Genomic DNA, 56,476 nt, shown 5'->3' with positions numbered 1-56,476 from the left:
GCCACCCCGGCGACGCTGCTGCACGTGCCGCAGGACCCATTGCTGGCCCACCTGGCACGGAACCCGCAGCATTGGCACGCCCTGGCCCTGCTGCTGACCGACAAGCTGCGCACCGCGCTGGTCGCCCTGGAAGAGATGGCCCTGCTGCCCGCGCCGCAGCGTGTGGCGCGCCGGCTGGCGCTGATGGCCGAGGGCTACGGCCAGTGGACGGACGCCAGCCGCTCGCGGCGCGTGATCGCACTGTCGCAGGAAGAGCTGTCGCTGATGCTGGCCCTCTCGCGCCAGACCATCAACCAGATCCTGAAGGACCTGCAGGCGCGCGGCCTGCTGCACGTGCACCGGGGCGAGATCGAGGTGTGCGACCTGCCCGCGCTGCGTGCGGCGGGAGGCTGAGCGGTTGAACGACTGAGCGGCGCCACCCCGCACGAGTGCTTTTGGCGACACGCCGCAGGTGCCCGGACGCCTTTCAGCCCGCCGTGGGCGATGCCTGCTGGCGCACAATCCGCCCATGCAGCTCCACTACATCGCCAATGCGCCCGTGGCCTCGTCTTCCGGCCGCACCATCGCCGTGACCGATCCGTCCGACGGCCAGCCCTACGAAGAGATCCAGCGCGGCACCGAAGAGGACATCGACGCGGCGGTCCACGCGGCCCGGCAGTGCTACGAGGCCGTATGGCGCAAGCTGGCGCCGGCCGAGCGGGGGCGGCTGCTGATGCGGCTGTCGATGCTGGTGTCCGAGCACGCCGAGGAACTGGCCGCCATCGAGCAACGCGACTGCGGCAAGCCCACCAAACAGGCGCGGGCCGATGCGCTGGCGCTGGCGCGCTACTTCGAGTTCTATGCCGGCGCCTGCGACAAGCTGCACGGCGAGACCCTGCCCTATCTGGACGGCTACAGCGTGCTCACCTGGCGCGAGCCGCACGGCGTGACGGGGCACATCGTTCCGTGGAACTACCCGATGCAGATCTTCGGGCGCTGCGTGGGCGGCGCACTGGCGGCCGGCAACGTGTGCGTGGTCAAGCCAGCCGAAGACGCCTGCCTGTCGCTGCTGCGCGTGGCGCAACTGGCCGCGCAGGCGGGCTTTCCGGCCGGTGCCATCAACATCGTCACCGGCTACGGGCACGAAGCGGGCGATGCGCTGGCCCGGCACCCGGGCATCGACCACATCAGCTTCACCGGCAGTCCGCGCATCGGCACGCTGATCCAGCAGACCGCGGCCGAACGGCACTGCCCCGTGACGCTGGAGCTGGGCGGCAAGAGCCCGCAGGTGATCTTCGCCGACGCCGACCTGGATGCGGCGGTGCCGGTGGTCATCAACGCCATCGTGCAGAACGCGGGGCAGACCTGCTCGGCCGGCTCGCGCGTGCTGATCGACTCGCTCATCTACGAGCCGCTGCTGGAGCGCCTGGGCCGCGCCTTCGAGGCGCTGCGCGTGGGCCCTGCGGCGATGGACCTGGACGTGGGGCCGCTCATCCGCCAGAGCCAGCAGCAGCGCGTGTGGGACTTTCTCTCCGATGCCCAGGTGGCCGGCATTCCGCTGGTGGCGCAAGGCACCGTGGTGGACGAAGCGCCCGAAACGGGCTTCTACCAGGCGCCCACGCTGCTGCGCGACGTGCCGGTGGACCACCGCCTGGCGCAGGAAGAGGTTTTCGGCCCAGTGCTCTCGGCCATGGCTTTCGAGGACGAGGACCATGCGGTCGAGCTGGCCAACGCCACGCGCTTCGGCCTGGTGGCGGGGGTGTGGACGCGCGACGGCGCCCGGCAGTTCCGCATGGCGCGGCGCATCGCCAGCGGCCAGGTCTTCATCAACAACTACGGCGCGGGTGGCGGCGTGGAGCTGCCCTTCGGCGGTGTGAAGTCGAGCGGCCACGGGCGCGAAAAAGGCTTCGAAGCGCTGTACGGCTTCACCACGCTCAAGACGGTGGCGATTCGACATGGCTAGTCGATTGCTACTAATTTAATAGCAATACCCCCTAGTGGATATTGCGCTGGAGGCTTTTTTGATGCAAAGGCTGCGGGATCAGCCCAGCGCCGTGTCCAGGACCATCATGATCACGAAGCCGATCATCAGGCCACCCGTGGCCCAGGCTTCGTGGCCCTTGCGGTGAGACTCGGGAATGATCTCGTGGCTGATGACGAACAGCATCGCGCCAGCCGCGAACCCCAGCCCCCAGGGCAGCAGATTCGCAGAAATACCGATCACCGTGGCGCCCAGCACGGCGCCCAGCGGCTCCACCAGGCCCGACGCCATGCCCAGCCCCACGGCCAGCCAGCGCTTGTAGCCCGCGGCCAGCAGGGCCACGGCCACCACCAGGCCCTCGGGCACGTCCTGGATGGCGATGCCGGCCGTGAGCGTGCCGGCACGCAGCGCATCGGCCCCGCCATAGGCCACGCCGATGGCCAGGCCTTCGGGCAGGTTGTGCAAGGCGATCGCGAAGACGAACAGCCAGGTGCGCCGCAGCGTGCGCGGCGACGGGCTGCCCTCCACGCCCTTGATGAAATGCTCGTGCGGCAGCAGCCGCTCCATCACCAGCAGCGCGAGGCCACCCAGCAGGATGGACGTGCCGATGATGCCGCCCGCGCCCCAGGCCCCCACGCCTGCCGACCGGGCCGCCGCAATGCCGGGAATGATCAGCGAGAACGAGCAGGCCGCCAGCATCACCCCGGCCCCGAAGCCGAACAGCGTGTCTTGCACCTTCTCGGACAGGCGCTGCGAAAACACCACCGGCAGCGTGCCCAGCGCAGTCGCCAGCGCCGCCACCAGTCCGCCGTGCCATGCCTGCTCCACCCGCGGATTGCCGGCCAGAAACTGCATGAACTGCTGGCCCAGCACCAGCACCCCCGCCACCGCGATGGCCACGCCCAGCCACTTGCGCATCCGCCAGCCGGTTCGGCCGGAAAGTGTGTCGTCAGCGTTCACGTGCATGGCCCCGGTGGGAGGAAGGTGTCGTTTATGGAATCAGGGAAACGGTCTGGGCGAAGCGTCGCTGCGGCAGCGCCTGGGCGTCAACCGCGCGCTTTCGCGAAGCGGCGCGCCACTTCGTCCCAGCGCACGACGTTATAGAACGCAGCGATGTACTCGGGACGGCGGTTTTGGTACTTGAGGTAGTAGGCGTGTTCCCACACATCCAGGCCCAGGATGGGTGTGTTGCCCGACAGCAGGCCGGCCATCAGCGGGCTGTCCTGGTTGCCGCTGCTCTCCACCACGAGCTTGCCCGCGGGCGTGACGGACAGCCAGGCCCAGCCGCTGCCGAAGCGGGTGAGCGCGGCCTTGGTGAAGGCCTCCTTGAAAGCATCGAAACCGCCCAGGTCTGCATCGATGGCCTGGGCCAGTTCGCCGGAAGGCTGGCCGCCACCGCCCTGCCCGGCCGGCGCCATCACGGTCCAGAACAGGCTGTGGTTGGCGTGCCCGCCGCCGTTGTTGCGCACGGGCGCCTGCAGCTTCTCGGGCAGGGTCTGCACCTGGGCCACCAGCGCATCGATGGATAGGTCGGCCTGGGGCGTGCCTCCCAGCGCGGCGTTCAGGTTGTTGACGTAAGCCTGATGGTGCTTGGTGTGGTGGATTTCCATCGTCTGCGCGTCGATGTGGGGTTCGAGCGCGTCGTAGGCATAGGGCAAGGCGGGAAGCGTATGGGGCATGGTTTTCACTTTCGACAAGGGATGGAACGGATGACCGGCGACCTGCACGCTGCCTGCGCGACCTAAAGCCAGATAGGTAAGCCAGGCAGGGAAAGGCCATTTCTCAAATGATAATAATTTTCATTCACCATATCTGCCGCACGGTTTTGGCCAGCCTGCGGCGCTCGCTGGCCCATCGACGTCCGCCAAAACCGACTCTTCGCTTTTTCACGGTTTTTCCACCCCGTGGAAACCCTGAATAAAACCGGCAGGCTTCCCCCGCAGAATGCTTGGTTCCCAAACCTGAACGGCGCCAGCGCCTCGGTTGGGACGGGAGCGTTCATCGTCCCAGGAAGATTCATAAAACAAAAGGAGGGTTGCGATGAAAAGCACGTCTGTTCCAGCCACGCCGTCGGCCACCAGCGCCAGCAACGGCACCCCCATCACCTTGCCCCCCACCCTGCCGGCCAGCCCCTGTTGCTGCGACACCGATCCCGTGGCCGGGCTCAAGCAGCTGTTCGTCGATTACTTCCAGGGCAAAGGCATGGCTGCCGGGCGCGACCCGGCCACGCGGCCGGTGTTCCTTCGCCTGCATGGCGCGACGCACGGCAAGTTCATCGTCGATCCCGGCTTGCCGCCCGAGTTGAGGGTGGGCGTGTTCGGGCAGGCGCCGGAGTACCCGGTGTGGGTGCGCTTTTCCGCCGACGTGCAGCCAGGCAAACCGGACTTGAAGGGCACGACGGGCATCGCCATCAAGCTCTTCGGGGTCCAGGGCCGCAAGCTGCTGGAGCCCGACCAGGATGCCACCACGCACGACTTCATCCTGCAGAACCACGACGTGTTCTTCACCGACACGGCCCGGGACATGTGCGAGTTCACCTGCGAATCGCTGCACGGCCGGGGCGATGCGTACCTGAAGGCGCACCCCGTCACCGCGCAGATCCTGAACGACATGGAAAAGACGGTGGATTCCGTGCTCGCCACCGACTACTGGAGCGTGCTGCCGTCTTGCTTCGGCCAGGGCCGCTTCGTCAAATACAAGGTCGAGCCGCTGCAGGCGCCGCCGGCTGATGGGCCACCGGACTTCGACGACCCCTTCTACCTGCGCGCCGACCTGCACGCCCGCCTGCGCAAGGGCCCGGCGCGCTTTCGCTTCCTGGTGCAGTTCCAGACCAACGACCACGACATGCCGCTCGACGCCGCCACCGTGCGCTGGAGCGAGCAGGCCAGCGTGCCCATCGAAGTCGGCATTCTCGAGCTGCCCCAGCAGGATCTGGATGCGCGGGGCCAGTCCCCGTACGGCGAAAACCTCGCCTACAACCCCTGGCATGCCCTGCCCGAGCACATGCCCATGGGCAGCATCGCCGAGGCACGCAAGGCCGTGTACCGGGCCTCGTCCGAAAACCGGCGCAACGTGAACGGCGTGCCGCTGGGCGAGCCCGTGGTGCCGCGGCCCGCGCAATACGCCCCCGGCGTGGACTACCCCGCCGCGAAGGACACGCGCATCGTGCGCGCCGCCATCCACCCGGCCATCGGCATCGCGCGGGTGGGCAACAGCGCCAAAGAGTTCTACCTGGGCCCGCAGGTGGTGAGCCCGCCGCCGCAGCCCCAGGGGTTTTACCGCGACGCGGCCGGAGCGCTCAAGCGCGAGGCGGCGCAGTTCCGCATCTACGGCTACAACGCCGCGGGCGACGTGGTGCGCGAGCTGACTTCGGACTGGGCCGACATCGAATGGTCGGTGCACGTCGCCAACAGCAAGGCGGCCTGGTACCAGTGGCAGATCGCGCTCGACATTCCGGAAGCGGCAACGACCCAGTTGCCGCTGCGCAATGCCAAGGCGACGGTGCGCAGCGCGCTGGTGATCGACGCCGGCATGCAGCGCATCGCAGGCCGCGATGCGGCGCCGGTGCCATGCACCGGGCAATTCACCGGCGTGCCGGTCCAGATCGGCGAGCTGCAGACCGACGCCAGCGGCCGGCTGGTTTTTCTGCCGGGTCCCGGCGTCTCGGCTTCGCCCACGAAAAGCCCGATCTTCAACCCCGCCGATGGCGATTCGTTCATCAATGCCGACGGCTGGTACGACGACACCTGCGACGGCCCGGTCTCGGCCACGGTGCGCATCGAGGGCCAGTCCATTGCGGTCGAATCCGCCTGGGTGGTGACCGCACCGCCCAACTACGCCCCGCAGGTCAAGACCCAGCGCACGATGTACGACCTGCTGCAGAACCTGTACGTGCAGGCCGGCTGGCTGCCCACGCCGGCCAGCATTTCGTTCGCCGACGACGTGTACCCGATCCTGCAGCGCCTGTCGGGCCTGCAATGGGTGAACCAGGGCTTCGCCACGCTGTTCGGCCACCAGGGGCAGTACGACTTCGAGAACCCCGCGCTGATCGAGCGGCTGTCCGCCCTGCCGCCCGCGGGCGCCTACGACCCCAACGCCGAGCTGCGCCGGCAGGTGTTCAACAGCTTTCGTCCGCCCGAGCCCACGGACGGCAACCAGTTGCCCTGGCCCTGGCTGTACGGCGACGCCATGACCGTGCCGGCCGGCCAGAGCCCCCGCCAGAACGCCAGCATCAGCCAGACCCAGAGCGACGTGCTGGCGCGCTGGGTGCAGGGCGACTTCGTCTCCGATTGGGACGCGGCCCGCCCCTTGCCGGCCAGCATCGACGATGTGCCGCTGGCACAGCAGCCCGCCACGCTCGATCGGGCCGCGTTGGAGTTCTGCCTGGCCGACGCCTTCCACCCCGGCTGCGAAATGACGTGGCCCATGCGCCACCTGACGCTCTACAGCAGCCCCTTTCGCATCCGCCAGCGCCCAGAGGGCGTTGCCGCGCCCAGCTACGGCCCCACGCTCGACCAGGCCACCGCCCTGTCGGCCCAAGGCCCGCTCTATGCCCAGGGGCCGGGCGACATCAACCGCTGGATGGGGCTGCCCTGGCAGGCCGACACGGCCTATTGCCGCGCGGGCTACGACACCGCCTACGACCCGTTCGCCCCGACCTTCTGGCCAGCCCGTGTGCCCAACCACGTGCTGACGGCCGAGGACTATGCCATCGTGGTGGACCCGCAGCAGCCCATGGCCCGGCGCATCGAGGCCTTCTCCAACCGCACCAGCTGGAACAAGCCGCTGCACGGCACCACGGCCGGGCAGATGGAGGAAATGGTCCGCATCTTCGGATCGATGGGCCTGCTGGAAGTGCGACCGGGGGTGGCGGACGACCCGGCATTCGCGGCGCAGATGATGGTCGCGTCGTACGGCCCCGACGTCGCTCCGGCCGATGCCGCCAGCCTGAGCGAAGCCGCCCTGGCCGCACCCCGCGCGCCCATGGCCGGTTTCAAGGCGCTGGGCGATGCGGCGATGCAGCCCAACCCCAAGGCGCTCAAGGCGCGCCCCCTGCCCCACGGTGCCAACTTCGGTTCGCACGCGGAAGCCCAGGCCGCCCCGCTGCCGGTGCGCCGGCGCCCTGCGGGCGGCTGAGCGCGTGCGGGTGGAAACGTTCAAACCGGCGCCGCAGGCCGAACAGGCGTTCGACGTGGCCATCGCCGGCGGCGGCCCGGCCGGCGCCGCCTGCGCCATTCCCCTGGCCCGCGCCGGCCTGCGCGTGCTGCTGGCAGACGGCGGCGGCGAGCGGGCCTTTCGCATCGGCGAAGGGCTGCCGCCGCTGGTGCGCAGCCTGCTGGACGACCTGGGCGTGCTGGACCGCGTTATGGCGGACGGCCACCGCCCCAGCTACGGCACCCTGGCCTATTGGGGCGGACTGGCCGGGCATGCCAACGACACGCTGCGGCAACTGCACGGCGAAGGATTGCAGCTGGACCGCGTGCGCTTCGACGGCACGCTGCGCGCGGCAGCGGCCGAAGCCGGCTGCGAGGTCGCCCTGGCCACCCATGTGCAGATCGGCGATGCCGATGAAGCCGCCTCCAAGGCGGGGGCAAGGACAGAGACGGGAGCGGAACCAGCCCTCGGAACCGGCCCGGTTGCCGGGCCTGGGCCCGATGCGCTCCCGCCGCCCGGTGCGCCGCACCGCCTGCAGTTGCGCCGCCCCGGCGAGCCGCTGTCCCCCGTGACCGCGCGCTGGCTGATCGACGCCACCGGCCGCGTGGCCGCGCAGGCCTGCCGGCTGGGTGCCAGCCGCCGCCACTACGACCGGCTGCTGGCTTTCTACCAGCGCCTGCGCAGCGACACGCGCACCGATCTGGACGGGCGCACCTGGGTCGAGGCCGTGGAGGACGGCTGGTGGTACAGCGTGCTGCTGCCCAGCGGCGAGCGCGTGGTGGCCTTTCTGGGCGACGCCGACCTGATGGACCGCCGCGCCCTGCTGGAGGACTGCGGCCTGTGGCAGCACCTGCAGCGCACCACGCACCTGGGCGCCCTCTGCGCCGAACACGGCTACCGCCCGCATGGCGCCACCCAGGGCGCCGATGCCTGCAGCGCCGAACTCGACCGTGCAGCGGGCGCGAACTGGCTCGCGGTGGGCGATGCGGCCCTCGCCTTCGATCCGCTCTCGTCCAAAGGCATCGGCAACGCGCTCTATACGGGGCTGCGCGCCGCTCAGGCCTTGCTGGCCTGCGAGTCCGGCGACCTGCAGGCGACCGAACGCTATGCGGACCACCTGCGCGACATCCACCGCGTCTACCGCAAGCAGCTGCAGGGCTTCTACGCCATGGAGACCCGCTGGCCGGACTCCGCCTTCTGGGCACGGCGCCAGGCCGGCCCTGCTGTCGCGCAAGAGGCAGCGCCGGGGCCCCAGGCAGGCAAGCCCGTCGCTACACTGCCCTGGCCGCCCGCGCAGCGCACGGCAGCCCGCCGCGAGGCAGGTTCGGATAAAAACCCGCATATGCCTTGGTAGGTATTGCGCAGGCAGCTATCGAAAACATAGCGCCAACGGAGGCTTCATGCGCATGCACGGCAAATCCATCATCGTCACCGGCGCTGGCAACGGCATCGGCGAAGGCATCGCCAAACGGCTCGCGGCCGAGGGCGGCCGGGTCATCGTCAACGACATCCAGGCCATGGGCGGCCAGCGCGTGGTGGCCGAGATCCGCGCCGCTGGCGGCACGGCGGACTTCTTCGCGGCCGACGTCACCCGGTCGGACGAGGTCAAGGCCCTGGTGGCCGAAGCCGTGCGCCTGCACGGGCGGCTCGACGTGGTCGTCAACAACGCCGGCTGGACGCACCGCAACCGCCCCATGCTGGAGGTGAGCGAGCAAGAGTTCGACAAGGTCTATGCCATCAACGTCAAAAGCATTTACCTCTCGGCCATTCACGCCGTGCCCGCGATGCGCGCCAACCCAGGCGCGGCGGGCGGCAGCTTCATCAACATCGCCTCCACGGCAGGCCTGCGGCCGCGGCCCGGCCTCACCTGGTACAACGGGTCGAAGGGCGCGGTCATCATCACCAGCAAGTCGATGGCCGCCGAACTGGGGCCCGACAACATCCGCGTGAACTGCATCAACCCCGTGTTCAACCCCGACACGGGCCTGGCCGCCGAATTCGCCGGCGGCCCCGTGGACGACGCGCGCCGCGCGAAGTTTCTGGCCTCCATTCCGCTGGGGCGCTTTTCCACGGCGCTCGACGTCGCCAACGCCGCGCTCTACCTGGCCAGCGACGAGGCCGCCTTCGTGAGCGGCGTCTGCATCGAAGTGGACGGCGCCCGCTGCGTCTGACCGCCGCCCGCCACGCTGCCCGGGACGGCAATGACCCCTATTGGGACCATGCGGCAAAATCCGCCCATGGCTGAACGTGTCATCCCCCTGGTGGACCAGCGCATCGCGGCGCTGCGCCCCGCCGTGCCGCAGGGCGCGGTGGCGGCCCCGACAGGGCGGCTCATCGACACGCTGGGGCGCCCGCTGCGGGACCTGCGCATCAGCGTCACCGACCGCTGCAACTTCCGCTGCGCGTACTGCATGCCCAAGGAGGTGTTCGACAAGGACTACCCCTACCTGCCGCACAGCGCACTGCTCAGCTTCGAGGAGATCACCCGGCTGGCCCATGTCTTCGTCGCGCACGGCGTGCGCAAGATCCGCCTGACGGGCGGCGAGCCCCTGCTGCGCAAGCACATCGAAAACCTGGTCGACATGCTGTCCGAACTGCGCCTGGCCGACGGCACCGCGCCGGACCTGACGCTCACCACCAACGGTTCGCTGCTGGCCCGCAAGGCCCGGGCGCTCAAGAGCGCGGGGCTCAACCGCCTCACCGTCAGCCTGGACAGCCTGCAGGACTCGGTGTTTCGGCACATGAACGATGTGGACTTTCCCGTGGCCGAAGTGCTGGCCGGCATCGATGCAGCGCTGGCGGCGGGGTTTTCGCGCATCAAGGTCAACATGGTGGTCAAGCGCGGCACCAACGACCACGAAATCGTCCCCATGGCGCGGCATTTTCGCGGCACGGGCGTGACGCTGCGCTTCATCGAATACATGGACGTGGGCGCCACCAACGGCTGGCGCATGGACGAGGTGCTGCCCTGCGCCGACGTGATCGAGCGTTTGCAGGCCCACCTTCCCCTGGTCCCGTTGCCGGAACTTGCCCCGGGTGAAACCGCCCGCCGCTGGGGCTACGCCGACGCCAGCGGCCAGCACGACGCGTCGCTGGGCGAGGTGGGAGTGATCGGCAGCGTCACGCAGGCGTTTTGCGGCGACTGCAACCGCGCCCGCCTGTCGATGGAAGGCCGCCTGTACCTGTGCCTTTTCGCCACCCAGGGCTGGGACCTGCGCAGCCTGCTGCGCGGCGGGGGCACCGAGGCCGACATCGCCGCCGCCGTGGCGGCCATCTGGAACGGCCGCGGCGACCGCTACTCGGAACTGCGCAGCAGCCTGCCGCCCGATGCCGGCCAAGGCGCCCGGCGGGTGGAAATGAGCTACATCGGCGGGTGACGGATGGGGGTTCGCACCGCAGACGGCGCCGCGGGCATCACCGGGCTGGTCTTGGCAGGCGGCCAGGGCACGCGCATGGGCGGGCAGGACAAGGGCCTGCAGGCGTTTCAGGGCGTGCCGCTGGCACTGCATGCGCTGCGGCGACTGCGGCCGCAGGTCGGTGGCGTGCTCATCAGCGCCAACCGGCACCTCGACCAATACGCCGCCTTCGGCGCGCCGGTCCTGCCCGACGCGCTGCCCGGCCATGCCGGCCCGCTGGCCGGCTTTCTGGCCGGCCTGTCGCGCTGCGACACGCCCTGGCTGCTGACCGTGCCGTGCGACACGCCGCTGTTTCCGCACGATGTGGCCGAGCGCCTTCTGGCCGCAGCGCTGGCCGGCCAGGCAGACCTGGCCATCGCTGCCGCACCCGCCACCGATGCACCGCACGCCAGCGCACCGAGCCATCCACCCCGAAGCGCCACACCGGGCGAACCAGCCCTGCGCACCCAGCCCGTGTTCTGCCTGATGCGCGCTGCGTTGAGGGCATCGCTGGAGCAGTTCCTGGACGGCGGCAGCCGCAAGATCGGCGCCTGGACAGCCCAGCACCGGTGCGCAGTGGCCCCGTTCGACCGGCCGGGCGACGACCCGCTCGGCTTTTGCAATGCCAACACCCTGGCCGAACTGCACGCGCTCGAACGCGTGCTCACGCCACCCCCGCGATGAATCATCCGACGCCCCCGCCCCCTGCCTCCCGCCTGCGCATCGAAGTGCTGGGCACAGCGCACCTGCATGCCTACAAAGCGCTGCGCGACGAATCGCTGCGCTGCGCCCCCGAGGCTTTCACCTCCGACTACGCCACGGCGCTGCAGCGCCCGGCCGAGTCGTATGGAGCGCGGTTCGGCGACCCCGCCACCGGGCAATTCTTTCTCGGCGCCTTCGATGCGGGCGGCCAACTGCTGGGCAGCATCGGCTGCGAGCGGGAGGAGCGCCTTCAGCAGCGCCACTGCGCCACCGTGGTCGGGATGATGGTGGCGCCGAACGCGCAGCGCGGCGGCATCGGTCGCCAGCTGGTGCAAACCTGCGTGGAGCATGCCGAGCGCGTCGCGGGCCTGGAGCAACTGGTGCTCACCGTCACCGCAGCCAATGCGCATGTCGTGCGCCTGTACGAGCGTGCCGGCTTTCATGCCTGGGGCCGGCTGCAGCGCGCAGTGGTCATCGATGGCATCGGCCACGACAAGCTGCACATGGTGCGGTGGCTGCCCGCTTCTCCCCTCTTTCGCGCCGCATGACAACGCCAACCCTCTCTGAGATCGCTGCCGGCGTGCACGGCTACCAGCCCAGGGCATTGCCCGCAGAGGCCGTCACCGCCTTTCTGGAGCAACTGGTGGAGCCGGTGACCGGTACCGAATCGGTCGGCCTGTTCGCTGCACTGGACCGGGTGCTCGCCACCGACCTGGTATCGCCCGTCAGCGTGCCCCCGCATGACAACTCCGCCATGGACGGCTACGCGTTCGACGGCGCGCAACTCTCTCGACTCCCCCCTGGCGAATCACAGCTCGCCCTGCGCGTGGTCGGCACCGCGCTGGCAGGCCAGACGGCGCCGGTCCGCGCAGGCCCCGGCGAATGCGTGCGCATCATGACCGGCGCGGTGATGCCGCCCGGGCTCGACACGGTGGTGCCGCAGGAACTCGCCCGCGTGGACGGCGGCACCGTGCGCATCGGCGCCGGCCTGTTGCGCGCGGGCGACCACCGTCGCCGGGCGGGCGAAGACCTGATGCAGGGCCGCGTGGCGCTGGCCCGCGGCGAGCGGCTCACGCCCGCCGCGCTGGGCCTGGTCGCCAGCCTGGGGCTGCCCAGCGTGACCGTGTTTCGCCGACTGCGCGTGGCGTGCTTTTCCACCGGCGACGAGTTGCTGAGCCCGGGCGACGCCCCGCGTGCGGGCGCCGTGTACGACAGCAACCGCTACGCGCTGCTGGGCCTGCTCGCGCGCCTGGGCGCGGAGCCGATCGACCTGGGCGTGGTGCCCGACACCCCGGCCCAACTGGAAGCCGCCCTGCGCCGTGCCGCCCGGCAGGCCGACGCCGTCATCACCAGCGGCGGCGTGAGCGAGGGCGATGCCGACCATTTGCGCTCGACCGTGCAGCGGCTGGGCGACGTGGCGTTCTGGCACGTCGCGATGCGGCCCGGCCGGCCGATGGCGGTCGGACGCCTTCGCGGCGATGATTCGGACGGAGCGGAAAGTCCCATGGTCGAATCGGCCTCCAGCGCAATATCTTCTATGGGATACAGCTATCAAAACAATAGCAAACGGTTTTCAGCCGATCGCCTGTGGTTCGGGCTACCCGGCAATCCCGTCGCGGCGATGGTGGCCTTCCTCGCCTTCGTGCGTCCGGCCCTGCTGAGGGCGATGGGCTGCACCCGCCCTGCTCCGCCGATGCTGCGCGCCACCGCCACCGAGGCCCTGAACAAGAAGCCCGGCCGCACCGAATACCAGCGCGGCATCGTCTCGACGGCGCCGGACGGCGCCTTGCAGGTGCGCACCACGGGCCACCAGGGCTCCGGCGTGCTCAGCTCGATGGTGCAGGCCAATGGACTCATCGTGCTGCCGCACAGCCGCGGCCCGGTGGCCGCAGGAGATGCCGTGGACGTCATGATGTTCGACGGTGCGCTGTGAATCGCCGTGGATGCCTGCCGGCCGGGTCCCACAGCCGTGCGGCGCCTGCGCCGAAAGCAGCGGCCCGGCGGCGAGGCCTATGCTGAAAAATCAATCCCACCAAAACCTCGCCGTTCCTGCCGTTCCTGCCGGGCCGGACAGCCAGCCAGTTAGTTAGTCAGCCAGTCAGCCAAAACAATGAAACCAATCGCCATGACCTATACCGCCCGCCACCTCGAACAGCCGCCCACCCGGGAAGACGTGGACCAGATGCAGGGCGCTACCGTCGTGGAGTTCGGAACGCCCTGGTGCGGCCACTGCCAGGGCGCGCAGCCACTCATCCAGGCCGCGCTGCAGGGGCGTGACGACGTGGCCCACGTCAAGGTCGAAGACGGGTCCGGTCAGCGCCTGGGCCGCAGCTTCGGCGTGAAGCTATGGCCCACGCTCGTTTTTCTGCGCGACGGCAAGGAAGTGGAGCGCGTCGTGCGCCCGCAGGGGCCGGAGCCGCTGCAGACCGCCCTGCAGGCGATCTCGCCCGCGTGATCCGACGCCCAAGCCGCCAGGCCTCAACCCTCCAGCCCTCTCCAAACCCCGGGCCTGATCGTCAGCCGCGGCCGAGTGCCTTGTCCACGCCCTTGTTGGCCAAGGCGTCGGCGCGCTCGTTGCCGGGGTCGCCCGCATGGCCCTTCACCCAGCGCCAGTCGATCTTGTGGCCGCCTTGCGCCACCAGATCGTCCAGCCGCTTCCAGAGTTCGACGTTCTTGACGGGCTGGCCCGCCGCAGTGCGCCAGCCTTTTTTCTTCCAGCCCTGTATCCATTCGGTGATGCCCTTGCGCACGTACTGGCTGTCGAGAAACAGCGTCACATCGCACGGCCGCTTGAGCGCGCCCAGCGCTTCGATCACCGCGAGCAATTCCATGCGGTTGTTCGTCGTGCCGAGTTCTCCCCCGAACAGTTCCTTTTCCAGCGCGCCGGACCGCAGCACCACGCCCCACCCGCCCGGGCCGGGGTTGCCTTTGCAAGCCCCGTCGGTATAGATCACAACCTGATTCAAAAAAGTTACTCCCGTCCATCCACACGAAAAGCCGGCCCGCCACCGCGGACCCTGCCGCGATTGGCCACCGTTACGGGCGCCGCGGCGCCCTGGGGCGTGCGGCGCCAGGGCGCTCCGAGCAAGCGCACGCCATGCACGCGCTTGACGGCCACCACCACATAGGCGGCCCCGAGTATCGGCCACCAGCGCGCACCCAGCCCATCCATCCAGTCGAAACGCTCCAGCCAGGGCGCGCTGCGCACCGCTGGCCGGTAGCAGCCGAAGCTGACCGACTCGACCTCGAAATTGAGCAGCCGCAGCCAGTCGCGCAAACGCCAGTGGCCGATGAACTCGCCCACGTCCGGCAAATAAAGCTGCCCGCCCGCGCCCAGGCGCTGGTACAGCCGCGCCCGCCGCTGGCGCAGGCCCCACAGGCTGACCGGGTTGAGCCCGCTGATCACCACGCGCCCCTCGGGCACCAGCACGCGCTGCACCTCCCGCAGTGCGGCGTGGGGGTCGATGCTGAGCTCCAGCGCGTGCGGCAGCAGCACCAGATCGAGGCTGTTTTCCGAAAAAGGCAGGGCCACCGGGTCGGTCAGCAAGGCCGGCGCGAGCAGATCGCCGCCGCCCAGGGCCCCGGCGGCGTGCCAGCCGGCGGCTTCGTCGGTCCAGAGCAGGGTTTCTTCGGCGCCGAGGGACAGCCACCGGTGCGGCATGCGGTTGGTGCGCAGGCCCTGCAAACCGGGCATTCCGAGCTGCAAGGCGTGGTAGCCGAACACGTCGGCCACCAGCTCGTCGTAGCGTTCCTGCTCCCACGCCAGAACGTACCGGCCCGGGGCTGAGTCGAACCAGTGGTGCAAACCTATAATTTCATCGCTCATGAACTTGCTGCCACTGCCCGCCTTTACCGACAACTACATCTGGATGCTGCACGACGCGCACGCTGCGGTCGTGGTCGATCCGGGGGAAGCGGGCCCGGTCTTGCAGGCATTGCAAACCCTGGACCTGCCATTGCAGGCGATTCTAGTCACGCACCACCACGCCGATCACACCGGCGGGGTACCCGCCCTGCGGGAGGCCACCGGCGCCCGTGTTTTCGGCCCCGCGCACGAGACCGTGCCCGAGCCGATCACGCGCCTGGGCCAGGGCGACACAGCCGAGGCGCTGGGCCTGCGGTTCGAGGTGTTCGACGTGCCCGGCCATACGGCGGGCCACATCGCCTACTACTGCCCAGACGTGGGCGGCACCCCGGCGGTGTTCTGTGGCGACACCCTTTTCTCCGGCGGCTGCGGCCGGTTGTTCGAAGGCACGCCCGCGCAGATGCAGGCGTCGCTCGACACCCTGGCCGCGCTGCCGGGCGATACCCGCGTGTGCTGCGCGCACGAGTACACGCTGTCCAACCTGAAGTTCGCCCGCGCCGTGGAGCCCGGCAACGAGGCCCTGCGCCAGTACACCCGTGAGTGCGAAGCGCTGCGCGGGCGCGGCCAGCCGACGCTGCCCTCGCGGCTGGCGACCGAACGCGACATCAACCCTTTCCTGCGCACACGGCAAGCGACGGTGGCCCAGGCCGCCCGAGGCTTCGATGCGCGGGTCGATCCCCAAGATGCAGTGGCCGTTCTGGCCGCGCTGCGCCAATGGAAAAACGAGTTTCAATGAAAATTTTGCACATCCTGGGCCTTGCCAGCGTGGTCTGGCTCACCGGCTGCGCCACCCAAGGCACCCCGTCCGGCACCGCAGCGGACAAGGACACCCCTGGCACCTCCAGCACCGACACTTCATCGGCACCGCACACCCCCAGGATTCCCACCGGTCCCTTGCAACCCATCTCGGCCGCGCAGGCCAGCAACGGCGAGGTCGCATCGCTCTATGCCCCGTCCGACCTGTGGGACCGCATCCGCCGCGGCTTCGCCATGCCCGACCTGGACCAGGACCTCGTGCGGGACCGCGAGCAGTGGTATGCCTCGCGCCCCGACTACATGCAGCGCATGACGGAGCGCTCCAGCAAATACCTGTTTCACATCGTCGAAGAACTCGAACTGCGTGGCATGCCCACCGAGCTGGCCCTGCTGCCCTACATCGAAAGCGCGTTCAACCCGCAGGCCATCTCCAGCGCGAAGGCGGCCGGCATGTGGCAGTTCATGCCGGCCACGGGCAACGACTACCAGCTCAAGCAGAACGCCTTCCGCGACGACCGGCGCGACGTGCTGGCCTCCACGCGCGCCGCGCTGGACTATCTGCAGCGCCTGTACGGCATGTTCGGCGACTGGCACCTGGCGCTGGCCGCCTACAACTGGGGCGAAGGCAGCGTGGGCCGTGCCATCGCCCGCAATCAGAAGCTGGGCCTGGGCACGAGCTACACCGAACTCAACATGCCGGCCGAAACCCGCATGTACGTGCCCAAGCTGCAGGCGGTGAAGAACATCGTCGCGAACCCGCAGGCGTTCAAGACCGAGCTGCCGCTGATCGAGAACCACCCCTACTTCCAGACGGTGGACATCACCCGCGACATCGATGTCTCGCTGGTCGCCAGCCTGGCCGGCGTGCGCGAAGAGGATTTCCGCGCGCTCAACCCTTCCCTGCACCGCCCCGTCATCCTGGCTGCCGGCATGCCGCAGATCCTGCTGCCGTGGGACAACGCCAAGGTGTTCCTGAAAAACCTGGAAGCCCACAGCGAGGGCCAATACGCCAGCTGGACCGTGTGGAGCGTGCCCAGCACCATGACGGTGGCTGCGGCCGCCCAGCGCGTCGGCATGAGCGAGACCGACCTGCGCAGCGTGAACCACATTCCGCCGCGCATGATGATCAAGGCCGGATCGGCCCTCATGGTGCCCCGCGCCACCACCACGCGCCAGGACGTGTCGAGCCAGGTGGCCGACAACGGGCAGGTGGCGTTCACGCCCGAAATCGTGACGCGGCGCACCACCGTGCGCGCCGGCAAGCGCGATTCGGTGGCCAGCATCGCGAACCGCTACAAGGTGACTGCGGCCAACGTGGCCGACTGGAACGACGTGAAGACCGTCGCTGTCTTCAAGGCCGGCCAGCAGGTAGTCATGTACCTGCCGGTGAAGCTGGCCGCCAGGTCGTCGGCGCGGCCTGCCATCAAGCAGACCTCGACCCGAAACGCGAAAGCGCCTTCGGCCCCGGTCCGCAAGGGCGGAACACCTTCGCGCAAGAAGCGCTGATCGTTCGAACGCCCGGCTGAATCGATACCCGTTGCCTGGACGCTGCAGGGAGCGCGGCGCCTGGGCGGCTGAGCGGCTGGGCTGCGTCGTTTCAGAACGCTCGGCGCCGGCCGCGCACGGAAGGCATCAGAGGCGCAGGTTGTGCATGCCCACCAGTCCCAGCACGCCGATCACGATGAGGTACAGCGCCACGATGTAGTTCAGCAGGCGCGGCATGACCAGGATCAGGATGCCTGCGAGCAAGGCGACGAGGGGGCCGATACTGAGGTTGAGCGACATGGAGTTTTTTCCTTGTTGGAACGGTGGAATGACGAAGAGTGACAGGGTGACAAAGGGGTCGATCCCGCGCTGCGACAGATGCCTGCCGACGACGCGCCCCCGACTCTAGCGCCACCGTCTTGCCGTGGCGTGTCGGACAGTTCAGCCAAAGTGGCCCATCGCGAAGGAATGCTCAAGCAAGCGGTGCGCAGCCATGCGCAGGCCCGCCCTCATGCATTGAATTTGTGCTTGGCCCGGCGCGCGAACTCATTCGTGAAGGTGCGCCCCAGGTCGATCTTGAGCGGGGCCATTTCGGGCCGCAGCCGGGCCACGGCACGCGCCGCGGTGGCCGGGCCGTCATCGGGCATGAGGCCATCCGGCGAGAACGTATCGCGTACCTTGTGAAAGGCGGCCAGGTAGGCTCCACGATCGCCCAGCAGGTAGTGGGGCGGCACCACGCGCATCAGGTCGGCCGGGCTGGCCGTCTGCAGCCATTTGAGCGCATGCACCATGGCATTGGCCAGCGCCTGCACGCGCGCCGGCTGCTTTTGCACGAACGACTGCGGCGCATACAGGCTCGCCGCAGGCATCGTGCCGCCAAACAATTCCTGCGAGGCCTTCAGCGAACGCGTGTCGTACAGCACACGCACCTCGGAGCGCTGCTCCAGGGCGCTGACGATCGGGTCGGCATGGCACAGCGCGTGCACCCGCCCCTGGCGCAGGGCCGTCACCGCGCCCATGCCGGAGCCCACGTCCACGAACGACACCTCGTCCAGCGGCGCACCGTCGCGCGACAGCATCAGCTGCGCCACCACATGCGTCGAAGACCCCATCGCCGAGACCCCCACGCACAAGCCCTTGAAACGGTTCACGCTCTTGACGGGCCATGCCCGGGCAGACGCCGCCAGAGCCAGTTGCGGAGCGCGCCCTTGCAGCACGATGGTGCTGTAGCTGCGGCCCAGCAGTTGCTGGCGCAACGCGTGGTCATAGGCGCCCGAGCACACCTCGGCCTCCCCCGCCTGCAATGCCTGCAGGGCCAGGGCCCCGCCGGGATAGTCCTGCACCACCACATCCAGCCCCTCGGCCCGAAAGAAGCCCAGCTCCTGCGCGATGGTCAGCGGCAGGTGGTACAGCAGGCCCGAACCGCCCACCGCGACCCGCAGCGGCCCCGTGCCTGCGGTGAATGGAGACGGCGCCGCTACGGCGCGTGCGCCGGCCCAGCCTGCCATGGACAAGGCGGACAGCGTGCCGAGACGGCGGCGGCTGATGCGGGGAAAAGACATGGAGCGGAAAATTCAAAAATGCTGCAGTGCAGCAATCGTGCCATCAGCACGCCCCAGCGCTGTGAGGGCAATCCCTGAGAGCGCCTGTGGGCAATCCCGGCACCGCCTGAAGTGCTCGGTTGGCCGGTGGACCGGCGCCGTTCAATGAAGCGAGCGGCTGTGCTGGGAAAGCGGGTGGCCCGAGCCGGGTCAGCGGTAGCCGATGAACAAAATGGCGGTGTTGACCACCATGGCGGCAAACCACACGGCGCTGCGCGCGGTGGGCAGGTCGGAGATGTACATCATCACGTAGAACACGCGCAGCATCACGAAGACGAACGCCAGAATGTCCAGCAGCGCCTGCGCGGCCCCCAACTGGTGCGCGATGACCACCGCGCCGATGAAAAACGGCAAGGACTCGAACGTGTTGGACTGCGCGGCGATGGCGCGGGCGCGCCAGTCGGTCTGCTTGTTCTGCCACCCACGGGGATCATGGTTGTCGGACGGGCGAAAGCTGCCGCGCTTGCCGATCAATGCGCACACCGTGGGCAGCAGCGCCATCAGCAGCACGCACCAGTAGGCCACCGTGAAGTGCGCCACATGCAGAGAATTCATCTTCAAGCCTTTTCGTGCTCCAGCGCAATCAGGTCAATCGCTGGCAGCTATCAATTTCATAGTGCTACCGGCGATCGACCAGCGCGTGCGCGATCGTGCCCAGGTCCACGTATTCCAGTTCGCTGCCGACGGGCACGCCCCGGGCCAGCCGGGTCACGTGCACGCCGCGGCTCTTGAGCGCCTCGCTGATGACATAGGCCGTGGCCTCGCCCTCAGCCGTGAAGTTCGTGGCCAGGATCACCTCCTGCACCACGCCGTCGGAGGCGCGCTCCATGAGCTTTTTCAGCCCGATTTCTTTCGGGCCCACACCGTCGAGCGGCGACAGGCGCCCCATCAGCACGAAATACAGCCCGCGAAAAGCCCCAGTGCGTTCCAGCGCCGACTGGTCGGCAGGCGTTTCCACCACCGCCAGGCGCGAGGCATCGCGCGCCGGGTCCAGGCAGGTATCGCACACCGCCGCTTCGGTGAAGGTGTGGCAGCGTTCGCAGTGGTGCACCGACACCGTCGCCTCGTGCAACGCACGCGAGAGCAGTTCGGCCCCTTCCCGGTCGTGCTGCAGCAGATGAAACGCCATGCGCTGCGCCGACTTCACGCCCACGCCCGGCAGGCGGCGCAAAGCCTGGACCAGGGCATCGAGGGAGTTGGTATCGGACATGGAGCGAAAGGGCGATGGAAAACGAGAGGGTTCAGAGAACGAAAGAACGGTGTGCGCCGCACACCGATGGAGCCAGCGGTTCACCAGCCCCGCACCATCCACGCCCCGCAGAGCGCAGCGTGGCCGGCAGTGGCCGGCGAATGCGATGGCGAACGCTGAAGGTCTTCAGAAAGGAAACTTCATGCCCGGGGGCAGGCCAGGCATGCCGGAGGTCAGCTTGCCCATCTTTTCCTGCGAGGTTTCTTCGGCCTTGCGCACGGCCGCATTGAAGGCGGCAGCCACCAGGTCTTCCAGCATCTCTTTGTCGTCGGCCAGCAGACTGGGGTCGATGGTCACGCGCTTCACGTCATGCTTGCAAGTCATGAGGACCTTGACCAGGCCGGCGCCGGATTCGCCTTCCACTTCGATGTTGCCGAGTTCGTCCTGGGCCTTCTTCAGGTTGTCCTGCATGGCCTGGGCCTGCTTCATGAGGCCGGCGAGTTGTCCCTTGTTGAACATGGTGCGTTTCCTTTTCTGATGGGAATGAGAGGAGAGACTGGAACGAAAGAATAGTGAATAGCGATTCGGCCGGCTGGCAACGCCGTCACGCCGGCTTGATGCTGCCCGGCACGATTTTGGCGCCGAAATCCCGCACCAGCGCCTGTACGTACGGGTCGTTGTGCACGATCTCTTCGGCCACGCGCTGGCGTTCCGCCGCCGCCGCCGCATTGCGCCGGGCCGGGCTGTCGATGACCACGCCCAGCTCCACGCTGATCTGCTTCGCATGGCCGGCAGCCTCCAGCGCCGCCCGAAGGCGCTCGCGCGCCACGGGCTGGTTGAGCGATTCGCGCTCCACCCGCAGCAGCCAGTGCCCGGCATCGCGAGCGACGAGTTGGGACTGCAGCGCCAATTCGCGCACCAGCGCCGAAATGGCTTCGGCCGCTACCAGTTGCTGCACCGTGGCGTGCCACACATCGCCCTCTTCGGTCGCCGTGTAGCGGGCAGCGGCAGGGGTGTTGCCGGTGGCGGGAAGCGGTTGCAGGCGTGCACCGGGTTCCGGTGCCACACGCACGGGAATCGCCATGTATTCGGGTGACGGTGCGGGCTGGACAGGCCTGGCAGATGGTGCCTGCGAAGCGGCAGGTGCCGCGGTGGGCGTGCGGCGCATGTCGGCGGGCGCACGGACAGGCAGATGTACGGCAGCGGGCGCCGACGGCCCGCCCTCGGCTGGCGCGGGCGGCGCTTGCGGGCTGGCCTGCGACGGCATGCCGGCAGGGGCAGAGGCAGGTACGAATGCGGGATCGCCATCCACGCCGGCCTCATGGTTGGCGTCGGCAGGCAGCGAAGCGGCAACGGCCTCCTGCGGGCGTGTCTCGAAAGACGCTGCGGCGGCTACCGCCGGAGCCGGAGCCGGCGCCGGACGATGGGCCGGTGCAGGATCAACCGGCGTCAGAGTTTTTTTTTCAGCCGAAGGGGCCGAAGCCGCTGCACTGTCCGACGGCTTGAAGGCCAGCAGGCGCAAGAGCGCCATCGTCAGCGCGGCATATTCGTCGGGCGCCAGGCCCAGTTCGGCGCGGCCATGCAGGCAGATGCTGTATAGCAACTGGGTTTCGTCCGCAGGCATCTGCGCGGCCAGGCGGGCGATTTCAGCCGCCTCAGGGTCGCTGGCGTCCAGCGCCTGCGCCATGTTCGGCACGGCCTGCATCACGGCCATGCGCTGGAGCACGGCGCTCATCTCCTCCAGCGTGGAGGCGGCCGACAGGCCGTTCAAACGCAGGGTATCGGACGTTTCCACCACCGTGCGCCCGTCGCCCTGCGCCAGCGCTTCGATCAGGCGAAACACATACGAGCGGTCCACGCTGCCCAGCATCTGGCGCACACCGGCTTCCTGCAGCTGGCCGCTGCCGAAGGCGATGGCCTGGTCGGTGAGCGACAGCGCATCGCGCATCGACCCCCGGGCCGCGCGCGACAGCAGGCGCAGCGCCTGGGGCTCGGCCGGCACGTTCTCCTGGGCAAGGACGCGCCCGAGATGGTCCAGCACCGTCTCCGGCGCCATCGGGCGCAGGTTGAACTGCAGGCAGCGCGAGAGCACCGTGACAGGCACCTTCTGCGGATCGGTCGTGGCCAGCACGAACTTGAGGTATTCGGGCGGCTCTTCCAGCGTCTTCAGCATGGCGTTGAAGGCCGTATTGGTGAGCATATGCACTTCATCGATCATGAAGACCTTGAAGCGCCCCTGCACCGGCTTGTACACGGCCTGCTCCAGCAGGCCCTGCACTTCGTCCACCCCGCGGTTGGAAGCGGCGTCCAGCTCGGTGTAGTCGACGAAACGGCCACTGTCGATGTCGGTGCAGGCCTGGCACACGCCGCAGGGCGTGGCGGTGATGCCGCCCTGCCCGTCCGGGCCCTGGCAGTTGAGCGACTTGGCGAGAATGCGCGACACCGTCGTCTTGCCAACGCCGCGCGTGCCGGTGAAAAGATAAGCATGGTGCAGCCGCTGCTGCGTCAGCGCATTGGACAGCGCCTGCACCACATGCTCCTGGCCCACCATCTCCGAGAAGGTCTTGGGACGGTATTTGCGGGCAAGCACGAGGTAGGACATGGGGGGTGATTCTATGTGGGTGCGCCGGCCTCACCGGCCCGCCGGGTTACCGAATCCCCGCAACGCACCGGCACGCCTGGGTTGCCGGGCCATGCTGCAAACATCAGCACGGCCGGCAGGGTCTGGGTGGAAGGCCACCAAAGTTTTATCGCCTACAATCGCCGGTGACGGGCCTCCCCGCATGGTGAAGCAGCCAACCGGGTCAGGTGGGGAACCAAGCAGCCCTAACTGTAGAGTCAGTGCCGGGGGTAAGGCTCGTCAACTTCTTCTTTCTGCCATGCTTTTCAAAGCATGGTGCCTCCCCCGCCGGATCGCTCGATCCGCGCTTTTCCCCAAGCCCCTGCCAACGCATCTTGCAGCCCGTACGGCCGAGCAGAGGCTTGCCGCATTTTCAAATGCCCCTGCACTGAAACGGCTGGGTTACATTGGGTTCTTTTGCCAAGCAAGGGTCCTGGTATGGCAGATGTTCGCGCGCAGGGAGCCGCCGGGTCGACTGCGGCAGGCTTGTCCTCTGGGCAGGGCGGCCTCGCTCCTGCCCACCGGGCAGCCGGCACCTCCGCCATCTCGCGCCAGGGCGTCCAAGGTGCGCAGCCCTTGGACCTGCGCACCTTCCGCAGCATGCGGCGCGTGAACGCCTCCGTGCTGGCCTTCGGGGGCACCGGCTGGGCAATGGCCTGGTACCTGGCCGATCCGGCCTACCGCTACGACAACATCCTGTTCGCCTTGCTGGCAATCGCCTTCGTCTGCTGCATCACGGCTTCGATGTTCGCGAGCACGCCAGGACGGGTGGTCACGGCGGCGCTGCCGGCCACGGGCTTGCTGGCACACGGTTTCTGGCTGCTGTCGGCACCCAGCCCGGCAGGCGTCTATTGGTGCGTGGCGCTGGGCGTGGCGTTCACGCTGCTGGTCGCTTACATGTTCATCACGGTGTGGCACTACCTGGCCTCCATCGCGGTCATCTGGTTTGCTTTCGGGCACGGTAATTTTCAGCAGATGTCCGTGGCGCACGATCCCATCTGGATCCTGCTGCTGGTCACGATGTCTTCGCTGCTCGGCTTCTTCTTGAACATGGCCATCTCCCGCCTGCGGGAAGAAAGCTACCGGCAGCAACTGGAGTTGGAAACCCTGGCGTATCAAGACGCGCTGACGGGCCTGGCCAACCGCCGCAGCCTGCTCAAGCACCTGCAGGGGCTGCAGGATGCGGGGCGCATCGACGGGCTGTACTTTCTGATGATCGACATCGATGACTTCAAGTCGATCAACGACCAGTTCGGGCACGACCAGGGCGATGTGGTCCTGAAAGAAGTGGCCGCGATGCTGAAGCGGCATGCAGGCCGGCATCTCTGCGGCCGGCTCGGGGGCGAAGAGTTCGGGGTGGTGATCGAAGGCGCCACCCTGGCTGAAGCCCGCGAACTGGCCCAGGCACTCGTTGCCGCCGTGAACACGCTGTACGCGGTGCCGCCCGAGCACCCTGCTTTCAGCGGCCGCCGCCTTTCGATCAGCGCCGGGCTGACCCGGGGCGAGGCTGCCTGCACCACCTCCGACCTGATGCGGCGCGCCGACTTGGCGCTCTACCATGCCAAGCGCGAAGGCAAGAACCGCTTTTGCATGCACTCGGGACCGCAGGGCAGCACGGCCGACCCCGCGCCGGATCAGCGCCCTCGCCGCCAGCGGTCGCGCTCAACCTCCCCGCTGTAGCCAGGTCTTGGCGCCTTCGGCCGCGGCCACGCCGCTGGCCATGCACGCGGTCATCAGGTAGCCACCGGTGGGCGCCTCCCAGTCCAGCATTTCGCCCGCGCAGAAAACACCCGGAACGGCCTTCAGCATGAGGTGCTCGTCCATTGCTTCGAAAGGCACGCCGCCAGCCGTGCTGATGGCTTCGTCCAGCGGCCGGGTGGCACCCACCGTGATGGGCAATGCCTTGATGGCCTGGGCCAGTGCCGCCGCGTCGCCGAGGCCATCCTTGCCCAGCTGTTCGTAAAGAATGCCCATCTTGATGCCGTCCAGCCCCAGCCGGCTCTTGAGGTGGCTGCTGAGGCTGCGGGCACCGCGCGGATGGCGCACCTCTTTGAGCACGCGCTCGGGTGTGTGGTCCGGCAGCAGGTCGAGTGTGAAGGTAGCGTGGCCGTGCGCTTCGATCTCGTCGCGCAGCAGGCTGGAGACGGCATAGATGAGGCTGCCTTCCACTCCGCTGGCCGTGGCGACGAACTCGCCCCGGCGGCTGAACGAACGCCCCTGGCTGTCGGAAAAATGCAGCGCGACCGATTTGAAGGGTTGCCCGGCAAAGCGCTCCGTGAAATGCGGCGTCCAGCCTGCGGAGTCCGGCCCCCGGCCGATCAGTTCCCGCAGAAACTCCCGCCGCGTCTCGACCGCCGAGGCGCCTGCGCGCACGACATCGAAACCGCAGTTCGCCGGCCGCAGCGGCGCGACGGGCACGCCCCGCTCGGCCAGCAGCGGCACCCAGGCGCCATCGGAACCCAAGCGGGCCCAGCTGCCGCCCCCCAAGGACAGCACCACGGCCCGGGCGTGCACCGGCACCAGGCCCGCAGGGCTGGCAAAACCCAGCGACATGGCCCCGGCGACCGGCTCGCCCCAGCCGAGCCACCGGTGTCGCATGTGAAACCGCACGCCCTGCCCGCGCAGCCGGTGCAGCCATGACCGCAGCAGCGGCGCGGCTTTCATGTCGGACGGAAACACGCGGCCCGAAGTGCCGACGAACGTATCGACACCCAGCCCCTGAGCCCACGCGCGCACCGCATCCGCACCGAACGACTGCAGCAGGGGCTCTATGGCTGCCCGGCGCTCGCCGAACCGCCCGGCGAACGGCTCGAATGGCTCGGAGTGCGTGAGGTTGAGGCCGCCTTTGCCGGCCAGCAGGAATTTGCGGCCCACGGACGGCATGGCGTCGAACACATGCACCGCCAAGCCGCTGCCGGCCACCGCCTCGGCAGCCATCAGCCCGGCAGGGCCCCCACCGATCACGGCGACATCACAGGCCAATGCCGGGGTGGGCGATTCGGAAACAGTCATCTTCAACCTTTGCGTCTAATCGGAAAAACACGGGCAGAGCGGCGCGGCGGGCGCGGATATTGAAATCCGTGGCCGTCGAGCCGTCAAAACAGATCGCCTTGGACCGGGCCCGGCGGTGGCGGTGCAGGGGCAGACATCGCCACGGGAATGGGCGGAGCGACATTTTCAGGTGCAGGTGCAGGCGTCTCGCTTCCTACTTCCACCATCCGCCCGTCTCCGGTCAGGAAAGCCGCACGCACCCCGTGACCCGACATCTGGGTCAGAACGGCGTCGCGGTAGCGCAGCAACTGGGCCCTCAGTTGCGGACGGCGTTCAGGGTCCGCGGCGCTTTTGTAATCCAGCACCCACCAGGTCGGCGACTCGACAGGGCTGGTGCGGCGTACCAGGCGGTCGATGCGAAGCGTCTGCCCGGCATGGACGATGGTGGCCTCGTTCACTGCGCGATCGACACACGCAGCGTCCCAGGCCCAGGCGCCCTCGCCGCTCAGGATGGTCCGCGCCATCTCCGCAGCGCAGGCTGCCGATTCGGGCGGCAGGTCGAAATCGCCCGCCAGCCGACCCAGCCGCAACGCCGTCCATTCCGCGTCGCGCAGGGCCTCGCCGGCTTGCGCCATTCCAGCCTGCTCCAGCAACTGGTGCATGGCCTCCCCCTGGCGCGACAACGGGGTGGATCGCGCCACGGCAAGCGCCGCCGGGCCATCGGGCTCGGGCTTTTGCGGCGGGGACCAAGTGGGCAGCTCGGACAGCACGGCGCGGTCCTCTGCCGTCGCCAGGAGCGCTTGTTCCACCTCGTCAGGATCGGCGCCCGGCGCTTCGGGCACGTCCTCCAGCAGCGGCGCCAGACGGTTCCACCAACTGCCCGGAGCGGATGCCGATGGCTGTACCGAAGAGATGGCCAGGCAATGTTTGGCGCGAGTCATGGCCACGTACAAGGTATTCAGCTCTTCGCGCTGGCGCTCTGCCTGTTCGGCCGCGAGCATGTCCACCGCGCTGGGCGGCGGCGCGCTCTCGCTGGCCAGGAACACGAAGCTGCGCGGCAGCGGCTCTTCCCCAGGCCAATCCACGAGCACACCCATCGTTTCGGCCTTTTGCGGCCGGGTGTCGGTGTCCAGCAGCAGCACGCTGTGCGCTTCGAGGCCCTTGGCGCCGTGCACGGTGAGCAGGCGCACGGCCTGCGCGTCCACCCGCCCCGGGGCCCGCTGGCCCGAGCGTTTCATGGCGCGCACGAAGGCATAAGGAGTGAGATAGCGGCCACCGTCGATCTGCAGCGCGGCCGACAGCAGCGCGCGCAGATTGGCCAGCACGCTGGCGCGCTGCGTGGGTGGCGCGGCGCCGGCATAGCGGGCCAGCACATCGCGGTGGGTGTAGAGGGCTTGTAGCGCATCGTGTGGCGGGAGCGCATCGAACCAGCCTTTATACAGAGCCAAATCGGCCCCCAGCGCAATTAAATCGCCGGCATTATGCTCACTTTTTAATAGCAAATCAAGCCAACTGCTTTCGCGGTTCTCGGGTTGCTGGCGCCACAGTGCCAGCCGTACCAGCACGTCGTCTCCCACCCCGAACAGCGGCGAGCGCAGCGCGCGGGCCAGCGACAGGTCGTGGCCGGGGGATACGAGGGCGTCCAGCAGCGCGATCACGTCCTGCACTTCGGGCGCCTCGGCCAATTCGGCTTTTTCAGGCTGCACGCAAGGCAGGTGCAGTTCTCGCAGCGCATCCTGCATGGCGGCCAGGCGGTCTCGCTTGCGGGCCAGCACCAGCACCTCGCGCGGCGCCACGCCCGCAGCGATGCGCTCGGCCACCCATCGGGCGGCCTGGGTGCATTCGCGCATGCGCAGGGTTTCCTCGGGCTCGTGGCGCGGCTGCGTGAGGCTGTCGCGCCACGCCAGCGGGTCGGCAGCGGCTCCACCGCTGTCTTCGGGAGCCGTGATCGCGGGCAGGCGCAGCAGCATGCCCGGATCGGACGACTCGGTGGTGTGGTCCCGAAAACCCGCGTACTCGCCCTGGGCCTGCGCGGTCTGCATGACCTGGTTCACCGCTGCGATCACGCCGGTGGCATTGCGGCGAGTGTGGTCGCAGCTGAGCAAATCGCCACCCAGGCCCTCGCGCACGAAAGCCTGGGCAGCCAGGAACACCTGCGGCTCGGCCCGGCGAAAGCGGTAGATGCTCTGCTTGGGATCGCCCACGATGAACACGCTGGGCGCCCGCCCGCCACCCGCGCCGACGTAGCCCGAAAGCCAGGCATGCAGCGCCTGCCACTGCAGCGGATTGGTGTCCTGGAACTCGTCCACCAGCAGATGCCGGACACGGGCGTCCAGCCGCTCCTGCACCCAGCCGCTCAGCACCGGATCGGACAGCATCACCAGCGCCGTGCGCTCGACATCGTTCATGTCCACCCAGCCGCGGTCGCGCTTGAGCGCGGCATAGGCGGCCACCAGCGCTCGCGTGAGCCGGGCCATGCGCTGGTGGTAGTCCCATGCCTCGTGCTGGCGGCGCGCCTGGCACAGGCGCTGCAGTTCGGCCTCGGCCTCCTGCGCCACGGCGAACTTTTCGAGGTTTTTGCTGAGCCGGTCTTCCTTGGCCACGAAGAAGGCGCGGCGCAGACGCTCCAGGCGCTCTGGCAGGTCTTCGCACGCGAAGGCATCGACGACCGCGTCGGCTGCTTTTTGCGGGGTCTTGTTGGATTCGGTGCCCAAGGCACTCGCGCGGGCCAGCCAGCGCAACCGCGCGGCAGAGCCTTGCAGCGCATGGGCCGGAGTGGCCAAGCCTTGCAGGTCCTGGAACAAATCCTGGAACGGCGCGACCGACGCATCGACCACGCCAGCGGCATCGGCCAACTCGAATTCGATGCGTTTGGACAGCGCCGCGCCCAGGGCCTTGTGCGTTTGCGAGCGCCCGTGCGAGGCCACGGCCGCGAGGTAGTCGGCATGCAGCGCGGCGTCGTCGGCGACCTGCTGCAGGAAAGCCGGCCACAACTGCCGCACGGCCTCGGCGTCGTCTTCCAGCAATTCGTAGTTTCCCGGCAGGCCGCGTGCATGCAGCACGGCCAGCGGCGCGGTGCCCAGCAGCGCGGCGAACCAGCTGTGGAAGGTACGGATCTGCACCGGCCGGCCGGATTCGAGCATGGAGCGGTACAGTTTTTGTAGCACCTCGCGCTTGTCCAGAGCGCGCTCGGCCGGGATTCCACGCGCAATCAGCTCCTGGGCCAACAGTTCGGGCTCGGCCTGCGCGAACGCTTCAAGCCACTCCTGCAGGCGCTGGCGCATCTCGCCGGCCGCCTTGCGCGTGAACGTGATCGCCAGAATCTCATGCGGCGCGCAGCCGTCGAGCAACGCCCGCAGCATGCGCGAGACCAGCATCCAGGTCTTGCCGGCGCCCGCGCAAGCCTCCACCGCCACGTTGCGGTCGGGGTCGCAGGCGATGGCATAGAACGCCTCGCGCGTGACGGGACGGCCATTGTGTTCGTAGGCGGCACTCTGCTGCATCATGACCAGAAGTCCTTGCGGCACAGCCCGCGCGCAGCGCAGTAGTCGCACACCGCGCCCTCGCCCAGCGCAGGCAGGGCCGCACCGCCGGCAATGCGCTCGAAGTCGTGCAGGATGCCCTCTACCAATTGATCGCGCAGGGCCACGACGTCGGTTTGCTCGAAAGTGCGCGTCTCGCCGCGTTCGCCCACATTGACATAGGCCGCTCGCAAATGGTCGTGGTGCAGCAGTGCGGCGTAGAACGCCAGTTGCGTGTCCTCGGTTCCGGCGGCAAGGCGCTTGCGCGTGACGGCCTCGCTCTCGGTCTTGTAATCGATCACCAAAACGGTGGGCTCCTCGCCAGGCACCTCGGCGCGCACGGCATCGATGCGGTCCAGCAGCCCCACCAGCTTGAGCGGCCCTAGCGGCTGTGCCGAGCGCACCTCGGCCTGCCGAAAAGTAGCGCCCTGCCCCTCGTGCTCCCGCAGCCAGCGAAGGTAGCCATCGCGCAGGGCCGGCCAGCCGGAGGCGAACGGCAGAAACTCGCCGGCCTCCAGCCGCTGCGATCGCGTGACGGCTTCGGCGGCCGCGTCCATGAGGGCGCGGCGCTCCGGCATGCCCTCGGTCGGCTCGGCCTGCAGGGCTTCGTGAAAGCGCTGTAGCACGGCATGCAGCCAATTGCCGAAGTCCCGCTTGCCCACCTCGGCCCCCAGTTCGTCGGCTTCCTGCAGACCCAGTTGGCGCAGCGCGAAGAACCGGTAGGGGCAATGGCGCAGATCAGAGTAAGCGGTGGAGGACAGTTGCAGCACTGGCAATGCCTCGCCCGTGGGCATGGGCCGGGGCACCGGGGTGAGCGGCACCTCGCGCAGGCCGCGCGGGTCGGCGCCGTCCTGCGCCAGGCCGTCCAAATGCAGCGCAAGGACCAACGGACTGGCGAGCAGGGGCTCGCCACCGTCGTCACCACTGCGCCAGAGAACGTCCACATAGGCCGTGTGCAAGGCGCTGCCCCATGCGTCGCGAAGTGCGGTTTCCAGCGCCTCGCGGGTGGGCAAGCCCAGACCTTCGCGCTGTGCGCGGGTCCAGGCGCCGGGAGGCTCCGGCGCGGGCTGCAGGCGCTTTTCATCGCAACCCGGAACGACCAGGGTGGCGAAGGGGCGCGCCAGTATCTGCGGCAGCGGCACGACGAACACCGACGCGCTGCCATCATGGTCAGGGCGGTAGCGGGCGGCCTCGAGCACCTCGTTCACCCAGCGGGTGAACTCCACCAGCGACATGCGCCGGCCCGCGCTCTCCAGCGCCTCCAGATCGGAGGGCAAACCATCGTGCAGCCGCAACTCGGCCAGCACGCGCTCGCCGGCGGCATCGCCTACCAGGGCATCCCACTGCCCGGTGGCACGCAACAGTTCACGCACAGCGGAAATCCACCCGGGCAGCGGGCGCGCCGCCTGCAAGGGAGCGCGCCATGCCTGCGCCTGCTCCACCAGCGCCTGAACGGCCTCCAGCGCAGGCGGCATGGCATCGCTGCGCTCCTGCACGGCCATCCATTGGCCCATGCCGGCTTTGCGCAGCCATTTCTCGGCGGCACCCACGGCCGACGGGTCGGCGGCGGGTGCGTGCTTGAGCCAGTCCAGCACCGCGTCGGCCGATGCGTTCCAGGCGCATGCGCGCAACGCCGCCATCACCCGGGAGGCAGCCCGGGTGGTGGACAGGGTCCAGCCGTTCTCGTCATGCACGGCCACCCCGCGCCCGAGCAACAGTGCGCTGATGCGCCGGGTGAGCGCGCGGTCGATCGCGGCCAGGGCCAGCGGTGCGTGGCCCTGCCCCAGGCGATGCAAGACGCAGGCAGCCGCGCGCTGGGCTTCGTCCTCGGCGTCGGCCGCGGCATGCAGGAACACCTGGCCCCGAGGGACCATGGCTCCTAATGAATGCGCAGCACCGAGCGCCAGCGACAGGGAACGGTCGCCCCACCGGGCGCACAGCGTTTGCGCCAGCGGATCGGATTGGAAACCGCCGAGCACCACGAGCGCATCCACCGCCCTGCGCACACCCGGTTCGAACAGCACGTCCGTCGCATGGCGAGAAGCCAGCACCCATTCGAGGGCGATGCGCGCCACCGCGGCTTCATAGCGCAGCGGGGCGCCGTCGCCAGCGGGCGGCATCAATTCACGCGCGTTGCTCGCCCAGCCTTCGCGCTCGGACGGCGGCACGGCGCAGACCACGCCGGACAACTGCGCTGCGGCTTCGAGCAAGGGCGTCGCGAGTGCGTCGCGCTGCTCGGCCAACCCTGCGCGGTCGAGCAGTGCCCGGGCGGTGAGCGTGTCGCGCGCCATGTCGTGCGAGAGATCGTCGCCTTCGGGCACGAACGGCGCAATGCGGCTCGCCCAGTTCCGCGTCGTTTCGAAACGGGGCGCAAAACCCTCAGGCACGCGGCGCGCCCATTCGCGCTGCGCCTGCGCCATGAGCTGGGCGTACGGCACCAGTACCACCACCGTGGCGGGGTGCGCGCCAACGCGCTGGATATGGGCTTGCACCTGATCCAGCACCGGGCCCCAAACGCTGCCTGAAACATCGTTTTTCGCTATGACTGTCATAGCATCGGAGGCTGCGGCCACACCGTGGGGCGGGAAATGTCTTTCTGTCACAATCCCCTGACTTTATCCGGACCCGCCCACCCCAACTTGCTTCAACAAGGAATGTGCCATGGCAAGCGATCTCATCAAACACCTTTCCGACGCCAGTTTTGAAACCGACGTGCTGCAACCCGGCACCACGGTGTTGGTCGATTACTGGGCCGAATGGTGCGGCCCCTGCAAGATGATTGCCCCCATCCTGGACGAAGTCGCCTGCACGTACCAAGGCAAGCTGACCGTCGCCAAGATGAATGTGGACGAGAACCGCGAGGTACCCGCCAAGTTCGGCATCCGCGGCATTCCGACACTCATGCTCTTCAAGGACGGCCAACTGGCCGCCACCAAGGTCGGTGCGATGAGCAAGACGCAGCTCACCGCATTCATCGACCAGCAACTCGCCTGATCCCCGAGGATGGCGCCCGCTGCGGCTTTCTCAGCGCCGCGCCATCCCGTACACCGCGTAACCTCTTGCAGCGTTCAGGCTGCGCGGCCCCTGGCAAAACGGAATTTTTTCCTGTCATAATCGCCGCAGATCATCGTGTCCGCATGCACAAGCGGCCGGTCCCAGATCCCCAGGTCCGCCGAGGTCCGCAAACAGCGTCCACCCGGCTTCAGGCCTCTCCCCTGATTTCATACCCGCTCCGTTCAGGAGTCACCCCATGCATTTAAACGAACTCAAGGCACTGCACGTGTCCGAAGTGCTCAAGCAGGCCGAAGAGCTGGAGATCGAAAACACCGGGCGCATGCGCAAGCAAGAGCTGATGTTCGCGATCATCAAAAAGCGCGCTAAGGCGGGCGAACAAGTCTTCGCCGACGGCGTGCTGGAAATTCTGCCCGACGGCTTCGGCTTCCTGCGCAGCCCGGACACGAGCTACACCGCGAGCACCGACGACATCTACATCTCGCCGAGCCAGGTTCGCCGCTTCAACCTGCACACCGGCGACATGATCGAAGGCGAAGTGCGCACGCCCAAGGACGGGGAACGCTACTTCGCGCTGACCAAGCTGGACGCCGTCAACGGCGGCCCACCGGAACAGAACAAGCACAAGGTGATGTTCGAGAACCTGACGCCGCTGTTCCCCAAGGAGCAGATGAAGCTCGAGCGGGACATGAAGGGCGAAGAGAACATCACCGGCCGCATCATCGACATCATCGCCCCCATCGGCCGCGGCCAACGCGCGCTGATCGTCGCACCACCCAAGAGCGGCAAGACGATGATGATGCAGCACATCGCCCACGCCATCACCGCCAACAATCCCGACGTCCACCTCATGGTGCTGCTGGTGGACGAACGGCCTGAAGAAGTGACCGAAATGCAGCGCACGGTGAAAGGCGAAATCATCGCCTCCACCTTCGACGAGCCCGCTGCGCGCCACGTGCACGTGGCTGAAATGGTCATCGAGCGCGCCAAGCGCCTGGTGGAATTGAAGAAGGACGTGGTGATTCTGCTGGACTCCATCACGCGCCTGGCCCGTGCCTACAACAACGTCGTGCCCTCCTCCGGCAAGGTGCTTTCGGGTGGTGTGGATGCCGCTGCGCTGCAGCGCCCCAAGCGCTTCTTCGGCGCAGCGCGCAAAGTGGAAGAAGGCGGCTCGCTGACCATCATCGCTACCGCACTGGTCGATACCGGCAGCCGCATGGACGAAGTGATCTTCGAAGAGTTCAAGGGCACGGGCAACAGCGAAATCCACCTGAACCGCCGCCTGTACGAAAAGCGCGTGTTCCCGGCCATCGAGCTCAACAAGAGCGGCACCCGCCGCGAAGAACTGCTGCTGCCACCCGAAATCCTGCAAAAGACCCGCATCCTGCGCCAGTTCATGTACAACATGGACGAGATCGAGTCGATGGAGCTCATGATCAAGAACATGAAGGCGACGAAGACCAATGTGGACTTCTTCGACATGATGCGCCGAGGCGGTTGAGACCTTTCGCCGATTGCATGGTGTAGCCCGCACCGCGCCGCTGCACATCTAGCTCAAAGCCCCTCAGGCCATCCGGCCTGCGGGGCTTTTTGCTGAAGGTCGCACCGTCCTGCAGTCAGGCAAGCGCTGACCGGTCAGCGGCCTTCGATCGATTTCGCGCCGGTCTCCCTGCGGCGGCACCTGGCGCTTCCGGAGGGAGCAGCCTTCGGCCTCTTTGCCCTCGGGCGGTCCATCGGCTGGGTGGCCCACGCGCTGGAACAGCGCGACAGCGGACAGCTCATCAGGCCGCGCGCCGCATACAACGGTCCCCGGCCGGCTCAGCCCACGGAGAATCGCCGCTCCAGCGCGCTGTAGCCCAGGCCCACGCCCTTGTGTACGCGAATCTGCACGGGGATGCGCTCCTTGAGGGCCTCCACGTGGCTGATGATGCCGATGGTCTTTCCGCTGGCATTGAGCGTGTCCAGCACATCCAGGGCGGTTTCCAGCGTTTCGCCATCCAGCGTGCCGAATCCTTCGTCGAGAAAGAGCGAGTCGATGCTAGCCTTGTGGCTCACCAGGTCAGAAAGCGCCAACGCCAGCGCCAGGCTCACCAGAAAGCTCTCGCCGCCCGACAACGTTCGGGTGTCACGGGCCGCATCGGCCTGCCAGGTGTCGATCACCTCCAGTTCCAGCTCACCCGCCGAGCGGCGGCCCAGCCGGTAGCGCCCGTGCAGCCGCCCCAGTTGCCGATTCGCCAGATGCACCAAATGGTCCAGCGTGAGGCCCTGGGCGAACTTCCGGTACTTGGCACCGTCGGCTGAACCGATCAGGCCGTTGAGGTGTTGCCACAGGTCGTGGTCGGCTTCCTGAGCCTGGATCTGCGCCAACAGCGCCTGCAGGCCATCGCGGCGCTGCGCATCGTCTTGCAGCCGGCTCGCGATGGCACCCTGCTGCTGTGCCACCAAAGAGAGTTCAGCCTCCGACTGCGCCATCAACGCAGCAAGGTCCTCCGCACTGCGTTCAGTGAGTGGCAAGGCCTGTAGTTCCGCAAGGGCGGCCTTTGCAGCATCTTCCAGGGCTGTCGCCTCGGCCAGCGCCTGTTGCAGTTCCGCCAGCCGCGTGCGCAACGTCTCGCGCTCAGGCTCGGCCATGCCAGCCGCCTGGAAAGCGGCCTCATCGGCGAACGGGCTGAGCGCCAGAGCCTGTGTCCAGGCTTGCGTGGCCTGCGCTTTGGCCGTCTGCACATCTGCATGCCGGCGCTGCAAGGACTCCATCGTGCCTTGCAGCATGGCCACCTCGTTCTCTGCCGCACGCCACAAGGCCTCCGCTTGCTCAACTGCTTGTGCAAGTGCCTCCGACCCGGATCCAGACTCATCTGACCGCCAAGGCTCGATCTCGACCGACGTACCGGCCCCACCCAGAGCGGTCCAGCGTTCAGCGACCTCGCACGCCATTGCGGCGATCTGCTTCAGTGACGATTCATCGGATGCCAGCGCTTGAAGGCGAGCTTGAAAAGCCTGCCACGCACGGTGCTCATCGGCACGCTGCTGCAACCACGCCGTGCCATCGGCGGGCAGCGCGTACCCCAAGGTTTGCAATTGATCGGCCAATGCCGCTTCGGCTTCTGCGTGCAGGTTTCGCACCCGCTGGCGGTGTTGAACAAGTTCTTCCGCCCGCTGCTGCGCAGCCTGCATGTCCTTGCCCGACAAAGCCAATTGCTGCAACGCCGCACGATCGGCCTGTTCCGCCTGCTGCAGGGCAGACAGCGTCTCTTCGAGTCGCGTCTTTGCCTGGACCAGCGCAGCCCACTGTTTCTGAGCCGCTTGCAGTTCTGCTGCGCATCGCGCCTGGGCTTCGGCCACGGCCTGGGCATCCATGGCATCTGACGGCCAATCGCTGGCTGCACAATGGTCCTGCCATTGCTTCACCAGTTGTGCCAAAGCCTCCTCGCTCTCAGCGATCTGCTGCGCAGATTGTTCGCTTTGCGCCTGCAGCGCAGCCAGGCGAGACCGCCGCTCCTGTCCCTGCTCGGTCACGTCATCGAGTTCCTTGCGAAGCATGTCCCGTGCGGACTGGGTCGCAGAGACGTCCAACGCCTCATAGGCTTCAATGGCCGGATGGGTGGTCGATCCGCACAGCGGACAGGGCTCGCCCGGCTGCAAATGGCGGCGATGCACTTCGAGGGCCTGAATGCGCTGCTCCTGTGCCAGGAGTTTTTCCTGGTCCTGCACTTGCCGGTTCAGGTTTGCGTAACGCTCGCGCAGCGACCGCACGGCCTGTGCCTCGTCTGCCTGCTGCCGTTGCCGCTCCCGTTGCGCCGCCAACCAATGGGCATGGCGCGATTGGGCTTGCTGCCAAGCACTCAGGCTCTGGCTCAGGCGATCCCACGCATGGCTGCGTTCAAGCAGTTGCAATGGGGCGTTGCGCCATTCGGATTCTTCGCGGCCCATCGCCAGGCGATCGTGCACCTGACGGGCCTCCGCCACCGCTTTTTGCGCCTCCGTCAAGGATGCAGCCGCGCGCTGGCATGCTTGTTCGTGGCTGGAGCGCTGTGCCTCCAGCACCTGCCATTCCATGCTTTGTCTTTCTTGGCTCGCCTGAATTTCGGCCATTGACTGAAGCCGTTGCGCCCGGGCAGCGAATTGCTCGCGCCATCCGCTCAACCGTTCCCCCAACTGGGCATGCTGGGGTACCGCTGCAAGCTCCTGGGCCAGCGCGACCCGTTCCTTTGCGCAGTTCTGCCATTCGAACTCTCGAAAACGGGCCAGACGCTGGCTGTCCCGCTGCACCCGGCAAAGCGCCTGTGCGCTGCGATCCACGGCCTGAGCATGCCGAACCTGTGCTTCTTCTCGTTGCTGAGCCACGGCCTCCTCGTCATGCAATGCGGACTTCCATGCCATGTAAACAGGCTGCAGCCGTGCTGCGGGTTCGCTGGCGGCCAGGCGCTGGCGCTGCTCAGCGACTGCATTCCACTCGGCCTGGGCGTGCTCCCGATGGCGAGCCGCCTCGCCATGCCGCATCTCGGACCGGTCTTTGTCTGCCAGCCATTGACGCTCCCGGGCGGTGGCCTGTCGCTGTGCTCGCAGGGTCTCCACCTGTGAGGCGAGCGTCTGAGCCTCGTCCGCCAATATGGCGCGCGTGGAATCGTCCAGCAACTCCACTCCTCCGGCACGGGCACGCAGTTGCTCCAGCAAAGTGCGGGCGTCGCGGGCGCTTTCGAATACCCGCTGCGAGATCTGCCCATAGATGTCGGTCCCGGTCAATTCCTCCAGCAACTCCGCACGCTTGCCAGCGCTGGCTTCCAGGAAGGCCGCGAAGCCGCCCTGCGCCAGCAGCATGGACCGGGTGAAACGCTCGAAATTAAGCCCCGTCAGCACCTCGGTCTGGCGCAGTTTGTCCTGCACCTTGGTCGTCAAAATCTTGCCTTCGCCGTGAACCTGAGCCACCAGCTCCACCTGCACCTGCTGCAACGCCCCATTGGCCTTGCCGTGTGCCCTGCGTTGGCTCCAGAACGCCCGATAGCAGGCCCCGCGGACTTCGAACTCCACTTCGGCCAGGCATTCGGCGGTGTGTCGGGTCATGACCTCATTGCCGCCTTGCGACACGCCCGCGATGCGTGGCGTCTGGTGGTATAGCGCCAGGCAGATTGCATCAAGGATGGTGGTCTTGCCCGCCCCCGTAGGACCCGTGATCGCGAACAAGCCGTTGCCGGCAAACGGCGCAGCGGTAAAGTCAATGCGCCATTCGCCTTTGAGCGAATTCAGATTCTTGAGGCGCAGGCTCAGAATTCTCATGGTGCGGGCCTTTCCTGGAGATCGGACAAGACGGTCCGATACAACGCTGAAAGGCGCTCCTCCATTGCAGGCTCAAGCGACTGGGCAGCCAACCGCCGGGCAAAGACCTCTGCGGGTCCCAGCTCGTCGAGCGTTTCGCCGGAAGAGGGCTCCAGCAAGGTGGAAAGTGCATTTCGGGCCCTGCGCACGCGCAGGATCTGGATCGGCAAACCCTCCGCCATCTTGGCAACGCGCACCTGCAGGTCGGAAAGGTAGTCGTCGTGGACCACTTCCACTTCGATCCACACCGGTCGCGAGTCGTTTCCATGAGCGGCGGCTTCGGCAAAAGCCGCCGGCAACTCCGCCAAGCGACCTTTCACGCTTGCCAGTGGCTGAAAACGAGGGACTGCTATAGGCGTCACGGCCTTCAGACCGGCCAGATCGAAATCGACCAACAACACTTCCTTGCGCTGGCGTGCCTCGTCAAAGCTCAGCGGTATCGGTGAGCCGCTGTAGCGCACGTGGTCCAGCCCCCCCACTTTTTGCGGCTGGTGAATGTGGCCCAGAGCAATGTAGTCGGCGGGTGGAAAGGCATTGGTGGGAAAGGCTTCCAACGAGCCGACGTAGATTTCGCGCACCGACTCGCTGGCGCTGGCGCCGACGGTGGTCAGGTGTCCGGTTGCCACGATCGGCAAACCGCCCAGCGCGGCGCTGCGCTCCACAGCCAGGGCGTGCAAGGCTTGGTAATGGGCACGGATGGATGCCTGCAGCGCCAATTGCTTATCGCCCGCACTTTGCCCCGGCTGGCTCAGCAAAAGATCCCGTGCGCGCAAAAACGGCACAGCGCACAACACGGCTCCAGGCACGCCGGAGCGGGTGTGGAGCACCAGCACCTGGTCTTCAGGGTGCTCCGCCATGCCGGGAACCACCCGCGTGTTGAGGTGCGCCAGCAAGCTGCGGCTTTCGCCCAACATGGACACCGAGTCATGATTGCCACCTAGCACCACAAACTCGGTACCGGCATCGCGCATTGCCAAAACGCAGTGGTTGTACAACTCACGCGCGTAACTGGGCGGGGCGCCGGTATCAAAGATGTCGCCAGCCACGACGACGGCGTCGATACCATTCACGCGTACCTGCTCCGCCAGCCAGTCGATGAAGGCAAGGTGTTCGGTTTGGCGGGTCTGGCCCATGAAATGCTGGCCCAGATGCCAGTCGGAAGTGTGCAAGAGGCGCAAATCGTGGCTTTTGAAAGAGTTCGGAAACGCAGATCGTCTCACTTTGACATGGCTATGCGATAATCGAAGGCTAAATTTTCCGCGGAAAGTGCGACGCAATGGGTGCGGCGTGGCTACCGCAGCAGCCCCCAGAAAGGACCATGCCATGAGAGAAGGCATTCACCCCAATTACCGCGAAGTGCTGTTCGTGGACCTGTCCAACGGTTTCAAGTTCGTGACCCGCTCTTGCGTGAACACGAAGGAAATGGGCAAGACCGATGACGGACGCGAACTGCCTCTGTTCAAGCTGGACACCTCCAGCGAATCGCACCCCTTCTACACGGGTACGCAAAAGTCTGTGGACAACATGGGCGGCCGCGTGGAGAAGTTCCGCAACCGTTTCGGCAAGACCGCAGCGAAGTAATCGGCGGAAAATGGTGTGTGCAGGCTTTGGCCTGCAGTGCCGCAAGGCGGTCTGGCATGCAGTACAGACCTGTCACACCATTTCAAGAAAGGCAGCCCGGCTCGACCGCGCTGCCTTTTTCTTTGCCCTTTTGCCCTTATTCTCGGGCGTCCTTTCGCCATCGGAACGAGTCGAGTGATCCACCCCACCCCAGCCATCGTCACCCAGGGCGCCGTTCGCCCGCTGCCGCGTTGGGCATTGTTGCTGCTGTGCCTTGCGTACGTGGTGCCTGGGTTCGTGGCACGGGCCCCTTGGAAGAATGCCGACATCACCGCCTTCGGCTACATGCTGGAACTGGCGCGAGGCTCCACGGCATGGCTTTCACCATCGCTGGCGGGCATGCCGCCCGAGACGGAAGGGCTTCTGCCCTACTGGCTGGGTGCCCTGGCGTTGCAAATAGCGCCCTCGTGGTTTTCGCAAGAAATGGCAGCGCGGCTGCCTTTCATCGCACTGCTGGCCGTGACACTCGTTGCCACCTGGTATGGCGTGTATTACTTGGCGAAGAGCCCGGGTGCACAGCCCGTTGCCTTCGCGTTCGGAGGCGAGGCGTTGCCGGCGGACTATGCCCGCGCCATGGCCGACGGCGGCCTGCTGGCACTGCTCGCCTGCCTGGGACTGACCCAGCTGTCGCACGAGATCACCAGCTATCTCACCCAGCTGGCATGCACTGGACTCCTGTTTTTCGCTGCCGCAGCATTGCCCTATCGCACAGCACTTCCCATCGGTGCCGCGGTGCTCGGACTGATCGGGTTGGTGCTGAGCGGCGCACCTACCATGGCAGCGTTGCTGGGCACGGGCAGTGCCTTGCTGGTTCTGCGGACGCCTGATCACGAAAAGAATTCGACGCGGGCCTGGGCCCTCGCCTTGTTCGCCATGACGGTCTTCGCAGCTTTGCTGGCCTGGAAGCTCAATCTCTGGCGCTGGCGCATCGTCGGCACCGCCGAAGGTGCCAAGGACTGGCAGAGCCTTTTGCGGCTTTTGATCTGGTTTGCGTGGCCGGCCTGGCCGCTCGCGCTTTGGACGCTGTGGCGCTGGCGCCACCAGATCTTCAGCCGTGCGATGCACCGCCATCTTTTGCTGCCGCTCTGGTTCACGGCCGTGACTCTCGGCGCCACCGTCACCACCCAGCCGGCAGACCGTGCCTTGCTGCTCGGTCTGCCGGCACTGGCGGCTCTGGCAGCCTTCGCACTGCCGACGTTGCGCCGCGCCATTGCCTCGCTGATCGACTGGTTCACCCTGCTGTTTTTCAGCGCTTCCGCCATCACCATCTGGGTGATCTGGCTGTCGCTGCAGACCGGCGTACCCTCCAAGCCAGCGGCCAATGTGGCACGGCTGGCACCTGCATTTGTTCCGCAATTTTCCGCCCTCGCCTTTGCGCTGGCCCTGGCAGCCACTGGCGCCTGGTGCGCGCTGGTGTGGTGGAGAGCGTCGCGCGACCGAGCCGTGATCTGGAAAAGCCTGGTTCTCCCCGCCAGCGGCGCCACGCTGGGTTGGCTGCTGCTCATGACGCTGTGGCTACCGCTGCTGGACTATGGCCGCAGCTATCGCCCGCAGATCAACAATCTGATGGCGGTGCTGGGGCCCGAACCGGGCTGCGTCGTCACGCACGGCCTGAGCCGCGCCCAGGTGGCCGGCTTGCAGTACCACGGCGGACTTTCGCTGCAGCCGACCGACGGCTTCAGGGTGCCAGCCGCGTCCGATTGCCGATGGCTGGTAGCGGACAGCGAAGCCCAGCCTCCGGCTGCCGACATCGCGCCATCGAAAGAATGGGAGCGCGTAGCGCAAATTCCCCGCCCCACCGACAAAAACGACCAATTGCTGGTGCTGCGGCGCACGGCCCGGCAGTGATGTCAGAGCGCACGACGATTGCGCGGCATGCCGGCACGGTGCTGGCCGGCCAGTTGGCCGTCATGGCGTTCGGCGTAACCGACACCATCGTGGCGGGGCGACACTCGGCCGGCGCTTTGGCAGCCCTGTCGATCGGATCGGCGATTTACGTCAGCATCTACGTGGCGTTGATGGGAGCGTTGCAAGCGCTCCTGCCGATCTGGGCAGAACAGCGGGGGGCCGGCGAACGCGAGGGCATCGGCCGCACCGTGCGGCAAGCACTCTATCTGTGCGCCATCGCGTGTGCCATCGGTATGGCCGTGCTGGTATCGCCCGGCGCTATCCTCAGGTGGACGCAAGTGCCAGAAGACCTGCGTGCCGTGGTCGGCAGCTATCTGGGCGTGCTGGCCCTGGCGCTGCCGCCGGCGCTGCTGTTTCGCGTGTACAGCACGCTCAACCAGGCACTGGGGCGCCCCCAGCTGGTGACATGGCTGCAAGTGGGTTCGCTGCTGGTCAAGATTCCCCTGTCCATCTGGTTCACGTTCGGTGGTGTCGGGGTCCCCGCGCAAGGTGCCGTGGGATGCGCCTGGGCAACGCTGCTGGTCAACTATGCCTTGCTGGGTGTCTCGTTGTGGCTGCTCAATACCCAGCCGCTGTACGTACCACTCGGTCTGTGGCGCCGCATGGAAAAGCCCGACTGGAAGCAGATCGGCCGTTTCGCCCAGCTAGGGGTTCCCGCCGGACTGGCCATTTTGGTGGAGGTCACCTCCTTCACGCTGATGGCGCTCTTCATTGCCCGCCAGGGCAACGTGGCGGCGGCAGCGCATCAGATCGCCTCCAATCTGACAGCGGTGCTGTATATGGTGCCTCTGTCGCTGTCGATTGCCATCAGCGCCCGGGTCAGCTTCTGGATAGGGTCGGGCAACGAGGCGCAGGCCCGTGCGGCAGCCTGGATGGGTTTTAGGCTCTCTGCCGGCACAGGCATTGTGCTGGCAGCTATTCTTTTCATAGCAAAAGACCACATTGCGCCTTTCTACACTTCCTCGGCGCAAGTGGCTCTGCTCACGGCTTCATTGCTCACCTGGGTCTCCTGCTACCACGTCGCCGATGCGCTGCAGACCGTGTGCGTTTTCGTGCTGCGCTGCTACAGGGTCACGCTGGCGCCCCTGATCGTCTACTGCGTGATGCTCTGGGGCGCGGGGCTGTCGGGGGGGTATTTTCTGGCCTATGAAGGCACGCCGGGTGTAGGGCCCTTGCGATCGCCTGCGGCGTTCTGGGGTGCCAGCGCTGCCGCGCTATCGATCACGGCAGCGATCTTCGTGGCGATGCTCGCCATCACGCTCAAACCTGGGAAGCCGCTCCCGCCTCCTGCAAGCTGACGGCCCGGCGGCTTTGCACGCGGCTGGGCGGAAAGGTGACGGAAAAAACCGAGCCTTTGCCCACCGTGCTCGAAATGTCCAGCGTGGCCGAATGGCGCTGCAGCACGTGCTTGACGATGGCAAGCCCCAGGCCAGTGCCACCCGTTTCGCGCGACCGGCTGCGGTCCACTCGATAGAAACGCTCGGTCAAGCGCGGCAGATGCACCGCTTCGATGCCAGGGCCCGTATCTCGCACTGAAAAGCGAGCGCCACCATCACCCAGAGCCTGCCATTCCACCGTGATACAGCCACCCGCCGGCGTGTACCGCACGGCGTTGCCGATGAGATTGGACAAGGCGCTCTGCAGTTCAGCCGGAACGCCACCCAACTGGCCAGCGGCGCGCATCGCCTCCAGCGAGGGAAACTGGATCGTGTGCGGCCGAGGCTGTTTCTGCGTAAGCAACGAAGACAGACCGCGGGCCTCGTCTTCGCAGCGGCGCAGCAGCACCTCCACGGGTGTCCACTCGGTGATGCCTGGCAAAGGGCTACCCTCCAGGCGAGACAGGGTGAGCAGATCCTGCACCACGCTTTGCATGCGCGCGGCCTGCTGAGACATCATGCCCAGATACCTCGACCGCTCTTCGGTCGACAAAGGCAGCGTCTGCAGCGTTTCGACGAAGCCTGTCAACACCGTCAGCGGCGTGCGGATCTCGTGCGACACGTTGGCGACGAAGTCGCGGCGCATGGCCTCTGCCTGTTCGAGTGCGGTCACATCGCGCGACAGCAGCAGCTTGCGGCCGTCGCCATAGGGGTGCAGATGGACCGAAATGCGCACGGGCCGGGAGGCCGTGCTGTCGCGCCCCTGCAGCACCACATCGTGTGAGAAATCCTGGCTGGAGTAATAAGCATTGAAGTCCGGATCGCGCAACAGATTGCCAACGGACTGCATTACGTCCCGCTGGGCATCGAAACCGAATTGCCCTGCGGCGATGTGATTGCACCATTCGATGCGCCCGGCGGCATCCAGCAGAACAACTCCGTTGGGCGTGGCTTGCAGCGCCGCCAGAATTTCCTGAAGCCGTGCGTCACTGGCCGCCACTTCGGCTTGGCTTTGACGCAGCAGGCGGCGCGCCCGATCGGCCGCCTCGCCCCACAGCCCGCGCAGGTCGGGCGCGCGGGAAAGGTCACCTTCGCGCAGCCATGCCACCACGCGGGCGCCACGCAGAAGATCCCAGACGAACCACACCCAGGCAGCCACGACAGCCGCCACCATGGCGCCCAGAGCCCCGCCCTGCCACCACCCCACGGCAAGACCCGCCAACTGAAAAAAGAAGAAGAAAAGAAAGCGCCAGGCCATTTCGTGCATACGGGTCAAAGGGCGCGGCGCCGCTGGCGCCGCAAGGCGGGCACTCAGGCCTGCATCAACGCCGGGGGCTGGGCCGTCAGCCGGTATCCCGCCCCGCGCACGGTTTCGACCATCGCGCCGGCCACGCCCAGCGCTTCTCGCAGCCGCTTTACGTGGACATCGACCGTGCGCTCTTCGATGAATACATGGTCACCCCACACCTTGTCGAGCAGCTGCGCGCGGCTATGCACCCGCTCGGGGTGCTTCATCAGGTAGTGAAGCAGCTTGAATTCCGTCGGGCCGATCTTGAGCTGTTGCGCCTGAAAGGTCACCCGGTAGGTGGCCGCGTCCAGGGTCAACTCTCCGATCGTCACACTGTCGCTCACCTGCGCCGGCGCGCGCCGGCGCAGCACTGCACGGATGCGCGCCAGCAGTTCCTGGGTGGAAAACGGCTTGGTGATGTAGTCGTCCGCACCGGCATCAAGGCCTGCGACCTTGTCGGGTTCATCGCCGCGCGCCGTCAACATGAGGATGGGGATCGGCTTGGTACGGGCGTCGGCGCGCCATTTGCGCGCCAGCGTGAGCCCGCTCTGGCCTGGCAGCATCCAGTCGAGCAAGATGACATCGGGCAGCACGGCGTCGAGTTCACGCTGCGCAGATTCGCCGTCTTCCGACCAGATGGGCTGAAACCCGTTGTGCCGCAGATTGACGGCAATCAGTTCGGCGATGGCGGGTTCGTCCTCGACGATGAGTACACGGGGAAGTCTCTTCATGGAAATGCACCGCCTTTCACAACACGGCGGATTCGATCTGGTCCAGGGCGGTATGGCGCACGTCCTTGCCCTTGACCAGGTAGATGATCAGTTCGGCCACGTTCTTGGAATGGTCGCCGATGCGTTCGATCGCCTTGGCGAGAAACAGCAGATCCAGGCTGGCCGAGATGGTGCGGGGGTCCTCCATCATGTAGGTAATGAGCTTGCGCACGAAGCCATCGAATTCCTTGTCGATGAGGTCGTCTTCCTTGAGGATCGCCACAGCGGCTTTGGTGTCCAGCCGGGCGAACGCATCCAGCGTCTTGCGCAACAGGCCGGAGGCCAGGTCCGCCGCGACACGGAGGTCCGTGGTCGGCAGCAGCCGGGCGGAGCCGCTCTCGATGATGGACTTGACCATGCGCGCCATCTTGTTGGCTTCATCGCCCATGCGCTCGAGGTTGGCGGTGGCTTTGGAGAAGGCGATCAGCAGGCGCAGATCGCGCGCGGTGGGCTGGCGCCGCGCGATGATGGAGGAAAGTTCATGATCGATCTCCACTTCCATCGCATTCACGCGGTGCTCGGTGGCGGCGACCTGGTCGGCCGCTTCCACGCTGAACTGCGAGAGGGCATAGATGGCTTGGCGAATCTGCGATTCCACCAGGCCGCCCAGTTCCATGACCCGGGCGGAGATGCTGTTGAGTTCGCTGTCGAACTGCGAAGAGAGGTGCTTGTCGGGCATTTTTTGTGCTCCTTAGCCGAACCGGCCGGTGATGTAATCCTCGGTTTCCTTGCGCTGCGGCTTGAAGAACATCTGTTCGGTTTCACCGAACTCCATCAAGTCGCCGAGGTACATGTAGGCCGTGTAGTCGCTGCAGCGCGCCGCTTGCTGCATGTTGTGCGTCACGATCACCACGGTGTAGTCGTTCTTGAGTTCTGCGATCAGTTCCTCGACCTTGGCGGTGGAGATGGGATCGAGCGCAGAGCATGGCTCATCCAGCAAAAGGACCTCTGGCTTGATGGCGATGCCACGGGCGATGCAAAGGCGCTGCTGCTGCCCGCCGGAAAGGCCTGAACCGCTCTGGTGCAGCTTGTCCTTCACCTCGTTCCACAGGGCTGCCTTGCGCAGCGCCCATTCCACACGGTCATCCATGTCGGTGGCATTGAGGCTTTCGAACAGCTTCACACCGAAAGCGATGTTGTCGTAGATCGACATCGGGAACGGCGTGGGCTTTTGGAACACCATGCCGACCTTGGCACGGATCAGCGCCACGTCCTGTTTGCTAGTGAGCAGGTTTTCACCGTCCAGCATGATCTGGCCTTCGGCACGCTGCTCGGGGTAAAGCTCGAACATCCGGTTGAAGGTGCGCAGCAATGTGGACTTGCCGCAACCCGACGGCCCGATGAAGGCCGTGACCTTCTTTTCCGGAATGTCGAGGTTGATGCCCTTGAGGGCATGGAACTTGCCGTAATAGAAATTCAGGTCGCGGACCGTGATCTTGGGAGTCTCGGGCACGGCGGGCATTGGGGAGGGCATGGTGTCTTCCTTAGATGGCTTACTTCTGCCGCGTGAGCACACGGGCCAGGATATTGAGGCCGAGGACGGCGACGGTGATCAGGAACACCCCCGCCCAGGCAAGCTGCTGCCAGTTCTCGTAAGGGCTCATGGCGAACTTGAAAATGGTGACCGGCAGGCTGGCCATCGGCTTGCCCAGGTCGGCATTCCAGAACTGGTTGTTGAGGGCCGTGAACAACAGCGGCGCTGTTTCACCCGCGATTCGAGCCACGGCCAGCAGCACTCCGGTGATCACACCCGCCCTGGCGGCGCGCAAGGTCACCATCGTGATGACCTTCCACTTGGGCGTTCCCAGCGCATAGGCCGCTTCGCGAAGACTGGCGGGCACCAGCACCAGCATGTTCTCCGTGGTGCGGATCACCACGGGAATCACGATCAATGCCAGAGCCAGAATCCCGGCGTAGGCCGAAAAGCTCTTGAACCGTGCCACGACCACCGCATAAACGAACAAGCCGATGACGATGCTGGGCGCCGACAGCAGGATGTCGTTCACGAAGCGGGTCGTCGATGCAAGCCAGCCCCGGGTGTCGTACTCGGCCAGGTACACGCCGGCCATGATGCCGATGGGCGTACCCACGAAGGTTGCAAGCGACACCATGACGAGCGAGCCGAAGATGGCATTGGATATGCCGCCCGCTTCGTTGGGCGGAGGTGTCATCTGGGTGAACAGCGCCAAGCTGAGTCCGCCGATACCGAGACGGATCGTCTCCCACAGAATCCACACCAGCCAGAACACCCCAAACACCATGGCGGCGAGAGATAGCGTGAGCGCGATGTTGTTTAGGCGCTTTCGGCTGTCGTAGCGCCGCTGGTGCAACTGGGCCATTTCGGCGGCCGTGATCAGATGTTGCGACGTGCTCATGCGCGGGTTCCTTCGTTCTTTTGCAGGCGGGACAGCAGCACCTTGGACAGGGCCAGGACCACGAAGGTGATGAAGAACAGCACGAGTCCCAGATAGATCAGCGAAGCCTGGTGCAAGCCCTCGCCCGCTTCGGCGAACTCGTTGGCCAGCGCCGAGGTGATGCTATTGGCGGCTTCGAAGACCGACAGCGAATTCAGCTGGTTCATGTTGCCGATCACGAAGGTCACGGCCATCGTCTCTCCAAGCGCGCGGCCAAGGCCGAGCATCACGCCGCCGAGCACGCCGGTCTTGGTGTAAGGCAGCACGACTTTCCAGACCACCTCCCAGGTGGTGGAGCCCAGCCCGTAGGCCGACTCTTTGAGCAACGCAGGGGTGACTTCGAAAACGTCCCGCATCACCGCAGCAATGAAGGGAATGATCATGATCGCCAGGATGATGCCGGCCGAAAGAATGCCGATTCCCACGGGCGGGCCGGACACCAGAGCGCCCAGATAGGGAATGCCGTTGAACAGCGACTGCAGCGGTTGCTGCACCCAGGCAGCCAGGATGGGCCCGAAAACCATCAACCCCCACATGCCGTAAACGATGGACGGAACCGCCGCCAGCAATTCGATGGCGGTGCCCAACGGGCGTTTGAGCCAGGCGGGTGATAGCTCTGTGAGAAACAGCGCAATGCCGAAGCTGACCGGCACGGCGATGAGCAGCGCAATGAACGACGTGGCCAACGTTCCATAGATCATGACGAGGCCGCCGTAATCGTTCTGGACGGGGTCCCATACGCTGCGTGTCAGAAATGTCAGGCCGTACTTCTCGATCGAAGGCCAGGCCCCTAACACGAGCGACAGCAGAATGCCCACCAAAAGAGCCAAGGTAAGCAACGCTGCACCACGGGCGAGCACGCCGAAGATGCGATCCGCCAGCACGCCCGACAGCAGCGGCGACCTGGGAGGTGGGGTGGTGTTCGGAGCCTCGGCGCGAATTGGCATCGAGGACGACTGGCGGACTGGCATGGTGCTGGACACTGCTGTGCCTTCCTTAAGAAAAAACGAACTCGCTGCCTGCAAAGGCAGGCCGCCAAGTGATCACTTCAGCGAAACGGACTTGCCGGAAGTGTCCTTGATATCGCCCCAGGATTTCATGATCACGTTCTTCACGGAATCCGGCATGGGCACGTAGTCCAGATCGGCAGCCGTCTTGTCGCCCGACTTGTAAGCCCATTCGAAGAACTTGAGGGACGTCGTGGCCTGGGTGGGCTTGTCCTGCGTCTTGTGCATCAGGATGAACGTCGCACCGGTGATGGGCCAAGAGTCCTTGCCTGGCTGGTTGGTGAGGATCTGGTAGAAGCTCTTGGCCCAATCTGCGCCAGCAGCGGCGGCCTTGAACGCGCTGTCTTCCGGAGAGACGAAAGCGCCATCAGCGTTTTGCAGTTGCACGTAGTTCAGCTTGTTCTGCTTCACGTATGCATATTCCAAATAGCCGATCGAATTGGGAAGGCGACCGACGAAAGCGGCGACGCCCTCGTTACCCTTGCCACCCGCGCCCGTGGGCCAGTTGACGGCGGTGCCTTCACCGACCTTGGACTTCCACTCGGCATTCACCTTGGAAAGGTAGTTGGTGAAAATGAAGCTGGTACCCGAGCCATCCGCCCGGCGAACAGGCGCGATGGCGGCGTCCGGCAAATTCACGCCCGGGTTCAGTGCCTTGATGGCGGCATCGCTCCACTTGGTGACCTTGCCCAGATAGATATCGCCCAGCACCTGGCCGCTCAGCTTGATCTGGCCGGGGGAAATGCCTTTGATGTTCACGACGGGAACCACGCCGCCGATGACGGTAGGAAATTGCAGCAGCCCTTTTTTGGCCAGCTCATCGTCTTTCAGAGGCGCGTCCGATGCGCCGAAATCCACCGTCTTCGCTTCGATCTGACGGAGGCCAGCGCCCGAACCCACCGACTGGTAGTTGATCTTGACGCCGGTCGCCTTGTTGTAGTCTGCAGCCCACTTGGAATACAGCGGAGCGGGAAAGCTCGCACCGGCACCCGTGGCTTCTTGCTGTGCCCAGGCGCTGGAGAAAGCACCAGCGGCGACCACACCCGACACCAGAATCCGAATCACAGGCAGTTTCATGTAGGAACCTCTTGGTTGAGAAGAATCAGTGAGACGACTCTAGAGGCGATTTATGACATCGTCGTGACACTTATCGCACGCCGTCATTAACGCGTTTCAGAGGAGAAACGATCTTCTCCTGTCACGCAACCGTCATCGTTGCTGCGTAGTCTCCGGCGCACCGACCCCGTCGGCAACCCTTCGGAGAAACCCAACATGTACCGCCGTTACCTTTTCCCTGTCCTGCTGGCCGCCATCACCGTTTCGACGCTGAGTGCCTGTGCCACGGCTCCCAATGCATCAAGCCCGATCCCTGTCGCCTTGGCCGCTACGCCATCGATCAGCACCTTCCGCACCCTGGCTACGCAGGCTGGACTGGCGGACACCTTGGCTGCTGCTGGCCCCTACACCGTGTTTGCCCCCTCGGATGACGCTTTCAAGGCAGTGCCCGCGAAGACGATGGCTGAACTGCGCGCCGACAAAGCCAAGCTCCAGGCCGTCCTGAACTATCACATCGTTCCCAAGCGCCTGACTGCCGCCGACGTGCAATCTGGCTCGGTGAAGACGCTGCAAGGCGGCGAAATCACCCTCGCACGGGCTGGCACTTTCGTCACGTTGGAAGACGCCATGGTCGTACAAGCAGACATTCTTGCCAGCAATGGCGTCGTGCATGTGGTTGATCGCGTGCTTTTGCCACCTGCCAAGAAGTAAGCCGATCAGGTTCCGCAAGCTTTCAGGGGAGGACGGCGGCATGTCGGCCCTCCCCGGCCCAGCTCCGAAGCGCCATCGACTGGAAAGCAGGTGCTATGCTGCCCCGCCTGAAAACCAGCGCGCACCGCGCCACACCATGCACGACGGAACATTGCTTGCCGCTGTAGATCTGGGATCCAACAGCTTTCGCCTGGAAATCGGGCGCTTCGAACACGGCCATATCCAGCGTGTGGAATACCTCAAGGAAACGGTTCGCCAGGGCAACGGCCTGGACGAAGACCGCAACCTCACCCCCGACGCCATGCAGCGCGGTTGGGATTGCCTGGCACGTTTCGCCGAACGCCTCACCGCATTCGAGCCGCACCACGTTCGGGCAGTCGCCACGCAGACCCTGCGTGAGGCACGCAATCGCGATACGTTTTTGCAACGCGGCAGCGACATCCTGGGCCACCGCATCGACGTGGTTTCCGGCCCCGAGGAAGCCCGCCTGATCTACCAAGGCGTGGCCCGGCTCCTGCCCCAGTCCGATGAACGCCGGCTGGTCGTCGATATCGGAGGCCGCTCTACCGAGCTGATCCTGGGCCAACAGTTTTCGGCCCAGGCCGTGGCCTCTTACCGCGTTGGCAGCGTAGCCTGGTCCAGCCGTTATTTTGCGGATGGGATTTTCACGCCGCAGACCTTTCGCACTGCCGAGATCGCAGCCCAGGCGGTCCTGGACGAAGCCCTCAACACCTATCGGCCCGACGCCTGGGACGTGGCTTACGGGTCGTCCGGCACGGTGGGCGCGGTGGGGGATGTCCTGGCTGCTGCGGGCCATCCCGCGGGAGTAGTCACGCGCCAGGGCCTCGATTGGCTGCAAGAGCAGCTTCTGAAGGTGCGTTCGGTGGACAGGCTTCGCATGGAAGGACTGAAGGAAGAGCGCCGCAGTGTGATCGGTGGTGGACTCAGCGTGCTGCGGGCCGTGTTCGAGTTGCTGCAGATTGAGCAGATGCAGGTCGCGCAGGGTGCGTTGCGGCAAGGCGCGCTCTACGATCTGCTGGACCGCGAACTCCCGGAAACCGACCTGCGCTCGTCGACGGTTCGGGGTCTCATGCATCGCTTTGCCGTGGACCTAGAGCATGCGGAACGGGTTGCCCGGACCGCCTGCATCCTGTTTTCGCAAGCGTGCCGCAAACCGTCGGAACGCGATGAGCGCAAATTGGCCTGGGCAGCCCAATTGCATGAGGTTGGCTGCCGCATTTCGCACAGCGAATACCACCACCACGGTGCTTACATTTTGGACAATACCGATGCTGCAGGGTTTGCGGTTTGGGAACTGCACCGGCTTGGACTGTTGATCAAAGGCCATCGGGGCAAGGTGCGCAAGCTTGAAGCCAATCTCGAAGACCCCGATCTTGCGCTGCAGTTGGTCTGCCTGCGGGTGGCCGTGGCCTTGTGCCATGCTCGCCGCATCCCGGACATGGAGGGGATGACACTCTCCCAGCAAGGCAATCGCTATGTCATCACGTCACGGCCGGGTTGGTCGGCGCTGTATCCGCAGTCGGCCCACCTTCTCAGGGAAGAAAGCGGAGCCTGGCTGAAAACGCCATGGGAGTTCATGGCAGAACTCAGTTGATGGCAAGCAGCGCCATGAAACGGTATAAACTGTATATACCGTTTATTTGACCTTCATCTATGCCCACTACCACCGACGTTTCTGCCGCATCTTCCACCACGCCTGCCGCTGCACCCAATGCAGCGAACGAGACGGCCAGCGCGACTTCATCGGCGAAGAAAGCCACGCCGCGCGCCCCATCGGTGCCTGCCTCCAAGAAAGTGTCCGCATCCCGCAAAAAAGCGGCAGCGAAGCCCGCAGCCACTGTTCCCACCCGGGACGCCAAGGCCAAAAAACCGAAGCTCGTGCGTGACAGCTTCACCATTCCCAAAGACGAATACGCCGCCATCGAGGCCTTGAAGCTGCGCAGCGGTCAGTTGGGTACCACCGCCAAGAAGAGCGAACTGCTGCGCGCAGGACTCAAGTTGCTTTCAGCCCTGGACAACGATGCTTTGGCCAAGGCATTGCAAGACGTACCGTCCATCAAGACCGGTCGCCCGAAGGCGCAGGAATCTGCTCCGGCAAGCGCCGCAGCCAAGAAAACCACCAAATCCCCCAAGGCCGCGCCACGCAAGTAACCACTGAAAAAATCCGAGCCCCGTGTATGACGCCAAGGGTTCAGAGGAAATCCGGAGACTGCACTGCAAAAAGGATGGTCTCCATCGTGTCCAGCCTCGGTCGCTGGCGCAGCCACCACACCGAGCCCTTGCGAATCGTGCATTCTTGGGCTTGCAAGCCCAGCAACCCGGCCACGGCCTGGCCCAGCATGGGCTGGTGGCCCACCACGAGCACAGCGCCCTTGGACTTCGGCCATTGAGACAGCTCCAGCAAGTCCTGTGCGCTGCCTCCCGGGAGCAGCTCCGCTCGGAGCTTGTATTTGCGTCCCAGCGCTTTCGCCGTCGCTTCCGTTCGACGTGCAGGGCTGCAAAGCATTCGCAAGCCATCGGGCAGCTGGCGGTCCAGCCAGGCCGCCATGCGCGCCGCCTGCTTCTCGCCGCGGGCTGTCAACGGACGATCCAGGTCATCCTGTCCTTCGCGGATTTCTTCGGCCTCCGCGTGGCGCCAGAGGATGAGATCCATCATGTCTTGGACTTGGAGCGGCTACCGCCACCATGGTTGTCGTTGGTCAGGAGTTCGCTCGCCGGGCCGTATCGATCCATCAGCGCCCGTTGCACGCCCTTTCCGGAAACCGGGTGCGGGGCCCGCTCATACGTGCCGTCCGGCTGGAGCGTCCAGGCATCCCTGTCATCCTGCAGGTAAGCCACCAGGCATTCGTCGATGATGCGCTGCCGCAAATCACGATCCGTGACGGGCCAGGCCAGTTCAACCCGGCGCAGCATGTTGCGGTTCATCCAGTCGGCGCTGGAAAGATAGAGGTTTTCGTTCTTTCCGGCGCGGAAATAGAACACGCGGGTGTGCTCCAGAAAGCGCCCGATGACCGAGCGAACGCGGATGTTATCCGTGAACCCCGCGCGCTGCGCAGGCAGCATGCAGGCCCCACGCACGATGAGGTCGATGCGGGCGCCCTGCTGTCCCGCGTGAATGAGTGCCCGCATCAGCGCGTCGTCCGTCAACGCATTCATTTTGGCGACTATGCGAGCATCTTCGCCCTTGGCTGCAGCCTGCCCGACCCGCTCGATCATCTCCAGCATGTGCTGCTGCAAATGGAAAGGGGCCAATACCAGCTTTCGCAGCTTGGGCAGCTTGTTCTGACTGGCCAGATGATTGAACACCGCATCCATGTCGGCCGTGACTTCAAGGTCTGCGGTGAAATAGCTCAGATCGGTGTACAGGCGTGCCGTGCGCGGGTTGTAGTTGCCTGTCGACAGGTGCCCATAACGCCGCAGATGCCGGCCCTCGCGGCGCGTGACCAGCAGCATCTTGGCATGCGTCTTGAGGCCCACCACGCCATAGACCACCTGCGCACCGATCGATTCCAATGCCTCTGCCCAATTGATGTTGGCCTCTTCGTCGAAGCGCGCTTTCAGTTCCACCACCGCCATGACTTCCTTGCCACGCCGGACCGCTTCGCGCAGCAACTCCATCAATTCGGAGTCTGCCCCTGTGCGATAAATGGTCTGCTTGATGGCCAAGACTTGTGGGTCATTCACCGCCTCGCGCAGAAACGCCAGCACGGCATCGAAACTCTCAAAAGGCTGATGAGCCAGAACGTCGCGCTGCCCGATCTGTTCGATGAGCGAGGTGCCCGATTGAATCTGTCGAGGCCACACGGAGCGCCAGGGCGTGAACAGCAGCGCCGGGTCGTTCACCAAATCGACCAGTTGCGACAACCTGACCAGATTCACTGGGCCATGCACGCGATACAGCGCAGCATCGGGCAAGGCGAACTGCTGCTGCAGAAAGTCCGACAGGAACCGTGAGCAACTGGAGGACACTTCCAGGCGCACGGCCTGACCATAGTGCCGATGCTCCAGCCCCTGCCGCAGCGCTGTGCGCAAGTTGCGTACATCGTCCTCGTCCACAGCCAGATCCGAATGGCGGGTCACGCGGAACTGGGAAAACTCGGTCACCTCGCGCCCCGTGAAAAGCTCGGCCAGATGTGCCCGCACAATGCTGGACAGACTGACGAATTGCGCTCCTGTCACCGCCACCTTGGAGGGCATGCGTATCAGGCGAGGCAATACCCGCGGCACTTTGACGATCGCGATTTCGTTTTCACGCCCGAAGGCATCGTTGCCCTTCAGCCGGACGATAAAGTTCAGCGACTTGTTCGCCACCTGAGGGAACGGATGCGCCGGGTCCAGCCCCACGGGAATGAGCAGCGGCCGGACCTCCCGGTCGAAGTACTCGTTTACCCAACGTCTTTGGGCTCCAGTGCGGTCCCCGTGGGAGACGATGTGAATGTCTTGCGCAGCGAACGCAGGCGTAAGAGATTCGTTATAAAGCGTGTACTGGCGCGCGACCAAGTCATGCGCCTTGGCCGACAACTCCTCAAAAGACGCGACCGTATAGGGCCCTTTTGTATCGCAATTCTGAGCGGCGGTGAGATGGGCGGCTGCACGGACCTCGAAAAACTCGTCGAGATTGGAAGAGACGATGCAAAGGTAACGCAGGCGCTCCAGCAATGGAACGTCTATGCGTGCGGCCCAGTCGAACACCCGCTCGTTGAAAGCCAGGATGCTATGGTCGCGATTGAGGAAATCAGGCTCGGGGTTCAATGCTTTCTCGGGCGGTGGCGGAGCGTTGACCTCCTCGATTTCCCCATCGATAGGGGCAGAGGCGATAGGCGGCTCCGCAGGAAAGTTCTCAGAAGGCGACGGCATGGCTGCTTTGGAAAGGATAGGTTCCGTCCCAGTATTGGCAGCCACAGTGACAGTTTCATGACACTTCGACTCGGTTGTCACGAGAGATTTGCTGAGGTTCATGACAGATAAGACGCCGTCACATTCCGAGAAAGTGCTTGCGATAGCGGGACGGAAGGTCTGCAATGCGCATCAGCATGGGAAGGTCTGCCGTGTTGAAATCCGGGTCCCAGGCCGGTGCACCCAACACACGGGCACCCAGCCGCAGATAACCCTTGATGAGCGCCGGCGATTCGATGTGGAGCGAGCCATCCAACTGATCAACAGGCAGAGGCAATCGGGGAAGCACATGGAAATTGATCGGTGCCAGATGTGTTTGTTTCACCTGATGCCAGATGCTGGCTGCAGCATCGCCGCTGACGACGCCGTTGTGCAGCATCGGAATGCTGGCGCAGCCGATCATGGTGTCCAACTGGTTGCGTACCATGAAGTCTGCAAGGGCACCCCACAGGGCCAGAATGACGCCTCCATGGCGATGGTCGGGGTGAACGCAACTGCGCCCCAATTCGACCATGCGTGCGCGCAGACTGCGCAGTCGAGTGAGATCGAACTCGGTGTCGCTGTAGGTTCCCCCCACACGCCGGGCCTGGGCAGGCGTCAGCACTCGGTAGGTACCGATCACCTGCCGCGTTGCGGCATCACGAACCAGCAGATGCTCGCAGTACTCATCGAACAGGTCCACGTCGTGCCCTGGCAGCGTGGTGTTGAGGCGGGCTCCCATCTCCGATGCGAACACTTCAAACCTCAGGCGCTGCGCTTCCCGGACTTCGTCGAGATGCCGCGCCCACGCCACTTCCACCCCACTCTGGGCTGGCGCAGTGCTTCCCAGATCGTTCGAAAGGCCTGGGCGGTGAAGTGACCCCCTGGGCAAGGAATCAGGGCACAGGGGCAGGGTCGGGGTGGGTAATTCGTTCACTCGTCTCTCCCAGCAAGGGTAGTTGAATCGCTGCGTGAGGGCGCTGATTGCCCTTCGCGCTTGGACGAGACTGTGGCGATACCCGGTGACGCCGCCATGTCGAGGCCATGACAGGCAGATGACTTACCCGCTGATTCTTCAGCAGGCATGAACGGAGGAAAAATCCCGCGGAGCGGCTGCGGAGGCGGCTGCTACACTTTCGCACAACTTGTGCCCCACCGGGCATCACCGATCTCCATGAGCCCTACGCTTGAGGTGTCCGAACTTCCCCAGGCCGGGCCAACTTTGCAACGCATTCTCCGCGAGCAGCAAACCTTGCTGGACAGCGCAGGCGTGGGCATCGTATTCATTCGGCAACGGCAAATCGTGCGTTGCAACCAGCGTTTTGTTGACATCTTCGGCCATGAATCGGCCGAAGAAGCCATGGGTCAAAGCAGCCAGTCCCTGCACGCGACCACGGAGGCCTTTCGGGAACTGGGTCGCAATGCGTACCCCGTGCCCGTGGTGCAGGAAAAGCAGGCACTCTTCGACCATGCCATGGTGGACATTGCCTTCATCTCACAGCAGCGCATGACGCGCTGCAACCAGCATTTCGAACAGATGCTGGGGTACGGCCCCGGAGAACTGGGAAACACCGCCACCCGGCAATGGCATTTCAGCGATGCCGATTGGGAAGACGCCAACCAGCGCTGCTACACCCCGCTGACCGACGGGAAGATTTTCGTGGGTGAGATGACCTTGCGTGCCAAGGATGGCCGGGCGGTGGTATGCGAAGTTCGCGTCAAAGCCATCGATCCCCTGCGTGGCCAGCGACAATTATCTTGAGCGGTCGACGACAACTATCGTGAGAGGTTGACGCACGCAGTCCGGGGTGCGTTTGCGGTCGGGTTCTACAGTGGATTGCCTCATCAGGAGGCAGCCACCGTGCC

47 protein-coding genes, 1 other RNA gene and 2 pseudogenes (1 of these 50 cut by a window edge) are annotated in these 56,476 nt (G+C 66.0%); 24 read left to right on the top strand and 26 right to left on the bottom strand.

What is annotated here, in order from left to right; genetic code table 11:
• A pseudogene (locus AVHM3334_RS15415) lies at positions 1–393 on the top strand (Crp/Fnr family transcriptional regulator) (it extends 312 nt beyond the left edge of the window).
• A gap of 115 nt (positions 394–508) precedes the next feature.
• A complete protein-coding gene (locus AVHM3334_RS15410) occupies positions 509–1,942 on the top strand; it encodes an aldehyde dehydrogenase family protein (protein ID WP_284413677.1) in 1,434 nt (477 codons plus the stop codon).
• A 78-nt stretch (positions 1,943–2,020) separates the two neighbouring features.
• Here the strand turns inward: AVHM3334_RS15410 and AVHM3334_RS15405 are convergent, their stop codons facing one another.
• Both AVHM3334_RS15405 and AVHM3334_RS15400 read right to left on the bottom strand, forming a co-directional pair.
• A complete protein-coding gene (locus tag AVHM3334_RS15405; protein WP_284413676.1) occupies positions 2,021–2,926 on the bottom strand; it encodes a ZIP family metal transporter in 906 nt (301 codons plus the stop codon).
• Between the two features lie 80 nt (positions 2,927–3,006).
• Positions 3,007–3,639 (bottom strand): superoxide dismutase, encoded by a 633-nt coding sequence (locus AVHM3334_RS15400; RefSeq protein ID WP_284413675.1) that lies wholly within the window; start codon positions 3,637–3,639, stop codon positions 3,007–3,009.
• A gap of 361 nt (positions 3,640–4,000) precedes the next feature.
• Between AVHM3334_RS15400 and AVHM3334_RS15395 the strand changes: the two genes are divergently transcribed.
• From AVHM3334_RS15395 to AVHM3334_RS15360, 8 genes are all read left to right on the top strand, one after another.
• Positions 4,001–7,096, top strand: coding sequence for a LodA/GoxA family CTQ-dependent oxidase (locus tag AVHM3334_RS15395; RefSeq protein WP_284413674.1), 3,096 nt, complete (start codon positions 4,001–4,003; stop codon positions 7,094–7,096).
• 10 nt (positions 7,097–7,106) lie between these two features.
• Positions 7,107–8,468, top strand: coding sequence for a tryptophan 7-halogenase (locus AVHM3334_RS15390; RefSeq protein WP_284413673.1), 1,362 nt, complete (start codon positions 7,107–7,109; stop codon positions 8,466–8,468).
• Between the two features lie 46 nt (positions 8,469–8,514).
• Positions 8,515–9,285, top strand: a complete 771-nt coding sequence (locus tag AVHM3334_RS15385) for an SDR family oxidoreductase (RefSeq protein ID WP_284413671.1) — start codon at positions 8,515–8,517, stop codon at positions 9,283–9,285.
• A 66-nt stretch (positions 9,286–9,351) separates the two neighbouring features.
• Complete coding sequence (moaA, locus tag AVHM3334_RS15380; protein WP_284413669.1) at positions 9,352–10,491, top strand: GTP 3',8-cyclase MoaA; 1,140 nt, start codon at positions 9,352–9,354, stop codon at positions 10,489–10,491.
• 3 nt (positions 10,492–10,494) lie between these two features.
• Entirely contained in the window at positions 10,495–11,193 is a 699-nt protein-coding gene (gene mobA, locus AVHM3334_RS15375; protein WP_284413667.1) for a molybdenum cofactor guanylyltransferase MobA, read from the top strand.
• Positions 11,190–11,759 (top strand): GNAT family N-acetyltransferase, encoded by a 570-nt coding sequence (locus tag AVHM3334_RS15370; RefSeq protein ID WP_284413665.1) that lies wholly within the window; start codon positions 11,190–11,192, stop codon positions 11,757–11,759. The genes mobA and AVHM3334_RS15370 overlap by 4 nt, the downstream gene beginning before the upstream one ends.
• Complete coding sequence (gene moeA, locus AVHM3334_RS15365) at positions 11,756–13,144, top strand: molybdopterin molybdotransferase MoeA (RefSeq protein ID WP_284413663.1); 1,389 nt, start codon at positions 11,756–11,758, stop codon at positions 13,142–13,144. The genes AVHM3334_RS15370 and moeA overlap by 4 nt, the downstream gene beginning before the upstream one ends.
• Positions 13,145–13,336: 192 nt before the next feature.
• Positions 13,337–13,666, top strand: coding sequence for a thioredoxin family protein (locus tag AVHM3334_RS15360; protein WP_284413661.1), 330 nt, complete (start codon positions 13,337–13,339; stop codon positions 13,664–13,666).
• A 61-nt stretch (positions 13,667–13,727) separates the two neighbouring features.
• Here the strand turns inward: AVHM3334_RS15360 and rnhA are convergent, their stop codons facing one another.
• On the bottom strand, positions 13,728–14,177 hold the full coding sequence (gene rnhA, locus AVHM3334_RS15355; protein WP_092739457.1) for a ribonuclease HI: 450 nt from the start codon (positions 14,175–14,177) through the stop codon (positions 13,728–13,730).
• Between the two features lie 5 nt (positions 14,178–14,182).
• A complete protein-coding gene (locus AVHM3334_RS15350) occupies positions 14,183–15,037 on the bottom strand; it encodes a class I SAM-dependent methyltransferase (protein WP_284413659.1) in 855 nt (284 codons plus the stop codon).
• Between AVHM3334_RS15350 and gloB the strand changes: the two genes are divergently transcribed.
• Positions 15,036–15,812 carry a hydroxyacylglutathione hydrolase gene (gene gloB, locus AVHM3334_RS15345; protein WP_284413657.1) on the top strand — a complete coding sequence of 259 codons (777 nt, stop codon included), beginning with the start codon at positions 15,036–15,038 and terminating at the stop codon, positions 15,810–15,812. The two genes, AVHM3334_RS15350 and gloB, sit on opposite strands and share 2 nt — an antisense overlap.
• Entirely contained in the window at positions 15,809–17,338 is a 1,530-nt protein-coding gene (locus tag AVHM3334_RS15340; protein WP_284413656.1) for a transglycosylase SLT domain-containing protein, read from the top strand. The genes gloB and AVHM3334_RS15340 overlap by 4 nt, the downstream gene beginning before the upstream one ends.
• 126 nt (positions 17,339–17,464) lie before the next feature.
• On the opposite strand, the gene AVHM3334_RS15335 is transcribed toward AVHM3334_RS15340, so the two are convergent.
• The 6 genes from AVHM3334_RS15335 to dnaX form a co-directional block, all read right to left on the bottom strand.
• Entirely contained in the window at positions 17,465–17,617 is a 153-nt protein-coding gene (locus AVHM3334_RS15335) for a DUF3096 domain-containing protein (protein ID WP_092739486.1), read from the bottom strand.
• Between the two features lie 209 nt (positions 17,618–17,826).
• Positions 17,827–18,879, bottom strand: a complete 1,053-nt coding sequence (locus AVHM3334_RS15330) for an ABC transporter substrate-binding protein (protein WP_284413654.1) — start codon at positions 18,877–18,879, stop codon at positions 17,827–17,829.
• A 189-nt stretch (positions 18,880–19,068) separates the two neighbouring features.
• On the bottom strand, positions 19,069–19,473 hold the full coding sequence (locus AVHM3334_RS15325; protein ID WP_284413652.1) for an MAPEG family protein: 405 nt from the start codon (positions 19,471–19,473) through the stop codon (positions 19,069–19,071).
• A 64-nt stretch (positions 19,474–19,537) separates the two neighbouring features.
• Positions 19,538–20,128: a recombination mediator RecR gene (gene recR, locus AVHM3334_RS15320; protein WP_284413650.1), complete on the bottom strand. Its 591-nt coding sequence runs from the start codon at positions 20,126–20,128 to the stop codon at positions 19,538–19,540.
• Positions 20,129–20,293: 165 nt separating this feature from the next.
• Complete coding sequence (locus tag AVHM3334_RS15315) at positions 20,294–20,626, bottom strand: YbaB/EbfC family nucleoid-associated protein (protein WP_092739494.1); 333 nt, start codon at positions 20,624–20,626, stop codon at positions 20,294–20,296.
• Positions 20,627–20,711: 85 nt separating this feature from the next.
• A complete protein-coding gene (gene dnaX, locus AVHM3334_RS15310) occupies positions 20,712–22,709 on the bottom strand; it encodes a DNA polymerase III subunit gamma/tau (protein ID WP_284413647.1) in 1,998 nt (665 codons plus the stop codon).
• Positions 22,710–22,875: 166 nt separating this feature from the next.
• On the opposite strand from dnaX, the gene ffs reads away from it, so the two are divergent.
• Positions 22,876–22,972, top strand: an RNA gene (gene ffs, locus AVHM3334_RS15305) — signal recognition particle sRNA small type.
• Between the two features lie 193 nt (positions 22,973–23,165).
• Positions 23,166–24,407, top strand: a complete 1,242-nt coding sequence (locus AVHM3334_RS15300; RefSeq protein WP_284413645.1) for a GGDEF domain-containing protein — start codon at positions 23,166–23,168, stop codon at positions 24,405–24,407.
• Here the strand turns inward: AVHM3334_RS15300 and AVHM3334_RS15295 are convergent.
• The 3 genes from AVHM3334_RS15295 to AVHM3334_RS15285 all read right to left on the bottom strand — a co-directional run bounded on the left by AVHM3334_RS15295 (position 24,390) and on the right by AVHM3334_RS15285 (position 31,791).
• Positions 24,390–25,739 (bottom strand): TIGR03862 family flavoprotein, encoded by a 1,350-nt coding sequence (locus AVHM3334_RS15295; protein ID WP_284413643.1) that lies wholly within the window; start codon positions 25,737–25,739, stop codon positions 24,390–24,392. The genes AVHM3334_RS15300 and AVHM3334_RS15295 overlap by 18 nt on opposite strands.
• Before the next feature lie 83 nt (positions 25,740–25,822).
• Positions 25,823–29,224: a UvrD-helicase domain-containing protein gene (locus tag AVHM3334_RS15290; protein ID WP_284413641.1), complete on the bottom strand. Its 3,402-nt coding sequence runs from the start codon at positions 29,222–29,224 to the stop codon at positions 25,823–25,825.
• A complete protein-coding gene (locus tag AVHM3334_RS15285; RefSeq protein ID WP_284413640.1) occupies positions 29,221–31,791 on the bottom strand; it encodes a PD-(D/E)XK nuclease family protein in 2,571 nt (856 codons plus the stop codon). Before AVHM3334_RS15285 ends, AVHM3334_RS15290 begins: the two co-directional genes overlap by 4 nt.
• A 109-nt stretch (positions 31,792–31,900) precedes the next feature.
• On the opposite strand from AVHM3334_RS15285, the gene trxA reads away from it, so the two are divergent.
• The 3 genes and pseudogenes from trxA to AVHM3334_RS15270 form a co-directional block, all read left to right on the top strand.
• Entirely contained in the window at positions 31,901–32,233 is a 333-nt protein-coding gene (trxA, locus tag AVHM3334_RS15280) for a thioredoxin TrxA (RefSeq protein WP_284413638.1), read from the top strand.
• 256 nt (positions 32,234–32,489) lie between these two features.
• Positions 32,490–33,752, top strand: coding sequence for a transcription termination factor Rho (gene rho, locus AVHM3334_RS15275; protein ID WP_272547856.1), 1,263 nt, complete (start codon positions 32,490–32,492; stop codon positions 33,750–33,752).
• 123 nt (positions 33,753–33,875) lie between these two features.
• A pseudogene (locus AVHM3334_RS15270) lies at positions 33,876–34,106 on the top strand (citrate/2-methylcitrate synthase); the annotation flags it as partial.
• Here AVHM3334_RS15270 and AVHM3334_RS15265 read toward each other — a convergent pair.
• Positions 34,070–37,525, bottom strand: coding sequence for an AAA family ATPase (locus AVHM3334_RS15265; RefSeq protein WP_284413636.1), 3,456 nt, complete (start codon positions 37,523–37,525; stop codon positions 34,070–34,072). The pseudogene AVHM3334_RS15270 and the gene AVHM3334_RS15265 overlap by 37 nt on opposite strands.
• Complete coding sequence (sbcD, locus tag AVHM3334_RS15260; RefSeq protein WP_284413634.1) at positions 37,522–38,742, bottom strand: exonuclease subunit SbcD; 1,221 nt, start codon at positions 38,740–38,742, stop codon at positions 37,522–37,524. The genes AVHM3334_RS15265 and sbcD overlap by 4 nt, the downstream gene beginning before the upstream one ends.
• A gap of 145 nt (positions 38,743–38,887) precedes the next feature.
• Between sbcD and AVHM3334_RS15255 the strand changes: the two genes are divergently transcribed.
• The 3 genes from AVHM3334_RS15255 to AVHM3334_RS15245 all read left to right on the top strand — a co-directional run bounded on the left by AVHM3334_RS15255 (position 38,888) and on the right by AVHM3334_RS15245 (position 42,390).
• A complete protein-coding gene (locus AVHM3334_RS15255; protein WP_092739517.1) occupies positions 38,888–39,145 on the top strand; it encodes a type B 50S ribosomal protein L31 in 258 nt (85 codons plus the stop codon).
• 174 nt (positions 39,146–39,319) lie between these two features.
• On the top strand, positions 39,320–41,032 hold the full coding sequence (locus AVHM3334_RS15250) for a hypothetical protein (protein ID WP_284413632.1): 1,713 nt from the start codon (positions 39,320–39,322) through the stop codon (positions 41,030–41,032).
• Positions 41,032–42,390: an MATE family efflux transporter gene (locus tag AVHM3334_RS15245; RefSeq protein WP_284413630.1), complete on the top strand. Its 1,359-nt coding sequence runs from the start codon at positions 41,032–41,034 to the stop codon at positions 42,388–42,390. Before AVHM3334_RS15250 ends, AVHM3334_RS15245 begins: the two co-directional genes overlap by 1 nt.
• Here AVHM3334_RS15245 and phoR read toward each other — a convergent pair.
• The 7 genes from phoR to pstS all read right to left on the bottom strand — a co-directional run bounded on the left by phoR (position 42,353) and on the right by pstS (position 49,024).
• Positions 42,353–43,726: a phosphate regulon sensor histidine kinase PhoR gene (gene phoR, locus AVHM3334_RS15240; RefSeq protein WP_284413628.1), complete on the bottom strand. Its 1,374-nt coding sequence runs from the start codon at positions 43,724–43,726 to the stop codon at positions 42,353–42,355. The two genes, AVHM3334_RS15245 and phoR, sit on opposite strands and share 38 nt — an antisense overlap.
• Before the next feature lie 53 nt (positions 43,727–43,779).
• Positions 43,780–44,487 (bottom strand): phosphate regulon transcriptional regulator PhoB, encoded by a 708-nt coding sequence (gene phoB, locus AVHM3334_RS15235; RefSeq protein ID WP_284413626.1) that lies wholly within the window; start codon positions 44,485–44,487, stop codon positions 43,780–43,782.
• 16 nt (positions 44,488–44,503) lie between these two features.
• On the bottom strand, positions 44,504–45,205 hold the full coding sequence (phoU, locus tag AVHM3334_RS15230) for a phosphate signaling complex protein PhoU (RefSeq protein ID WP_092739525.1): 702 nt from the start codon (positions 45,203–45,205) through the stop codon (positions 44,504–44,506).
• 12 nt (positions 45,206–45,217) lie between these two features.
• The gene (gene pstB / locus AVHM3334_RS15225) at positions 45,218–46,000 is read right to left on the bottom strand and encodes a phosphate ABC transporter ATP-binding protein PstB (protein WP_284413623.1); all 783 of its coding nucleotides are present in this window, start codon (positions 45,998–46,000) and stop codon (positions 45,218–45,220) included.
• Positions 46,001–46,019: 19 nt separating this feature from the next.
• The gene (gene pstA / locus AVHM3334_RS15220) at positions 46,020–46,901 is read right to left on the bottom strand and encodes a phosphate ABC transporter permease PstA (protein WP_284413621.1); all 882 of its coding nucleotides are present in this window, start codon (positions 46,899–46,901) and stop codon (positions 46,020–46,022) included.
• Positions 46,898–47,887 carry a phosphate ABC transporter permease PstC gene (gene pstC, locus AVHM3334_RS15215; protein ID WP_284413619.1) on the bottom strand — a complete coding sequence of 330 codons (990 nt, stop codon included), beginning with the start codon at positions 47,885–47,887 and terminating at the stop codon, positions 46,898–46,900. Before pstC ends, pstA begins: the two co-directional genes overlap by 4 nt.
• Positions 47,888–47,983: 96 nt before the next feature.
• Positions 47,984–49,024, bottom strand: coding sequence for a phosphate ABC transporter substrate-binding protein PstS (gene pstS, locus AVHM3334_RS15210; RefSeq protein WP_284413617.1), 1,041 nt, complete (start codon positions 49,022–49,024; stop codon positions 47,984–47,986).
• A gap of 195 nt (positions 49,025–49,219) precedes the next feature.
• Here pstS and AVHM3334_RS15205 point away from each other — a divergent pair, with 195 nt between their 5' ends.
• Both AVHM3334_RS15205 and AVHM3334_RS15200 read left to right on the top strand, forming a co-directional pair.
• On the top strand, positions 49,220–49,714 hold the full coding sequence (locus AVHM3334_RS15205; RefSeq protein ID WP_284413616.1) for a fasciclin domain-containing protein: 495 nt from the start codon (positions 49,220–49,222) through the stop codon (positions 49,712–49,714).
• A gap of 136 nt (positions 49,715–49,850) precedes the next feature.
• A complete protein-coding gene (locus AVHM3334_RS15200; RefSeq protein WP_284413614.1) occupies positions 49,851–51,329 on the top strand; it encodes a Ppx/GppA phosphatase family protein in 1,479 nt (492 codons plus the stop codon).
• Here AVHM3334_RS15200 and AVHM3334_RS15195 read toward each other — a convergent pair.
• Positions 51,322–51,633 carry a hypothetical protein gene (locus tag AVHM3334_RS15195; RefSeq protein ID WP_284413703.1) on the bottom strand — a complete coding sequence of 104 codons (312 nt, stop codon included), beginning with the start codon at positions 51,631–51,633 and terminating at the stop codon, positions 51,322–51,324. The genes AVHM3334_RS15200 and AVHM3334_RS15195 overlap by 8 nt on opposite strands.
• On the opposite strand from AVHM3334_RS15195, the gene AVHM3334_RS15190 reads away from it, so the two are divergent.
• Complete coding sequence (locus AVHM3334_RS15190) at positions 51,614–51,886, top strand: hypothetical protein (RefSeq protein WP_349816624.1); 273 nt, start codon at positions 51,614–51,616, stop codon at positions 51,884–51,886. The genes AVHM3334_RS15195 and AVHM3334_RS15190 overlap by 20 nt on opposite strands.
• A 40-nt stretch (positions 51,887–51,926) precedes the next feature.
• On the opposite strand, the gene AVHM3334_RS15185 is transcribed toward AVHM3334_RS15190, so the two are convergent.
• The 3 genes from AVHM3334_RS15185 to AVHM3334_RS15175 form a co-directional block, all read right to left on the bottom strand.
• On the bottom strand, positions 51,927–52,391 hold the full coding sequence (locus tag AVHM3334_RS15185) for a SixA phosphatase family protein (RefSeq protein ID WP_284413610.1): 465 nt from the start codon (positions 52,389–52,391) through the stop codon (positions 51,927–51,929).
• Complete coding sequence (gene ppk1, locus AVHM3334_RS15180; RefSeq protein WP_284413609.1) at positions 52,388–54,592, bottom strand: polyphosphate kinase 1; 2,205 nt, start codon at positions 54,590–54,592, stop codon at positions 52,388–52,390. Before ppk1 ends, AVHM3334_RS15185 begins: the two co-directional genes overlap by 4 nt.
• 118 nt (positions 54,593–54,710) lie before the next feature.
• Positions 54,711–55,547 (bottom strand): GNAT family N-acetyltransferase, encoded by an 837-nt coding sequence (locus AVHM3334_RS15175; protein WP_284413607.1) that lies wholly within the window; start codon positions 55,545–55,547, stop codon positions 54,711–54,713.
• Positions 55,548–55,694: 147 nt separating this feature from the next.
• On the opposite strand from AVHM3334_RS15175, the gene AVHM3334_RS15170 reads away from it, so the two are divergent.
• The gene (locus AVHM3334_RS15170; protein ID WP_502869921.1) at positions 55,695–56,372 is read left to right on the top strand and encodes a PAS domain-containing protein; all 678 of its coding nucleotides are present in this window, start codon (positions 55,695–55,697) and stop codon (positions 56,370–56,372) included.
• The last annotated feature ends 104 nt before the right edge of the window (positions 56,373–56,476 follow it).

Origin of the sequence: Acidovorax sp. SUPP3334 (assembly GCF_030159055.1) — a bacterium.
Classification (GTDB): Bacteria; Pseudomonadota; Gammaproteobacteria; order Burkholderiales; family Burkholderiaceae_C; genus Paracidovorax.
This window is presented reverse-complemented; position numbering and strand designations above follow the sequence as displayed.

Coding starts and splice junctions, on each gene's coding strand:
- trxA (WP_284413638.1), top strand. CDS start 31,901: ATGGCAAGCGATCTCATCAAACACCTTTCCGACGCCAGTTTTGAAACC.
- AVHM3334_RS15315 (WP_092739494.1), bottom strand. CDS start 20,626: ATGTTCAACAAGGGACAACTCGCCGGCCTCATGAAGCAGGCCCAGGCC.
- AVHM3334_RS15295 (WP_284413643.1), bottom strand. CDS start 25,739: ATGACTGTTTCCGAATCGCCCACCCCGGCATTGGCCTGTGATGTCGCC.
- gloB (WP_284413657.1), top strand. CDS start 15,036: ATGAACTTGCTGCCACTGCCCGCCTTTACCGACAACTACATCTGGATG.
- AVHM3334_RS15335 (WP_092739486.1), bottom strand. CDS start 17,617: ATGTCGCTCAACCTCAGTATCGGCCCCCTCGTCGCCTTGCTCGCAGGC.
- AVHM3334_RS15330 (WP_284413654.1), bottom strand. CDS start 18,879: ATGTCTTTTCCCCGCATCAGCCGCCGCCGTCTCGGCACGCTGTCCGCC.
- pstA (WP_284413621.1), bottom strand. CDS start 46,901: ATGAGCACGTCGCAACATCTGATCACGGCCGCCGAAATGGCCCAGTTG.
- AVHM3334_RS15340 (WP_284413656.1), top strand. CDS start 15,809: ATGAAAATTTTGCACATCCTGGGCCTTGCCAGCGTGGTCTGGCTCACC.
- dnaX (WP_284413647.1), bottom strand. CDS start 22,709: ATGTCCTACCTCGTGCTTGCCCGCAAATACCGTCCCAAGACCTTCTCG.
- pstS (WP_284413617.1), bottom strand. CDS start 49,024: ATGAAACTGCCTGTGATTCGGATTCTGGTGTCGGGTGTGGTCGCCGCT.
- phoR (WP_284413628.1), bottom strand. CDS start 43,726: ATGGCCTGGCGCTTTCTTTTCTTCTTCTTTTTTCAGTTGGCGGGTCTT.
- moeA (WP_284413663.1), top strand. CDS start 11,756: ATGACAACGCCAACCCTCTCTGAGATCGCTGCCGGCGTGCACGGCTAC.
- AVHM3334_RS15185 (WP_284413610.1), bottom strand. CDS start 52,391: ATGATGGATCTCATCCTCTGGCGCCACGCGGAGGCCGAAGAAATCCGC.
- AVHM3334_RS15195 (WP_284413703.1), bottom strand. CDS start 51,633: ATGGTGAAGCTGTCACGCACGAGCTTCGGTTTTTTGGCCTTGGCGTCC.
- AVHM3334_RS15170 (WP_502869921.1), top strand. CDS start 55,695: ATGAACGGAGGAAAAATCCCGCGGAGCGGCTGCGGAGGCGGCTGCTAC.
- pstC (WP_284413619.1), bottom strand. CDS start 47,887: ATGCCAATTCGCGCCGAGGCTCCGAACACCACCCCACCTCCCAGGTCG.
- AVHM3334_RS15400 (WP_284413675.1), bottom strand. CDS start 3,639: ATGCCCCATACGCTTCCCGCCTTGCCCTATGCCTACGACGCGCTCGAA.
- mobA (WP_284413667.1), top strand. CDS start 10,495: ATGGGGGTTCGCACCGCAGACGGCGCCGCGGGCATCACCGGGCTGGTC.
- AVHM3334_RS15410 (WP_284413677.1), top strand. CDS start 509: ATGCAGCTCCACTACATCGCCAATGCGCCCGTGGCCTCGTCTTCCGGC.
- AVHM3334_RS15395 (WP_284413674.1), top strand. CDS start 4,001: ATGAAAAGCACGTCTGTTCCAGCCACGCCGTCGGCCACCAGCGCCAGC.
- AVHM3334_RS15245 (WP_284413630.1), top strand. CDS start 41,032: ATGTCAGAGCGCACGACGATTGCGCGGCATGCCGGCACGGTGCTGGCC.
- AVHM3334_RS15360 (WP_284413661.1), top strand. CDS start 13,337: ATGACCTATACCGCCCGCCACCTCGAACAGCCGCCCACCCGGGAAGAC.
- AVHM3334_RS15300 (WP_284413645.1), top strand. CDS start 23,166: ATGGCAGATGTTCGCGCGCAGGGAGCCGCCGGGTCGACTGCGGCAGGC.
- phoB (WP_284413626.1), bottom strand. CDS start 44,487: ATGAAGAGACTTCCCCGTGTACTCATCGTCGAGGACGAACCCGCCATC.
- AVHM3334_RS15350 (WP_284413659.1), bottom strand. CDS start 15,037: ATGAGCGATGAAATTATAGGTTTGCACCACTGGTTCGACTCAGCCCCG.
- AVHM3334_RS15405 (WP_284413676.1), bottom strand. CDS start 2,926: ATGCACGTGAACGCTGACGACACACTTTCCGGCCGAACCGGCTGGCGG.
- pstB (WP_284413623.1), bottom strand. CDS start 46,000: ATGCCCTCCCCAATGCCCGCCGTGCCCGAGACTCCCAAGATCACGGTC.
- AVHM3334_RS15325 (WP_284413652.1), bottom strand. CDS start 19,473: ATGAATTCTCTGCATGTGGCGCACTTCACGGTGGCCTACTGGTGCGTG.
- ppk1 (WP_284413609.1), bottom strand. CDS start 54,592: ATGCCGTCGCCTTCTGAGAACTTTCCTGCGGAGCCGCCTATCGCCTCT.
- AVHM3334_RS15200 (WP_284413614.1), top strand. CDS start 49,851: ATGCACGACGGAACATTGCTTGCCGCTGTAGATCTGGGATCCAACAGC.
- AVHM3334_RS15285 (WP_284413640.1), bottom strand. CDS start 31,791: ATGACAGTCATAGCGAAAAACGATGTTTCAGGCAGCGTTTGGGGCCCG.
- phoU (WP_092739525.1), bottom strand. CDS start 45,205: ATGCCCGACAAGCACCTCTCTTCGCAGTTCGACAGCGAACTCAACAGC.
- AVHM3334_RS15205 (WP_284413616.1), top strand. CDS start 49,220: ATGTACCGCCGTTACCTTTTCCCTGTCCTGCTGGCCGCCATCACCGTT.
- AVHM3334_RS15265 (WP_284413636.1), bottom strand. CDS start 37,525: ATGAGAATTCTGAGCCTGCGCCTCAAGAATCTGAATTCGCTCAAAGGC.
- moaA (WP_284413669.1), top strand. CDS start 9,352: ATGGCTGAACGTGTCATCCCCCTGGTGGACCAGCGCATCGCGGCGCTG.
- AVHM3334_RS15385 (WP_284413671.1), top strand. CDS start 8,515: ATGCGCATGCACGGCAAATCCATCATCGTCACCGGCGCTGGCAACGGC.
- recR (WP_284413650.1), bottom strand. CDS start 20,128: ATGTCCGATACCAACTCCCTCGATGCCCTGGTCCAGGCTTTGCGCCGC.
- AVHM3334_RS15290 (WP_284413641.1), bottom strand. CDS start 29,224: ATGATGCAGCAGAGTGCCGCCTACGAACACAATGGCCGTCCCGTCACG.
- rho (WP_272547856.1), top strand. CDS start 32,490: ATGCATTTAAACGAACTCAAGGCACTGCACGTGTCCGAAGTGCTCAAG.
- AVHM3334_RS15255 (WP_092739517.1), top strand. CDS start 38,888: ATGAGAGAAGGCATTCACCCCAATTACCGCGAAGTGCTGTTCGTGGAC.
- AVHM3334_RS15370 (WP_284413665.1), top strand. CDS start 11,190: ATGAATCATCCGACGCCCCCGCCCCCTGCCTCCCGCCTGCGCATCGAA.